The 41,455-nt window shown below is 60.6% G+C and carries 38 protein-coding genes, 1 tRNA gene and 1 pseudogene; 10 read left to right on the top strand and 30 right to left on the bottom strand.

Annotation, left to right across the window (positions count from 1 at the left end; translation table 11 throughout):
- Window positions 1-113: 113 nt before the first annotated feature.
- Window positions 114-1,223: a glycosyltransferase family 2 protein gene (locus DVDV_RS08830; protein ID WP_075354314.1), complete on the bottom strand. Its 1,110-nt coding sequence runs from the start codon at window positions 1,221-1,223 to the stop codon at window positions 114-116.
- 230 nt (window positions 1,224-1,453) lie between these two features.
- On the opposite strand from DVDV_RS08830, the gene DVDV_RS08825 reads away from it, so the two are divergent.
- Window positions 1,454-2,851: a LysM peptidoglycan-binding domain-containing protein gene (locus DVDV_RS08825; protein ID WP_075354313.1), complete on the top strand. Its 1,398-nt coding sequence runs from the start codon at window positions 1,454-1,456 to the stop codon at window positions 2,849-2,851.
- Window positions 2,852-2,936: 85 nt separating this feature from the next.
- Here the strand turns inward: DVDV_RS08825 and DVDV_RS08820 are convergent, their stop codons facing one another.
- From DVDV_RS08820 to rpmH, 6 genes and pseudogenes are all read right to left on the bottom strand, one after another.
- On the bottom strand, window positions 2,937-3,839 hold the full coding sequence (locus tag DVDV_RS08820) for a DMT family transporter (RefSeq protein WP_075354312.1): 903 nt from the start codon (window positions 3,837-3,839) through the stop codon (window positions 2,937-2,939).
- A 436-nt stretch (window positions 3,840-4,275) separates the two neighbouring features.
- A complete protein-coding gene (gene jag / locus DVDV_RS08815) occupies window positions 4,276-5,421 on the bottom strand; it encodes an RNA-binding cell elongation regulator Jag/EloR (RefSeq protein ID WP_075354311.1) in 1,146 nt (381 codons plus the stop codon).
- A gap of 63 nt (window positions 5,422-5,484) precedes the next feature.
- Entirely contained in the window at window positions 5,485-7,077 is a 1,593-nt protein-coding gene (gene yidC, locus DVDV_RS08810; protein ID WP_075354310.1) for a membrane protein insertase YidC, read from the bottom strand.
- A 6-nt stretch (window positions 7,078-7,083) separates the two neighbouring features.
- Window positions 7,084-7,368, bottom strand: a complete 285-nt coding sequence (yidD, locus tag DVDV_RS08805; RefSeq protein WP_075354309.1) for a membrane protein insertion efficiency factor YidD — start codon at window positions 7,366-7,368, stop codon at window positions 7,084-7,086.
- Window positions 7,341-7,733, bottom strand: a pseudogene (rnpA, locus tag DVDV_RS22730) (ribonuclease P protein component); the annotation flags it as partial. The gene yidD and the pseudogene rnpA, both read right to left, overlap by 28 nt.
- 14 nt (window positions 7,734-7,747) lie before the next feature.
- Window positions 7,748-7,885, bottom strand: coding sequence for a 50S ribosomal protein L34 (gene rpmH, locus DVDV_RS08795; RefSeq protein ID WP_043633468.1), 138 nt, complete (start codon window positions 7,883-7,885; stop codon window positions 7,748-7,750).
- 455 nt (window positions 7,886-8,340) lie between these two features.
- Here rpmH and DVDV_RS08790 point away from each other — a divergent pair.
- Window positions 8,341-8,417, top strand: a tRNA-Met gene (locus tag DVDV_RS08790).
- A gap of 144 nt (window positions 8,418-8,561) precedes the next feature.
- Here DVDV_RS08790 and DVDV_RS08785 read toward each other — a convergent pair.
- The 7 genes from DVDV_RS08785 to DVDV_RS08755 all read right to left on the bottom strand — a co-directional run bounded on the left by DVDV_RS08785 (window position 8,562) and on the right by DVDV_RS08755 (window position 14,026).
- A complete protein-coding gene (locus DVDV_RS08785; protein ID WP_075354308.1) occupies window positions 8,562-9,005 on the bottom strand; it encodes a hypothetical protein in 444 nt (147 codons plus the stop codon).
- Window positions 9,005-9,568, bottom strand: coding sequence for a hypothetical protein (locus DVDV_RS08780; protein ID WP_075354307.1), 564 nt, complete (start codon window positions 9,566-9,568; stop codon window positions 9,005-9,007). The genes DVDV_RS08785 and DVDV_RS08780 overlap by 1 nt, the downstream gene beginning before the upstream one ends.
- A 79-nt stretch (window positions 9,569-9,647) precedes the next feature.
- The gene (locus DVDV_RS08775; protein WP_075354306.1) at window positions 9,648-10,115 is read right to left on the bottom strand and encodes a hypothetical protein; all 468 of its coding nucleotides are present in this window, start codon (window positions 10,113-10,115) and stop codon (window positions 9,648-9,650) included.
- A gap of 78 nt (window positions 10,116-10,193) precedes the next feature.
- Window positions 10,194-10,571 carry a hypothetical protein gene (locus DVDV_RS08770; RefSeq protein ID WP_075354305.1) on the bottom strand — a complete coding sequence of 126 codons (378 nt, stop codon included), beginning with the start codon at window positions 10,569-10,571 and terminating at the stop codon, window positions 10,194-10,196.
- Between the two features lie 91 nt (window positions 10,572-10,662).
- On the bottom strand, window positions 10,663-11,265 hold the full coding sequence (locus DVDV_RS08765) for a hypothetical protein (protein ID WP_075354304.1): 603 nt from the start codon (window positions 11,263-11,265) through the stop codon (window positions 10,663-10,665).
- A gap of 143 nt (window positions 11,266-11,408) precedes the next feature.
- The gene (locus tag DVDV_RS08760; protein ID WP_075354303.1) at window positions 11,409-12,053 is read right to left on the bottom strand and encodes a response regulator transcription factor; all 645 of its coding nucleotides are present in this window, start codon (window positions 12,051-12,053) and stop codon (window positions 11,409-11,411) included.
- Window positions 12,050-14,026, bottom strand: a complete 1,977-nt coding sequence (locus DVDV_RS08755) for a 7TM diverse intracellular signaling domain-containing protein (RefSeq protein ID WP_254845318.1) — start codon at window positions 14,024-14,026, stop codon at window positions 12,050-12,052. Before DVDV_RS08755 ends, DVDV_RS08760 begins: the two co-directional genes overlap by 4 nt.
- Window positions 14,027-14,497: 471 nt before the next feature.
- On the opposite strand from DVDV_RS08755, the gene DVDV_RS08750 reads away from it, so the two are divergent.
- Both DVDV_RS08750 and DVDV_RS08745 read left to right on the top strand, forming a co-directional pair.
- Complete coding sequence (locus DVDV_RS08750) at window positions 14,498-14,989, top strand: hypothetical protein (protein ID WP_075354301.1); 492 nt, start codon at window positions 14,498-14,500, stop codon at window positions 14,987-14,989.
- Window positions 14,990-15,205: 216 nt separating this feature from the next.
- Entirely contained in the window at window positions 15,206-15,610 is a 405-nt protein-coding gene (locus DVDV_RS08745) for a hypothetical protein (protein ID WP_075354300.1), read from the top strand.
- Window positions 15,611-15,973: 363 nt separating this feature from the next.
- Here DVDV_RS08745 and DVDV_RS08740 read toward each other — a convergent pair whose 3' ends face one another.
- The gene (locus DVDV_RS08740; RefSeq protein WP_075354299.1) at window positions 15,974-16,474 is read right to left on the bottom strand and encodes a C-GCAxxG-C-C family protein; all 501 of its coding nucleotides are present in this window, start codon (window positions 16,472-16,474) and stop codon (window positions 15,974-15,976) included.
- A 157-nt stretch (window positions 16,475-16,631) separates the two neighbouring features.
- Here DVDV_RS08740 and DVDV_RS08735 point away from each other — a divergent pair, with 157 nt between their 5' ends.
- Both DVDV_RS08735 and DVDV_RS08730 read left to right on the top strand, forming a co-directional pair.
- Complete coding sequence (locus tag DVDV_RS08735) at window positions 16,632-17,612, top strand: LysR family transcriptional regulator (protein WP_075354298.1); 981 nt, start codon at window positions 16,632-16,634, stop codon at window positions 17,610-17,612.
- Window positions 17,613-17,935: 323 nt separating this feature from the next.
- Window positions 17,936-18,736 (top strand): L,D-transpeptidase, encoded by an 801-nt coding sequence (locus DVDV_RS08730; RefSeq protein WP_075354297.1) that lies wholly within the window; start codon window positions 17,936-17,938, stop codon window positions 18,734-18,736.
- Between the two features lie 486 nt (window positions 18,737-19,222).
- On the opposite strand, the gene DVDV_RS22945 is transcribed toward DVDV_RS08730, so the two are convergent.
- The 11 genes from DVDV_RS22945 to DVDV_RS08675 form a co-directional block, all read right to left on the bottom strand.
- Window positions 19,223-19,462 (bottom strand): DNA-binding protein, encoded by a 240-nt coding sequence (locus DVDV_RS22945; protein ID WP_217694126.1) that lies wholly within the window; start codon window positions 19,460-19,462, stop codon window positions 19,223-19,225.
- Window positions 19,463-19,615: 153 nt separating this feature from the next.
- Complete coding sequence (locus tag DVDV_RS08720; protein WP_075354295.1) at window positions 19,616-20,380, bottom strand: ParA family protein; 765 nt, start codon at window positions 20,378-20,380, stop codon at window positions 19,616-19,618.
- A 7-nt stretch (window positions 20,381-20,387) separates the two neighbouring features.
- Window positions 20,388-20,762 carry a response regulator gene (locus DVDV_RS08715; protein ID WP_075354294.1) on the bottom strand — a complete coding sequence of 125 codons (375 nt, stop codon included), beginning with the start codon at window positions 20,760-20,762 and terminating at the stop codon, window positions 20,388-20,390.
- A gap of 9 nt (window positions 20,763-20,771) precedes the next feature.
- Complete coding sequence (locus DVDV_RS08710) at window positions 20,772-21,014, bottom strand: hypothetical protein (RefSeq protein ID WP_217694125.1); 243 nt, start codon at window positions 21,012-21,014, stop codon at window positions 20,772-20,774.
- Entirely contained in the window at window positions 21,011-23,767 is a 2,757-nt protein-coding gene (locus DVDV_RS08705; RefSeq protein ID WP_075354292.1) for a chemotaxis protein CheA, read from the bottom strand. Before DVDV_RS08705 ends, DVDV_RS08710 begins: the two co-directional genes overlap by 4 nt.
- Window positions 23,764-24,135, bottom strand: coding sequence for a response regulator (locus tag DVDV_RS08700; protein ID WP_075354291.1), 372 nt, complete (start codon window positions 24,133-24,135; stop codon window positions 23,764-23,766). Before DVDV_RS08700 ends, DVDV_RS08705 begins: the two co-directional genes overlap by 4 nt.
- Window positions 24,132-24,974 carry a protein-glutamate O-methyltransferase CheR gene (locus tag DVDV_RS08695; protein ID WP_075354290.1) on the bottom strand — a complete coding sequence of 281 codons (843 nt, stop codon included), beginning with the start codon at window positions 24,972-24,974 and terminating at the stop codon, window positions 24,132-24,134. The genes DVDV_RS08700 and DVDV_RS08695 overlap by 4 nt, the downstream gene beginning before the upstream one ends.
- A 7-nt stretch (window positions 24,975-24,981) precedes the next feature.
- Window positions 24,982-25,605, bottom strand: coding sequence for a HEAT repeat domain-containing protein (locus DVDV_RS08690; protein WP_075354289.1), 624 nt, complete (start codon window positions 25,603-25,605; stop codon window positions 24,982-24,984).
- Between the two features lie 170 nt (window positions 25,606-25,775).
- On the bottom strand, window positions 25,776-26,846 hold the full coding sequence (gene cheB, locus DVDV_RS08685) for a chemotaxis-specific protein-glutamate methyltransferase CheB (protein ID WP_075354288.1): 1,071 nt from the start codon (window positions 26,844-26,846) through the stop codon (window positions 25,776-25,778).
- A complete protein-coding gene (locus DVDV_RS08680; protein WP_075354287.1) occupies window positions 26,824-28,410 on the bottom strand; it encodes a chemotaxis protein CheW in 1,587 nt (528 codons plus the stop codon). Before DVDV_RS08680 ends, cheB begins: the two co-directional genes overlap by 23 nt.
- Before the next feature lie 27 nt (window positions 28,411-28,437).
- The gene (locus DVDV_RS08675; protein WP_217694124.1) at window positions 28,438-30,264 is read right to left on the bottom strand and encodes a methyl-accepting chemotaxis protein; all 1,827 of its coding nucleotides are present in this window, start codon (window positions 30,262-30,264) and stop codon (window positions 28,438-28,440) included.
- A gap of 619 nt (window positions 30,265-30,883) precedes the next feature.
- Here DVDV_RS08675 and DVDV_RS08670 point away from each other — a divergent pair.
- The gene (locus tag DVDV_RS08670) at window positions 30,884-31,345 is read left to right on the top strand and encodes a helix-turn-helix transcriptional regulator (protein ID WP_083634725.1); all 462 of its coding nucleotides are present in this window, start codon (window positions 30,884-30,886) and stop codon (window positions 31,343-31,345) included.
- A 715-nt stretch (window positions 31,346-32,060) separates the two neighbouring features.
- On the opposite strand, the gene DVDV_RS08660 is transcribed toward DVDV_RS08670, so the two are convergent.
- Complete coding sequence (locus DVDV_RS08660) at window positions 32,061-33,173, bottom strand: acyltransferase family protein (RefSeq protein ID WP_075354283.1); 1,113 nt, start codon at window positions 33,171-33,173, stop codon at window positions 32,061-32,063.
- A 398-nt stretch (window positions 33,174-33,571) separates the two neighbouring features.
- Between DVDV_RS08660 and DVDV_RS22725 the strand changes: the two genes are divergently transcribed.
- Window positions 33,572-33,955 carry a hypothetical protein gene (locus tag DVDV_RS22725; protein WP_175577083.1) on the top strand — a complete coding sequence of 128 codons (384 nt, stop codon included), beginning with the start codon at window positions 33,572-33,574 and terminating at the stop codon, window positions 33,953-33,955.
- On the opposite strand, the gene DVDV_RS22205 is transcribed toward DVDV_RS22725, so the two are convergent.
- Window positions 33,935-34,597 carry a hypothetical protein gene (locus tag DVDV_RS22205; protein WP_139311566.1) on the bottom strand — a complete coding sequence of 221 codons (663 nt, stop codon included), beginning with the start codon at window positions 34,595-34,597 and terminating at the stop codon, window positions 33,935-33,937. The genes DVDV_RS22725 and DVDV_RS22205 overlap by 21 nt on opposite strands.
- Before the next feature lie 681 nt (window positions 34,598-35,278).
- Here DVDV_RS22205 and DVDV_RS08655 point away from each other — a divergent pair.
- Complete coding sequence (locus tag DVDV_RS08655) at window positions 35,279-35,488, top strand: hypothetical protein (RefSeq protein ID WP_075354282.1); 210 nt, start codon at window positions 35,279-35,281, stop codon at window positions 35,486-35,488.
- A 221-nt stretch (window positions 35,489-35,709) separates the two neighbouring features.
- Window positions 35,710-38,997: a PAS domain S-box protein gene (locus DVDV_RS08650; protein WP_075354281.1), complete on the top strand. Its 3,288-nt coding sequence runs from the start codon at window positions 35,710-35,712 to the stop codon at window positions 38,995-38,997.
- 200 nt (window positions 38,998-39,197) lie between these two features.
- Here DVDV_RS08650 and DVDV_RS08645 read toward each other — a convergent pair whose 3' ends face one another.
- Both DVDV_RS08645 and DVDV_RS08640 read right to left on the bottom strand, forming a co-directional pair.
- Window positions 39,198-39,809, bottom strand: coding sequence for a LysE family translocator (locus DVDV_RS08645; protein ID WP_075354280.1), 612 nt, complete (start codon window positions 39,807-39,809; stop codon window positions 39,198-39,200).
- Between the two features lie 22 nt (window positions 39,810-39,831).
- Window positions 39,832-41,455, bottom strand: a 1,624-nt coding sequence (locus DVDV_RS08640; protein ID WP_254845317.1) for a radical SAM protein, incomplete at its 5' end; no start/stop codon positions are given.

Raw genomic sequence — 41,455 nt, 5'->3', positions numbered from 1 at the left:
CCCCCGGTGGGGTTCGGGGCGAAGCCCTGATCTTCTGCCTTCCTCCCCCTGCTCCCTGCCTCCCATCGCCCTCACCCTCACCATCACCATCGCCATCACCAGCATCAACACCATCACCTTCCGGCGGCGTCCCCTGCCTCGGTGTCATAAAACGAAATATCCCAGTCCTCTCTGGCATCTTCTTGCAGCAAATGCGGCATGGCCTGTTCCAGGGCGCGGTCGGCGTTGTCCGGCAACAGGGACCGCACCCCGTTTCGGACCGCTGCAACGAGCGGAGAGGCTTGCCCCCCGGCCCCGGATGATAGGCCAAGCCCGGCCAGATCGGCGCGCAGCAGCGCAGCGGCTTGCGGGTGCGGCAGAGCATCGGCCAGGACCGCCGGCAGGCTGGCGGCGTCGACCTGGTAGCCGGCTTCGCGCAGCAGGCTGGTCAGGGCAAAGGCGAGGTAGAGCAGGTCATAATACAGGAAGGCGGGGTTGGCGGCCTGGTGGCTGGCCACACGATTTCGCATGGCCAGAAGGAAGGCGTTGACCGGGTCGATGGGGTTGTGGCGGGCCGCGGCCAGATACTGCCGGCCCTGCCAGACCCAGCCGCGTCTGACCATGGTCTGGCGCGACAGACGCCGGATCTGCCGGGCGGCCGGTTCGGGCAGGATGCGAAGAGCCAGCCCGGCCCGGCGCAGGGTCTGGCTGAAATGGACGTCTTCATGCAGGCGATGGGGGTAATCATGAAAGCCATAGCGTTGCCAGACATCCCGGCGAAGGAGCCAAAGCCCGGCCGGGGCAACGTCGGCGTTGCCGGAGAAATTGACCATGAGGCCGTAGCGCAACTGTTGGTAGTCGGCCAGCAGTCCCGGGCCGGCATCGGTGACGATGGGTGTGGCCACAATGCCGACGTCCGGCTTGGCTGCCTCGCGCAGGCAGCGGCTGATCCAGTCGGGCGGCAGGCGGATATCGGCGTCCAGGGAAAGGAGGAAACGGTTTTGGGCTGCATCCAGACCGGCGGCCTTGGCCCGGGCCGGCCCCTGGTTGGGTTCAAGCCGGATGAGCCGGGGCCTTGGCCCATCGGCCGGCAGGGCAAAGGGCGTCTTGGAGCCGTCGTCGATGACAATGGTTTCACGCGGGAGGACGTCCCACGCAGCCATGGAGGCGAGCAGGCCGGCGGCCAGGGTATGGTCGTCGTAGGTATAGGTGATGACGGACAGAGCCAACTGTGTGTTTTTCATGTGTATTGCGAATGCCGCCCACCAGCCGGCCAGTGAAAGGATTGCCGCGTCCGCCAGGCCGGCCAGGGTGTGGCTACTGGTTATGGAACATGAACAAAATGTTAATTTTGCTGTAATCTTTCGTACTTGGAAAAACATTGCCCCTTGGCGCGAGGTAGTCTAAACAGAAAGCTTCAAATTTGTTCACACCGAACAGTTCCGATACGAACCTGACAGTACAAGGTGGTGCTATGCCTCGATTTTCTGTCTTCGCTTCCGCTTTTCTCTGCCTTGGCCTGGCCGTTAGCTCCCCGTCGCTCCTGTACGCCTACTCTGTCCAAGCTGGCGATACCCCGCAATCGATCGCCAAGAAGCATAACATCTCCGTAGACGAGTTGCTCAAGGCCAACAAGAATCTCAAGCCAAGCAAAATGCTCATCGGCGACACGCTGGTCATCCCCGGGGGGACGCCGGCCAAGCCGGCCACGCCGGAGAAGGCCGGGAAAGCGGACAAAAAACAGCCTGAGAAAGAGCCTGCCCACGACGCCCGCAAGGATAAGGCGCCGGCCAAATCCGAACCCCTGTCGGCCAAGGAACGCGCCGCCGAGGCCCGGGATCGGGAAAGGGAGCGCAAAGCCCCGTCCGCCCCGGCACCTGCGGCCACCCATGCCGCAGCCGGCTCCTATACCGTCAAAAAGGGCGACACCCTGGGCTCGATCGCTTCCAAGCACAATGTCCGCGTCGATGAAATTTTAAAAGCCAACAAAGGGTTGAGTGCCGGCAAGTTGCAGGTCGGCCAGGAGATCGCCCTGCCCGGCGGCGCCCCGGCCAAGGCCGAACCGGCAGAGAAGCCTTCGGCCAAGGCCCAGAAGGAGAAGGCTGCCGAACCGCAGCAGCTCCCCACCCTCTCCCACACGGTCCGCAAGGGCGAGACCCCCCATTCCGTGGCCAAGCACTTTCGGATAAGCGTCACGGAATTGGCCCGACTCAATCCCGACATGGGGAAAAAGCTCCATACCGGACAGAAGCTTGTGGTCCCGGCCGCCGGTGCGGTCAAGGCGGCCGAGGCGGAACTGCCCGCGCTGGGAGCTCCCGACGCCGAACCCGAAGCCGCGCCCGTGCGTCCGACGGCCAAGGCCCCGCGCACCCCCGAACCGGCCGATCCCACCCCGAGCCTGCCTGACAGCCGCGATTCGGCCGAAGCCGAAGCCGCCTTTGAAAAGGGTATCGAATTCGGCAAGCAAAACAAGTTCCAAAAGGCCGTCGAGTTCTTTGACAAGGCCATCAAGCTCGCCCCGAACCGGGCGGACTTTTTCGCCAGCCGCGGCCATGCCCACTACTATCTGGCCCAGTACAACAAGGCCATCGACGATTACACCAAGGCCATCGAGAAAAATCCCAATTTCGCCCTGGCCTATTCCATGCGCGGCCTGAGCCGCGCCCGTTCCGACCACTATCCCCAGGCCATCGAGGACTTCAACAAGGCCATCACCCTTGGTCCCACGGAAGCCGATTACTACAAGGGCCGGGGCTTTACCTACCTGCGCCTCAAACAGTACGGCCCCATGTGCCAGGACTATCAGAAGGCCTGCACCCTGGGCGATTGCGAGTTGCTGGAAAGCGTCAAGAAAGAAAAGCTCTGCCAGTAAGGCGGCTCGCGCGCCTCGTAAAAAGCCCTGGCTTTGGCCGGGCTTTTTTTATAGGCCGGTGCCGGGCACCGACGGTCCTTGCCGCTTAGGCGCTTGGCCGGACAGGCGCTTTGGGCCAAAGCTGGGCGGCCATCATGCCGGCAAACATCAGGCAGCAACCAAAGAGCCCCCGGCTGCCAAGGCTTTCATTTAAAAACATGGCTCCGCCAACCGCTGCAAACACGGTCTCAAAACTCAGCAAAATGGCGGCGTGGGTGGGGTTGGCATCGCGCTGGGCCACCACTTGCAGGGTGTAGGCCAGCCCCACCGACAGCAGACCGCCGTACAGAATCGGCCAGGCTGCGCCCCGGATGCCTTCCCAGGTGATTTCCTCGAATACGAAAGCGCACACGAGGCTCAGGGCCGAGCAGACGGCATACTGGGCCAGAGCCAGAGGCAAAGCCCGGGTGCGCGGCGAGAGCCAGCCGATCACCAGGACATGGGCAGCCCAAAAAACCGCCCCGATCAGCTCCAGGCCATCGCCCGGAGCCAGGGTGAAGTCCTCGGTGACGGACAGAAAATACAGACCGACCGCCGAGGCCACAGCTCCGATCACATCGCCCCGGGCCGCCCGTTGGCCGAGAAAAAGCCCAAGCAGCGGCACCAGGACCACGTACAGGCCGGTGATAAACCCGGCCTTGCCGGCGGTGGTGTATTTGAGCCCCACCTGCTGCAATGACGCGCCGGTAAAAAGGATGGCCCCGGCAATGGCTCCGCCGAGCCAGGGAAAGCCGTCCTTGCTGCCGGCCAGAAACGGGGCCGGCGGCGGATAGCGCATGGAGCGGACGGCCAGCGGCGCCAGGGCAATAGCCCCCAGGGCAAAGCGGATGCCGTTAAAGGCCATGGGGCCGATGTGCTCCATGCCCAGGCGCTGGGCCACGAAGGCAAAGCCCCAGATGAGCGCGGTTATGAGACACAGGATGTCCGCCCGCAGGGAAGCGGTCCGCATGATCGACTCCTTTGGCCGGCCGGCAGCGAAAAGCCGGAGGCAGGTTCCTGCCACTGGTGGCCGTTGGCATGAATTCCACACGCGACGCGTCGCCAAACAGACAGAGGAACAGTCCATTCGGCCAGACAGCGCTGCGAAATGTTCGCGAAGCATGGGCTTGTAAAGGAAAAAACAGGCGAGGTCGAGTCTTCGCCCGGGGCTGCTGCGGACGGGAAAGAACAGGCAAGGGGTCTTTTCGGTAGCGAAACCGGGTGCACTGCCACGGCTGTTGCGGCAGCACATGGCCGTGCCCGCTGCCTGACGGGGGAGTCAAACGCCCCTGGGGAAATGCCTGACCACCCCACCGCGCTTTCGGCCCCCCAGGAGCAATAAAAAAACGCGGCAAGGCTAGGCCTTGCCGCGTGCGGACTCGAAGGGATGCGGCCCTTACGGGCGGCTAATTCTGGGCGCGCGGTCCGGACGGGGACTCGCCGCGTGCGCCCCGGGGCATGATGAGCACGCGCTTGAGCGGCCCCTCGCCCTTGGAGCGGGTGGAGATGCCCTCGTCTTCCTGCAAGGCCAGATGCACGACCCGGCGATGGTAGGAGGACAGCGGCTTAGTGGACTGGGGCCGGCCCAGGGTCTTGGCCTTGTCGGCCAGGAAAATGGCCATCTTGCGCAGGTTGTCGTCCTGGCGCTCACGGTATTCGCCGGTGTTGATCTGGACCTTAAGCGGATTGCCGTGGCGGCGGATGACGATGCGGTTGACGATGTACTGGATGGCGGCCAGGGTCTGGCCTTCACGGCCGATGAGCAGGCCGGAATTCTCCTCGTCAAGGATGAGCACCGAGACGCGCTCACTGTGGCCGGTGATCTCGAACTCGGGGGTCTGGCCGAGGATGCCGTCGAGCATCTGCTCCATAACCTCGCGCACGATGGCGGTCAGTTCCGGGGTCAGCGGCTGGGGCTCGGCCTGGGGCGCAGCCCGACGATTGTCGCGGGAAGCGCGGCCGTTTTCGTTTTCCAGGGCGTCATCGAAGTCGTCTTCAAACGGTTCGTCATCGGCCAGGCTGTCCATTTCGGGCTGGACCCGGGCCGGCTGACGCGGCTGGGCCGGCTGGCGCGGTTGGCGCGGTTGGGCCGGCTGGCGTGGCGGTGCGGGCTGACGCGGGGCTGCGGGCTTGGCGGCGGCCGGGGGCGGCGTCGGGGCCTCGGCCATGGCCGGGGCCGGTTCGTCGACAGGGGCGGCCGGCGTTTCGGGCTGGCTCGGCGGCGGTTTCTGCCGGCCCGACTCAGCCTTGGGCTGGGCCTGGGCGGCCGGCCTGGTGGCCGGTTCAGTGCGCTGCGGTTCGGGCTGGCGCGGGGCGCGGCGGGAGTTCTCCCGTCTGTCCTTGCCACCGGGCATATCGCCGAGGAGGTTGATCTCCTCGCGCAGCCTGGCCCGCACCTGAGCCTTTTTCTTGCCGACCAGACCGAAGATTCCGGAGGAACCGCCGGAAAGTATCTCGACTTCCAGCTTATCGCGGGGGACGTCGAGGTTGCGGCAGGCTTCTTCCATGGCCTCGTCGACGGTTTTGCCGCTAAAGGTCTTCCATTCGCTCATAGTTGCTCCTTGAGTTGCACTTCCGCTGCACTCGGACAGCTGTGATGCTCGTTGACGAGGGCGTCAGGACTTCTTGTTGAGCATCCACCACTGCTGGGCAATGGAAATCACGTTGTTGACCAGCCAGTAAACGACCAGTCCGGAGGGAAAGTTGAGAAACATGAAGGTGAAGATCACGGGCATAAACAGCATGACCTTGGCCTGGGTGGGGTCCCCGGGGGCCGGCGTCATCTTTTGCTGCAGGAACATGGTGGCGCCCATGATCAGCGGGGTGATGTAGTACGGGTCCTTGGCTGAAAGATCCGCCAGCCAGATCATATTGGTAAACGGCAGGTGCGTGATAAAGGCGGCGTGCCGCAGTTCGATGGAGTGGAGCAAAGCCTGGTACAGTCCGAAAAAGACCGGGATCTGCACGACCATGGGCAGACAGCCCCCGGCCGGGTTGACCTTGTAGGTCTTGTAGAGCTGCATCATCTCTTCGTTCATCTTCGTGCGATCGTCTTTGTACTTCTCGCGCAGCTGGGTCAACAGCGGCTGCAGCTTCTTCATCTGGTCCATGGACTTGTAGGACTTCTGGGACAGGGGCCAGAAAATGAGCTTGATGAGAACGGTCAGCAGGATGATGGCAGTGCCGTAGTTGCCGACATAGTCATAGAAAAAGTGCAGGAGTTTGATCAGCGGCTTGGCCACGAAGTCGAACCAGCCATAGTCGATGGAGGCGATCAGCTTGTGCGGGGCCATGTCCAGGTACTTGGGGACCTTGGGGCCGAGAAAATAGGAAATGGACAGATCGGTGCGGCCATTGGCCGGGATTTCGATGCCGTCCTTGTCCAGGGCGACCCGGAACACGCCGTCCTCGATCTTGGCCTTGCCGTGCAACTCGGTGGTGTCCGGGATGACGCTGACCAGAAAATAGTTGCTCATGACCGCGCCCCACTCGACGGGCTTTTCCAGGGCGATGCCCTCGGCGAGCTTTTTGTCGCCGCTTTCCAGGCTCAGGCCCGAAGCGCCGTAAAAGGCGGACTGGGTGGGGTTGTAGGAATCGCCCTCGGCCGAAAGGCGGCCGACGGCCACGGTCATGGAAAGGCGATTTCGCAGCGGTGTGGCGCTGTTGTTGGACAGGGAAAACTTCTCATCAATCAGATAGGAATCCCCGGAGAAGGTCATGACCCGCTTGATGACGGTGTCGCCAAGACGGCCGGCCAGGGTGAAGGAGCCGGAAGCGCCGGCATCGAGCCTGAGGTCGCCGCCCTCGACGGCCCATTCAACGTTTTGCCAGGTGGGCGAGCCGTTTAAGATGATACCCAGGGGGGCCTTGACCCGGGCCTTGTCGTTTATGAGATCGACCAGAGGGGAATCGGGCTTGATGGTCTCGCGATAGTTTTTGAGGGCAAACTGTTCGAGCACGCCGCCGGTGGTGTTGAAGACGGCCGTGTACAGCGGGGTGTCCACGGTGATCTTCTTGCCCGGAGTGGGGGCAAAGGCGGGCAGGGTTTCAGCTATTGCAGCGGCTGCAGGGGCAGCGGGCGAAGTGGTCTGCTGCTGGATCGCGGTGTCGGTTTGAGGGGCTTGCTTTGCGGGAGGAAACAGGAAGTTCCAGCCAACCAGAACGGCAAGGGAGAGAGCCACGGCCAAAATTACGCGTTTGTTTTCCATTGTCCTTCATATCCCGTCGATAGGAGTGGGTGGTCGGCATGGCGACGCAGGGCGAGACGCCCGCAGGGTGGGCGCAACTGCATGGGGCACAGGATCATAGCCGCCTCGGGCCAGAGGATGGCAGCGCAAAAGCCGCCACAACGCCAAAAGGCCGCCCCGCAGCACACCAAAACGTCCGACTGCTTCAACGGCATACTCGGAACAGGTTGGCATAAAGCGGCAACACGGCGGTTTCAGCGGCGAAATGGCCAGCTGGTAAAATTTCAGAGCCCAGATGACGGCGCGTCGCATGGGGTCACGCTTCCCGGCAGGGCCGGGCGGTCGAGGTCCTTGGCCATCCGTTCCAGGATTGGACACAGGTCGCGGCAGGCCAGGAGCAGGGTCAGACGACTCGGGTCGAGGCACTTTTTGGCCACGACAACGATGTCCAGGCCGGAGACGGCCTGGGGCGCGCACAGCCGAAAGCACTCGCGCAAGACCCGCTTGACGCGATTTCGAGCAACAGCATTGCCGACTTTTTTGCTGATGGCCATGCCGAGCCGCCAGGGTGCGAACACCTCCGCTCGCGGCCGGACGAAGATCAGGAAAGCCTTGCCATGATAGCGGCGGCCTGCTTCGAAGCAGGCCGCGAACTCCCCTCGCGTCCGGAGCCTGTGCGCCGGAGGAAAGCCTAGACGGCCAGGCGCTTGCGGCCCTTGGCCCGACGCCGACGAATGGCGGCCTGTCCGTTTTTGGTCCTGGAGCGAACCAGGAATCCGTGGCTGCGGTTTCTGCGAATCTTGCTCGGCTGGTATGTCTTCTTGCTCATGCATAATCTCCAAAGAATTGTGGTGAACGTTTTTCAATAGCCGTCTTCCCCCCGCTCGTCAAGGAAGTTTGCGGGTCTGTTCCGCTGCCGCGCAAGTCCCCGGCGCAGTCCCCGGAGCAAGGGGACAGGCAGGCGGGGTCACCGACCTGCATCGGGCGAACCGGGCGACGCCCAGGCGAGGATACCGAGACCGAGAACGGGATCGACTTCGGCGACAGCCACCGGGACCAACACAGCAGTCCCGGCCAAGGCGAATACCTTGCCCGTTTTTCGACAAACAGGGAAGTCCTGAGAAGCGCCCCCCTGGCAGAGGCAGGGGCAAACACCAAAATCATCAACGCAACATACTGATATAAAACATTTTTCTCAAAATATTTGCAATGACTCAATATTTTTGAAAATTCCGCTTGACGGAAAGGCCCAATCTGCCTATTTTCTCTTCTCGCCGACACGGACGCGGGGTGGAGCAGACCGGTAGCTCATCGGGCTCATAACCCGAAGATCGTGGGTTCAAATCCCACCCCCGCAACCAGACAATTCAAGGGCTTACGAAGGAAACTTCGTAAGCCCTTTTTCTTTCCCCCACACTATCCCCCACAGATAAGATCGAAATCAGTAAGAATCGTGTAAGGCGGCGCACGATTTGGCACTGATTTGCGCTGCCGTTGGCACTTGGTCATGCGGCCTCGCGTTTGGGGTAGGGTTGGATCGGCAGACGTAGGCGTTTGCGCCAGGGCTGCTTTAAGAACAGCACGTAGCGGAACTGCCGGAACTGGTGCCAGGTGGCCCGGTGGAGGTTCTCCCGGAGGAACTGGGCGCGGCCGCCTTGCTTGCGATGCGCTGTCAGCATCAAGACGTGATACCAGTCGTCGTCCAGGTGCCAGAAGGTGGTCAGGTGGCTGCCGCAAAACTGGAAATTGCTCGCCTGGTAGACCACCCCCAGCCCGCCGCAGCGTTCGTCGGCAAAGCTCTGGACCCAGGCCACGGTCGGGCATGCTCCTTTCTGGCTGTAGCCGTTGCGGCGATTGCCGGCATCGCTGGCGGGTGTTTGATAGCGGTCGTAGCCGAGGAAGCCGGCCATCTCGGCCCCCATGGCCGTTTCGGCCACGTCCTTGATCACTATCGATGGGCCTCCATTCTACGGGCGACATGAACCTTGACCGTGTAAAGCAGTTGCGCCGGCTTGAAGTATTCGACACAGGCATCGATAGGACTTTGTGGACATTTCTTCTGGGCAAGGGCTTCCGCCTCGATGGTCGGTTCCCAACCTGCTTCGATCACGAGCAATCGGTCTCCCTGGGTCAAGGCGGAACGTCCTCCCGAGGTTTCATAATTGCCATAGAAGCCACTGTCAGTCACCGTCCACCCCTGAAAGGCCTGGCGCAGCTTGAGATCCAACGCGGCAGGGCCTTCGGGGAAATCGCGCCCAGTACCCTTTGCGATCAGGATGCATCCCCGCCCGGCTTCGCCCCTCTCGTTTTCGGCGTCTCCCGTCATGTAGAGAAAGGGCGCGTTGGGAGTGAGGGAGAATCGGGTCTTGAGAGCCTTCTCGGCGAGTCCCTGAAGGTGCTGGCACTCGGCCCGGGGAATCGGCTCGAAGACGTCGCCCTGCCTAGCCGCCGCGGCTCCCGGCATAACCAAGGCCAGGGCCAGGCAGGAACACACCAGAAGAACAGTTTTCATAGCTCCTCCGAGGCGGTTGGGGGCAGCCGCCCCATTTTTCGGCCTCGTGGCGGCTGCGCACAATTCCAAGGTCGGGCGGCTAATCCCGGATGACGGCAATGCGCAGGGCTTTGCCGTCGGGCAGGGCCCAGACCTTGCCGTCGGAACCGACCATCACCCCCTGCTTGTTGACAAAAATATCGTTTAGGGGCTGGGCCAGGATGTTCTGTTTGATCTCCTTCGTGAGGATCCGGTCATACTGGCTCACGAAGGCGGCCTTGTCCGCGATTTCCAGATCCTCGCCGCCGATCGAGACCATGAGGGGATAGGAGACCATTCCGGCCACGGCGTTTTTGTCATCGGCCGCCAACGCCTTTTGCAGGCTGGCGACGAACTTCGGCACCTGGGAGGCGTCCTTGATGCCAACAAAGGAATAGTCCTCTTTGGCCTGGCCGTCCGTGGGCACGGCCATCAGGCCGGCCGCCAGCAGCAGGCCCAAAACCAGACAGTGCAGCCAGCGCGCCCCCGAGAGTGGCCCCTGGCCCATCTGTATGCTTGGGTTCGTCATTTTCCTCTCCTTCGTTGTGTTTCCTGCCGCCTGGCCGTCCAGGCTTGAAAAGCGCTCGGGTTATGTCCCTGCACAAGGCTACTGCACGTCCTCGCACATGGCCTTGATCAGTTCCACGCGCATCTCCTTGGACTGGGGATGGCCGTTGAACTCCAGGGCGTTCATGTCGAATTTTCCCCGCTTCGGGTCGATGGTAAACTGCAACAGGGCTTTGACGTCCTGTCCCTTGAAAGACATCTTGCCACGAACATTGACAATGTAGTCGCCTTCGTCGGACCAGCCGGAATCCCACCGGGCGTCGGGGAAATAGTTGTCGATCAGTCTCCAGACGTAATAATTCGGGCAGGCCTTGAAACTTTTATTGCGAAGCCATTCGATTTCATCGGAATAGGCAAAGCAGGTGGTTGCGCTGGCGACAAGCAGGAGGACGGCGGCAACGAACGATCGAAACATCATGAGGCTCTCCTTTGCAGTACGATTATAGAGGGTCATTGCAACGACGCGGGCGGCTCGTGCGCCCCGGGCGTCGACAAGGCCGATGGGCGGGCTAAGAGGCTTCCTTGACGGCGTATTGGAGCACAGTCCAATGGGCCTGGGGAGCCTGCGTTCGCCTGAGGACGCCGGAGAAGGTACCCCAGACATGGACATCGGCACCTGCACGTTTCCACTGGGCCCGGGTGGCGTGGGGATCGATGGTCTCCCCGGCACCCGTGTAATAAATGGTCCCGGCGGCGAGAAACGTGTCACCCTCGCCCGGTCGCAGGCTGTCCACCTGGGCGAACACGAAGGCCTCGCCGCTGGCCAGGGATTCGACGTATTGGGCTTTGCGGTGTTTTTGGATGGTGCGACCGAAAACGGTCTGGGTGATGGTGTCGATGACGGCGGAAGGGATGACGATGTCATTGCCGCCGTTGATCCGTTTGAGCGAGGGGTCGGCGCGCATGATGCAATGCCATAGGGCGAAATGCAGCAGATCCTTGTCGGTAAGGGTCTTTTGATCAAAGCCCTGCATGTTCGCGGCGGCAAAAGGGCTGAAAAAGTCGCTCAGTTCCTTGCGGGTTTCCGGCGCTATCGGGCTGCCTGCCTGGGACAGGGCCTGGCCCGGGAGCAGCGTGGCGCACAACAACAGCACAGCAAACAGTCGTTTCATGGCAACATCCTCCGTCATTCGCCCCAGACCCATGCGCTGCGGCAGAAACGTCGGCACGGGCCGACAACGACGGGCCATGTACGAAGCGTCGGCTGTTTTGTCTGTCCGGGATTTCCCGGACAGACACGCGGCCGCAGGCGGGATCAGTCTGGCTTGAATTGGCGGATAGCGTACTTGCGAAGGGCCTTCATGCCGTCAAGGTGCAATTTGACCAGGATTCTCGCGTAGTAGCTTTCCACGGTGCGCACGCTGACGCCAAGGGCCGAGGCGATCTCGATGTTGCCTTCGCCCAGGGAGAGCCGTTTGAGGATCTGGCCCTCGCGTTCACTGAGCGCTCCGGTTTGGCCGATGGGCGTCGCCTGAGGCGGGGACGCTTCCAAGGCGGCAACGACGCGGGGGCTCAGATAGCGCTGCCCGGCCAGCACGTCGCGCACGCCCTCCACCAGCACGGCCGAGGTCTCGCGCTTGGCGACATAGCCGCAAGCCCCTCTGTCCAGGGCCAGGCGCACGGTGTCGGCGTCTTCGTGCATGGAATAGACGAGCACGGGGATGTCCCGGGCGCGCAGGTCGGCGATGAGGTCCAGGCCGTTTTCCTCGCACAGGGTCAGGTCCACCAGCGCGATATCGGCCCGGCTGGGGTCGATAGCGGCCAGCAGCGAAGCCCGGTTTTCCGCCTCGCCGCAAACCACGAACCCTTCCTGGAGCAGGCGCAGGGTAAGCCCCTCGCGCACGGCCGGATGGTCGTCGGCCAGGAAGATGCGCCCGCCCTTTTCCGGATGCGTCGTCATGCCGGCCTCTGGGAATCGGCAGCGACCGCGCCGTCGGCAGTGCCAGGACAGGGGGCCGTACAGACCACTTCCGTGCCGCCGCCCGGGGCATCCAGAATGCGCAATTCCCCGCCAATCAGGCGGGCCCGGTGGGCCATGATGCCAAGGCCAAGGCCGCCGGCCGAGGCATTGTCCCGGCTGCGGCCGCAGCCGTCGTCGCGCACGGCCAAGACCGTGCCTTGGCCAGCCGGACAGGCCAGGGACACGCTGATTTGTCCGGGCCTGGCGTGTTTGAGGGCATTGGCCACGGCTTCCTGGGCGATGCGGTACAGCTGGGCCAGATGCGATCGGGGGCAGGCCTGGCAAGGCATGTCCCGATGAAACACGATGGGGACGTCACTCGATTCGGCCTGTCGGCGCAGCATTTCCCGAAAGGACGGTCCGACGCCGTCGTGTTCCAGAGGCCACAGCCCTCGGGACAGGTCATACGCCTGGCCGACCAGGGTATCGAGCAGGCTGGACAGACGGACCAGGGCCTCGCTTTCCGCCCCTTTTTTGCCGCCCCCCGGCGACAGGGCGTCACAGCGCAACCGGGCGGCGGTCAGGCCCTGGCACAGGCCGTCATGGAGCTCCAGGCTGATGCGCCGGCGTTCCTCTTCGCTGATGGTCACGATCTGTTGCTCAAGGCGATTGCGTTCGGCCATCTCTGTTTCCAGGCGCAGGTTTTTGTCTACGAGGGCACCGGCCAGACGTTTTTCCGAGGTAAAGGCCTGGGAGAAACGGTGCGCCAGGGCAAAGGCCTGGCTCAGGCTGAAGGCCAGCATGCCCACCGGCAGCAACGGAATGGACGGCAGGCAGTGCATGTCGACCAGCATGTCGTTGAGCCCAATAAGGCCCAGCACGCAAAATCCGGCCAGGAGCAGGCCCGCTTCGTCCCGTTTCCGACGCCATGCCTGGTACAGACAGTATAAACAAGAGGCGATAAGCAGGCTGGAGGCGAGATAGTGCCAGGGGAGAACGGTGTTGAGCGTCCGGCCGGAGGCGAAAAGGGCCACGAGGACGAACACGACGCACAACATGTTGCAAAACCATTGCAGATGTTTTGAAAATTCCACAGGGTACAGGGACCTGAAAAAGGCGTAGCCGACCGGAATCGTCGCAAAAAAGCAGGACAAGGCCAGCGGGTCCAGAAATCGTGCGGTAAGGTCCGGGAAAAAGAGGCGGATAGCCCAGCCGCTGCTGTCCGAGGCGGCGTAATTTCCCATCCAGCCAAAGCAGTACAGGGAGAAATACAAGGGGGCGATAGTGGTCGGGCGAACCCAGTACAAGGCGACATGATACAGGCCCATGATGCAAAACGCGCCGATAAAGAACATGGCCGTGGCGTTGTCCCTGTCTCGCCATGCCGCCAACGTCGCTTGGGAGCCGAGCCAGACCGGGGCGAGGAGACCGCCGTCGCGGGCGTGATGGTTGGAAAGCTGTAAAACGACGTCCACGGGACGGCCGGTATTGGCGAAGGAAACAATCTGTTTGGCCGGCGCGGGGGTTTCCGTTGCGGCGTCCGTCCCGACGACGCCGCTGCCGGCCGCCGGCGCGCCGTCAATCCACAGGCGATAGGCGGCATTGAGGCTCAACAGAGCCAGGGCCGGCTGGCCAGCGCCCAGGGCCGGTTCCAGGCGCAGACGCAACGTGGCGAACCCGGTGTCGGCCCCCATGGCCTCTTGGTCGGTCCGGGCGCGGTTCCAGGGGTTGGGCACGACGTAGAGGGCGCCTCCCGTGCGGGGGACGCTGGCTTGAAAGTCTTTCGGGCTGAGCAGTTGGCCGGGGTAGTATTCCCATTCGCCGTCCAGACGCAATGGGCCGTTGGCCGCCATGTCCCAGCCGGCAAGGTTGAGGATCCCCTTTTTGGCCAGGGGCATGGGCGGCGGCGTTTCGGCCTGGGCCGGGCCACACCAGGAGAGCAACAGGGCGAGCGCCAGCAGCAGGCTCGCCATTGGCAGGCAAGGTCGATTGGCCCCGGCGACAGGCTTGGCCCAGCCAAATGTCCGGGTGCGGCAGGGCCGGGCACAGGGGAACGCACGGCCGCGCCGGAACACCGCAGCACCGCACTGGAAAAAGAAAAAAACGTGAAACATCCTGTTAAAAATTACCTTCACGCAGGGGCCAAAGCAATCGTTATCTTGGCGATAACGGCCGTGTCGGTATGGTATGGGCTGGCTTTTCTGCTGGTTTACCGGGCGGATTGACCAGCCCGGCCGAGATCGCGCCTCCCACGGCCTGTCCGGGAATACCCTTACAGACGCGGGGCGGCCCAGGCCGTATCTATCCACAACGCGATGTCGACGGCCTCCGGTCGGGCCTTAGGGGCACTCCGGACGGTTTCGCATCCAGGCGTGTTCTTTGCCGGGCACGTGTTTGCTGTGCTCCGCTCGGGGCGAAACGTACAGCCAGCGAGGGACGGATACATGCGTAGGCGCATCAGGTTTCCCGGAGTGTTTCTGCTCCTTTTGGCCATCACAACAACAGCGGTTGCCGGCGCGTCCGGCTTTCCCTTGTCGGTCGGCGGCCAGAACCTGACCCTGGACCGGGATTCGCGACGGAGCGACATCGCGGCGGCCCTAGCCAGGGCTTTGCCCCAGGAAGAGCCGTCGGTGCTGTCGCCGGAGCGCATCCAGTATGACGTCATTGCCGCACCGGGCCAGGGGCCGGTGAGTCTGGCCTTCGATTTTGACGCAAAGGGCCGGTTCACAGGCGCGATCCTTGACGCCATGCTCAAGGAACAAAATCCCGTGGCAACGCAACTTGTCGTCTGGCTGACCGCCGAGGCGGGCAAAGGTGTCCGAAGCAAGGGCGGCAAGGTTTGGACCCATGCCGGCTTTCGCTTTCAGTTAACAGAGGTGCAAAAGGCCGGGGAAGATTCCGTCTACCGCATGAGCATCGACCGCCAAACCCGCTAGCGTCGCGTCCCTAATAAAATACGCTGATATTTAAAAAAATGAATCATTTTTGAGTATTGACAGCGTAACGCGCTCTGCTCTTTTCGGGGGCTTAACACTCGGGAGCGGTGGGAATGCGGCGCGCGACAAGCATTTTACAACACGCGCGTTTTTATCCGGGAGCGGCAACGCGGCCCGGGTTGGGACGCGCGCAAACAAACGCAAAGGAGTACACGTATGGGCAAAGGGTATCTTGCGGCCGGTCTGGCTGCGGTCGCGATCAGTCTGACGCTGTCCGGCGCATGTGAGGCCAAGGGCGTGACAGGGCGTTACACCTACGTCGAACCGGGCTACGAAGGAACCATGACCATCTCGCAGATGGGGCCGGGTTTTGTTTTCAAGTTCAAGACCAAGAGCAAGAGCAACGGCCAGATGTGTGACTTCGAAACCTACGAGACGCCCATGGACCAGGGCGGCGGCCGCGTGAACGACGACCTGCCGGCCAAGGGCGGCACCGAGGATGACGGCATCAAGTTCACTATTAACTTTAAAGGCGACACCGCTGTCGTGGACATGGAATCCAAGGGCGGCGAATGCGGCATGTCTGGCTATTTCGGCGGCAGTTATCGCAAGACGAAATAGACAGGCTCCACTTGCGGCCCGCTCATTTTCCCCATACGAGGCGCTAAGTGCGTCCCATATATCCCACGAACCTGAAAAGACAGGAGAACCGCCCCTGGATAACCTCCCAGGCGGCTAACCTCTGGAGAACCGCCAGGGGCCGGGCCTGGGTCGTTTTAGCCGGAAAATGTTATCCACCATTCAAAAATATCAAATCATTTCAATAGATATGTCTCGTCTTTGCTCCTTTGGGAGCAGGATGCCGGGTGTTCAAATCACCTCGCCCCGATCATATTTCACGGGGATAGGCCAATTATGGCCTATCCCCTTTGTCTTATTTGGCACCCCGGATGCCTGCCCCGGGCTCACACGATGCCAACAAATTTATCCGCAACAACGCCCGGTTGCGGTCTGCCCAGCCTGTCGCGTCGCGCAGCCGCAAGCCGCGGCAGCGGTTTCGACGGTTTCAGGGTTCCGAAGAGCATCGTGGAAAAGTCCCGCTGTCCGGGCTGACAGCCGGATACACTTGTCCATGCTTTCCTGTGGTCCGAACCGGGCCAACAAGGAGGCGCAGGAGGTGCAGCCGTGGGCTGCCTTGAAACGATTTCGCACACCGGCCGCAAGGGCCGCCAAGCCGTCCCACCCTTCGTCTCCGCCGCTTCGCCCCTGGAGATAGCCCAGGGCAATGAGCCCGCCCGAAAGCGCCCCGCACATTTCCTCCTTGCTGCGGCCAACCCCGGCCCCAAAAGCCGTCCCCAGCCGCGCGGCCTGTTCGCATTCCTCGACTCCCTGGCCGGCAAGGACAGCCGTCAACACCGCTTCCGCACAGTTCAAGCCGCTTTCGAACAACTCTTGCGCCCGTTGTTCCACTTCTTGCGTTTCCATGGCTTTCTCCCTCCGGTTGCGTCGTGCCGCAACAAGGTCGGCGCGACGATTGCTTCGATCTTGATTTCTGCTTAATAATACCCTTCGATCGAATCCAGCGAATATATCCGAAGGGGTCGATCGGAAATTCCGAACAAACCCGGCACAGGAGACGCTTGTGGAACTGCGTGATGTCCGAACGTTTGTGGTTGTGGCGCGCCATCTCAGTTTTCATCGTGCTGCGAGGGATGTGCACGCAGCCCAATCCACGGTTTCAGCGCGAATCGCTTCCTTGGAGGACGAATTGCAGGTCCGCCTCTTCGAACGCCTCGGTCGGAGCGTGGCCCTCACCGAAGCCGGAAAACGCCTGCAGCAAATGGCCGCAAAGCTCTTGGACCTGGAAGACGAAGCCAGGGCCTGGGTGGCCGGAGCTTCTGAAGCGCGAGGAGTGCTCACCATTCGTGTGCCCGAGTCCCTTTGCGCCTGGCGGATGGGACGGGTGATCCGACAGTTTCGTGAGGCGTATCCCCATTTGCAACTGCGCTTTATCTCTTGCACCGTCGAGGGGTTGGAAAACGATTTGCGCCAGGGCATCACCGATCTCGCTTTTCTCATGGCGGACAGCGTCCGGGCCGGCGACCTCATTGTGGAAGCGCTCGGCATGGAGGAGCTGATTTTGGTGGCCGCGCCGATGCATCGACTGGCACGAAACGGGACGCCCTTCGGGCTGGAAGCCTTGGCCGGCGAGACATTGCTGCTTTGCACGGCGGATTGTGCCTATCGCAAGGTATTTGAAAACATGCTGGCCGAAGCCGGAGTACACACGGCAGCCTATCTGGAGTTCTCCAGCGCAGCGTCGCTCCGGGGGTGTCTACGCAACGGACTAGGAGTGAGCATCTTGCCAACATCGGCGGTCCGTGAAGACATTGCCGCAGGCAACTTGGCGCTTCTCCCCTGGGAAAACAGCGCATTGGAAGTGGCCGTTTTGATGCTGCATCACAAGAGCAAATGGATTTCTCCACCTCTTGCATCATTCATGTCCTTGATGCGTGCAGAGCTTATGATTGATTCTTCGCAATTATTGGCAATAAACCTGGGAAACAAGCTCTCTCAAAAAGATATTTTGAGCAATAACCAGGTGTGTTGCAGCCAGAGATAATGAACTTTGCAGAGGTCGAACAAACGCGTCCCTTGTCTTCCTCCTCTGGGCGACGAATTCCGATTGAACAACACCGAAATGCGGCACTCCCACGCAGGAAAGTCGGGGCATTGGATACCCCAGGAGAACCGGGAATGGCCCAGAGAGGAACGATTTGTCCGGCTGGGCTCAGCGGACTTCTGCCCGCCCGGGGTCTCCCGACTGGATCATTTCTTAACAATCCCGGGCGAATAGTAAAAAATGCCCTTCCCGGTTTGACAATATCAGGCTCTATCCGGGCGGTCGTTGGATAACGCAACATGATGCCGGGGAGAGCACAAGGCATGAAACACTATACGGCATTGTCGCTCCTGATCGTCCTTGTCATGGGCCTGGGACTGGGGTGCCAGGCCGCCAAAATTTCGAAAGCGCACACCGATCCAGCCCTGGAGCAGACTTCGCCTCTGGCAGGGTCCAGCCAGCTTGTGCTGGTGGTGGCCGAAAACTGGAACGCGAACCATGCCCAGCTGCGTCGCTTCGAGCGTTCCCGCCCCAACGGGACTTGGCATCCTGTTGGCGACGACGTGCCCGTGAGCCTGGGGCGAAACGGCTTGGCCTGGGGCAGGGGCCTGCATGGCGAACGGCTCTCGGCGGCTCCAGTCAAGGCGGAAGGGGACGGCCGGGCACCCGCCGGCGTTTTCGGCTTGCCGCGCGCCTTTATCGGCCCGTCCGAGTCCTTCCGGTCGTCGGCCAAGTTCCCCGCGTACCAGGTCACCACGCAAACCGTGTGCGTGGATACCGTCGCATCCCAATATTATAATCAAATGTTCGAGGAAAACACGGTCACCAAGGACTGGGACAGTGAGGAGCGGATGTTGCGGCCGGACGGCCTGTACCGTTTCGGACTGTTTGTGGATCACAATGCCCCGACCGCCCAGCCAGGGGCCGGTTCGTGCATTTTCATGCACTTGTGGCGGGGTCCCGGTTCGCCCACGGCGGGATGCACGGCCATGGCCGAACCAAGCCTGCGCGTCATTTTGGGCTGGCTCGACGCCACGAAAAGACCGGTGTTGGTGCAATTGCCGCGCGAAGAATTGATCCGACTGGCTCCTGTCTGGGGTGCCCCTGAACTTGCAGCCAATTGACATCGAAAAGGACGCGAAAAACCGTCATAGGTGTCCCAGAGACGCTCCTGTCGGTTTTTCACCCCGCGTGTTTCGGTAGCGGACGCGCAAAATGTGTCCCATGTGTCCCTTGGCTGCCCTCAGGCACCCGACAATCCCTACCAGATAACGCTAAAATGGGGCTCTCGCGCCTCGAAAACGGGCATTTTGGATAACCGCTGGAGAATCGGGATTGGCCCAGGAAGAATCGATTTTGTCCGGCCGGGCTTATCCGACTACATAAAATACCAAATGATACCAAAGGATGCGAGTAGCCAGTACGACTTTGGGAGTAGGCTTGGGCGAAAAAGGCGGGCTCCTTCAAGGGCTCGAACACCGGACCCAAAAGTTCATTTTCAAGGTCCACGTCACGGACCGCGCCATCACTGAAGAGGATGCGAAGCCGGAACCCCCAAGAGAAAGCATGCCGCGCGCCTGGATGAGAGGATCCGCCATAAAGATAAAGCCCTATCGTGGGCTGATGGTCAGGCGAAGACCGGCAGTGCCAAGGTAGTCCTTGAGCCGGCACAGGGTTTCTGCTTCCTCGCCATGGGCGGGCAGGGCCAACGCCTCAATGACATTGCGCAAAGCAGTGGTCACCACGGCGCAGTCGCCATCTTCCAAAGCGGCATTGAGATATTCTGCCGCTTCTCGCGGGTCGCGGAGGTCCTCAATCAAATCATGCTGGTAATCGCGAAGTATCGTCATGACGCCTCCACCCGTATTCGGCCCACAGCGTGCGGACCTCTTCAATGTCTTGAGTCTGGCCAAATTTGTCACCACCGCAAAGCAGCAAAATCACGCGGTCGCCATCCTGGCCGAAGTAGACGCGATATCTACCCTGAGGGGAGCCCCCTGGTTTTAACTGTTCCATACCTTTTCAGTAATGACTGCGGCAAGAATCGCAAAATCCTCTGCTGCCCGGCTTTGTGGGGCATAGTAATGGATAGGTTTTCCCGCTCCGAACGACTCTGCCAATCGGATGTCATTGCGTATTCCGGGCAGTATACGCAGATCGCCAAATTGCCGCGCCACATCACTGTTGACCGCACGGTGCTGGCGGATGTGCTCGGCGGCCATCATGGGCAAGAATCCTGCGAGCTTCAGTCCTTGGTTGGGGCCGGAAATAATCTTGAACAGTACCCGTGTCAGTTGCCGTACCCCTTCAAAGGAAAGCGGATGCGGCACATACGGAACCAGCACCCAGTCGGCAGCCATGAGCGCATTGAGCAGCAAAATATCCAGTGAAGGCGGCGTGTCCAGGATCACCACATCGAAAGCTGTCGTAATTTCCTCTTCGGCAAGGGCCTGGGCCAACAAGCCCTCGTCACGCCGGCCGCTGCCGTGTTCAAACAAGGGGTCAGCCGGGACCAGGGCAAGGTTGGGGAATGCCGTCGGCAGTATGGCGGCTGCCAGCCGTGCTTCCTGGCTGCGAAAGAGATCATGGGAGGTGGGGGTCGTTTTACCGACCTTTATTCCCACCCCCATGGCGCAATGGCTTTGCGAATCGAGGTCCACAAGCAAAACACGCCGCCCTAATGCGGCCAACGCAGCAGCGAGGTTCACCGATACGGTGGTTTTGCCGGCACCACCTTTACGGTTGGAGACGACGAGCGTTGTTGGCATTTATCCCTCACGCCCCCGGCAGAAGTTGCTTGATCACTTTGACCAGGTCTGCACCGGTGACGGGTTTGACGATCCAACCGGTAGCGCCGAGTTTCTTGGCCTCGTTGCGTTTTTCGGGGAGACTTTCTGTTGTGAGGGTGAGGATCGGCGTGAACCGAAAGCTCGGCATGGCTCGCAGATTCTTGATGAGCTCCATCCCGCCCATGTGGGGCATATTGATGTCCGTTATGATGAGGTCAGGTTTGAGACCACTTTTGAGCCTGGAAAGGGCTTGCACGCCATCGCTGGCCGTCTCAACCGTGAAGTTTGCCGATACAAGGGACAACTTGACGCTCATGAGCATGGTAGCCGAGTCATCAACGATAAAAATTGTTTTGGACATGAAGAGCCTCTAGGCTGTTGTTAATGTTGATTCGAGCCATGCCCGAAGATCAGAATCATTCGGCCAGGCTGCCACAGGTGTTTTGTGCGCCATAAGCACTTGCAAATTGGCAGCGTGCAGGTGGGTGCAGGCCGCAAGATCAATCGTCGCTTTCGGATTGTTCTGCAGCCAGTCAAGCAGGCCTTCAGCTTCCTCTACTCCCGCGACATCCTGAAAAATTGCCTGCGTTTTATCGAAGTGGATAGGCATCACAGGATTTCCTTTAAGTTGAGCACCATGAGCACCGAACCGTCACCCATGAGGGCAGACCCCGAATAGGCGTTTAGGCCGGAAAGGACGCCGCCCAGGGGTTTTTGTATGACGTCAACGGTCTCGTGGAAGTTGTCCACCACCAGCCCCACAACCTCGCTGCCTACCCGGGCAACGAGTACCGCCAACTCATCGTCGGCATTGGCCTGCGGCTCGGCAGGGAGTTCAAGCAGTGTGTTCAATGCCTTAAGCGGCACGATTTGGCCCCGCAGCACAACAGCTTGGTTCTGCTTGATGGCACGGATGGCGTCACGTGGAACACGCACGGTTTCAACGACGTACTCCATGGGCACGCCGAATACCTGCCGGTCGGATTCCACAATCATGACCTTGGCCACAGCCATGGAAAGCGGCAAGGCGATGCGAATGTGCGTGCCTTTGCCCACCTGGCTTTCCAGCAGGATGGTCCCGTTGACCTTTTCGACGGCAGCGCGCACCACATCCATCCCCACCCCTCGGCCTGAAAGGTCGGACACCGCTTCAGCGGTGGAAAAGCCGGCGGCAAAGACGAGGTTTATCGCCTCCCGGTCCGTGATGCGTTCCAGTGTGGTCTCGTCGATGACGCCTTTTTCGTAGGCTTTTCGCTTGATGATTGCCGGGTCGATGCCCTTGCCGTCGTCGATGATGTCAATCAGGACTTGGTCGGCTTCCTGGGTGGCTCGGATGGTGAGCGTTCCTGTGGCAGCCTTGCCGCAAGCTCGTCGTTCGTCCGGAGTTTCCAGGCCGTGGTCAAGACTGTTGCGAACAATATGGATGAGCGGGTCGGCCAAGCATTCGATGATGTTCTTGTCGGCTTCCGTGTCTTCCCCTTCAAGAGCCAACTGTACATCTTTGCCAAGCTTGTGCGAAATATCGCGCACCAGGCGCGGAAAACGCTGGAAAACAAAGGACACAGGTCGCATGCGCACCTGCATGATGGCGTCCTGCATCTCCTCTACGATTCGGTTGATGACGGTGTATTGCGCCTTGATCTCACGAGCCAATTCACGCACGCCAAATTGGTTTTCCGCGCGCTGGGCCAGGTAAGGCAGGGCATTTTTGGAAACAACCATTTCACCGATCAAGTTCATCAAGCGGTCGATCTTCACCTGATCGACCTTGATGGGGCCTGTACTGGAGTCCTCGGCCCGGCGGCCAAATCCGGATAATCCATTGATGGGCCCGGAGCCATTGGGTGACGCCGATACCCCTGGTTGTTCAGGCTGTGCGGATTTGCTTTCGCTCAAAACAGCTGCGGTCGCATTGGCCTGAGCGGGAATTTGCCGCGCAATGGTGTTGATCAGTTGCCGCGACTGTCTGGCCTCAAGCCACGACAGCAACGGCAAGGCCTCCCCGGCGGACAGGGCCTGGGCAAGGGCCGTCTCGATTGCTCCCCGTGCAGGCCAATCGCCGTCGATGTTGCAACACTGAACCAGGACTCCCGCCACCGCCTTGAGCCGTCCAGCCTGCCAGGAGGGCTCATCGTCAAGGCTGAGGATTTCCCATTGGGCCTCAAAGAGGGCTGCCAGTGTCGCAGCTTCTTGCTGCGAGAGTTCGCGGTGCCGCGTGGGGGTGTCCCCCGGTTGCTGCAGGCCCTTTTCAGACAATTCGCCGGCAGCCGATAGCGTTTCCTCGGGCGCCTCCAACGAGGTCCAATCAGGGGGCGTCAACTGCCGCAGTGACTCGATCAGCCGCCGCAAGACCGCCCGATTGCCCGGCTCGCTTTCCATGAGGAGCAGCAGCCAGCGCAAGGCTGAGGACAGCCACAACACCGGATTGCTGAGTTCCAGCATGGTTTGGGCGGCCTGACGCAAGGCGGTGGGGTCGCCCGCCTCCAGAAACCCCAGGGCATCAGCCACGAAATCTTCATACACCGGCCCGCCGTTGGGGTCGCCCTGGGGAAGAACAAGCCAGAGGGGATCAACCGCAACGATGGTCACCTGATCCGGCACGTAGCGGAAGTGTTCGGCCAGTTCCTCGGGTTGGGCTACGGTGAGGAGCTCAAAATCCAGGATGCAGCGGTAGGCATTGAGTTCGGCCAGAGGCGGCCAGGGCTCGCGATGGCCAATCCGGCCCCAGAGCGGCTCGGGCGACTGTCGGACCGTAAAGAAGGGGTCGTCGCCCTGGAAAAAGCATTCCTCCTGTGGGCTGAATGTGATCCAGGCCAAGGACTCGCCGCCTTTGGCGCGTCTGTACGCGTCCATGCGGATGACTTCCGGCACATTGCCCAGTGTCGCGGGCGCGTCTCCCGGCGTTGCCGCTGATTCGGAGGATGCAGCATTATCAGCCGGGCGATGGTCCATGGCGGTGCAAACAACTTCCGCGTCGGCATGGCTTTGCAGGAGTCCCCGCAAGGCTGCGGCTAGACGGGCTGAATCTGCAGAGTGCGAGGCAGCTATGCTTCCCTTGGACTCTATCTCGTCACACAGAAAACCGACGAAATCCGCGACTTCCAGGAGGTTGTCCGCCAAGGCCCTCGAGTATGGGATAGTGCCGTTTCTCACGGCGTCCATCACATCTTCACCGGCATGAAGAGCGCGGGTCATTTCAGGAAATTCAAACAGACCGCTATTGCCCTTTAATGTATGCACCAAGCGGAATACTTCGTTTATCAGGCCGGAATCGCAGGCCCCTTGCTCCAATTGCATGAGCTTTTCGCCAATACTTTGCAGACTCTCCCGCGATTCGGATAGGAATTGTTCGAGCAAGGGATTCATGAACAGATCTCCCCAAGAAGAATCTGGACATGCACGAGGAGTTGCTCCGGTCTGACGGGTTTGACGAGATAACAATTTGCCCCGGCCCGGTAGGCAGCCGTCTGGTCATGGGGCGCTGCTTCGGTGGACACCATGATGGCCGGTGCCTGCGACATGTCCTTGCCGCGCAGCCTTTGGAGAAAGGCATAGCCATCGAGTTTGGGCATGTTCACGTCCACGAGATACAAATCGAAAGGCTTAAGAAGCGACTTCTCAAGTGCCTCAATTCCATTAATGGCCTCTTCCACTGTATATCCCGCAGATTCGAGGATGTTTCGGTGATATAGACGCACAGTGGCAGCATCATCGACAATCAGAATGCGTTTCACCTGGCCTCCAGGGGTTTTTGATACAAGATGGCCTCAACGAAGTTACGCACCTGATACAGTGATGATATGCGACTCATAGACTCTGAATGACCAAGGCAGATATAACCGCCTGGCTTCAAGGCGTCGTAAAATGTTTCCGCGGCCGCTTTTCTCGACAAATCATCGAAATATATCAGCAGGTTGCGGCAAAAAATAACATCGAAATCCCGGTAGGACCGCGTGTCGGCTGTTGCCGCCAGATTCACCTGGGTAAATTCCACAGCCTCCCGCAAGTCGTCGCAAATCTGGTATTCGTCTTCTACGGGTTTGAAGTACTTCCTCATCCACAAGGCTGGGACATACTGCACGGCCCGGCTCGAATAGCGCCCGATACGGGCCTTGCGCAAAATACCGGTGTCGATGTCGGATGAGATAATTTCCACGTCCCAGTCGTTAATCCCTGGCCATCGTTCGAGCAAATACATGGCGATGGAATACGGTTCTTCGCCTGAAGACGATGGAATACTCCATATTCTGATAGGTGTATTGTCTGTTTTACGTATGATTATTTCCGGAAGCAAGGAATTGACAAGGCACTGAAATTGGAATTCTTCACGCAAGAAATATGTTTCGTTCACCGTCATCCGATTGGTGAGTTGCTGGAGTTCCTCGCCTGAAGCTTGAAAACGAAGCAGGGTAAAATAACTTCGAAAGTCACCGCTCTTGGTGGCCACGATGCGTTCCAGAATGCGCTTGTCCACAAAATAGCGATTGGACGTCTCGTAACGGATACCGGTCTTGCGATAGAAAAACTCCCGGAACTTTTGAAATTCTTCCGCCTTGATCGTGGGTTCTGTCATGATCGCTTCACGCCTGGCCGATACGGGCCAACGCCAGGGCCGTGGCGAACTGAATGTACGGTTCGTCGGCGAAACGGGCCTTGAGCCTTGCAAGTGGCTCCAACGCTGCTTCCGTGCCAACCTCGCAAAGCAAATCCACTGCTGTGGAGCAGACATTGATATGCAGGTCATTATCAATTACGGCGAGCAACCAGGCCTCCACCTGTGGGTGGCGCAGAGACTCGAGGATATTGACCGCAAAAATACGCACATCCGGATCGGCATCGGCCAGCAAATTCCGTAAAATGGGTGCCATTTCATCGGGGAGTTGTTTCATGGCCTCGATGGCCTCGTTGCGTAAAGCCGGGTCTTCGCTACGCAGGAAAGCCACCAGGCCGGCGACGGCGAGTGGATCACCCATGCGGGTCAAGGTGGTGAAGATAACTTCCCGCACTGAAATGTCCTGCTCGACTTTCAAGCGCCCGACCAAGGCGGCAGCAGCTCCCAGGCAATCGATGCAATCTCTCGCGGCCCAACGGCGGGTGGTTGGATCGGGGTCAGCCAATCCTTCCAGTAAACTGCAACAGTCTCTATTGCGTTTGCGTTCGTCCCGGAAAAACGGCTCGCTATTTTTCTTTATGATGAGAGGCATACTCTTTCCTCGTTGAGACGATTTCCGGAACGCACAGAGACCATAGAGACGGTGATTCTAAATGGATTTGCTGTTTTCAAATGGAGCAAGGCATAGATCTTGCGCTAGAGATGAAGGCTCACTTACAGTAAGCACTTTCCCACAGATGTCATGGGCAGGTTCGCTTTCATTTATAAACAAGCCCAACTCATGAGTTGGGACGCTACTTTATTAGAATCCAGCACCTTGTTTGCGCCGCCGCGATTGATGAGTTCAGCCGGCATGCCGAACACCACGGCGGATTGCTCCGATTCAGCGATGGTACGCCCGCCACGCTTTTTGATTTCGGTAAACACGTCCGCACCATCATAGCCCATGCCGGTCAACATGACCGCGGTCACCCGGGCCGGGTCGCAGTGCTCGAGCACCGAGCGACCGAGCAATTCCACCGAAGGGTGCCAAAGGAATTGCGGCGTTTCCGGCTTGGGGAGCACGGTGAGTTGCCCCGCCCGCCTGGCGACCACCATGTCGGCCCCGCCTTTGCCGATATACACTGTGCCGGCTTGGACGGGCACGGGCCGGTCCGCTTCCACCACCTGGAGGGCGCAAATCTGGTCCAGACGGTCGGCAAAGGATTTGGTGAACCCCGCCGGCATGTGCTGCGCCACCAGTACCGGCCAGGGAAAGTCGACGGGAAGTAGCGGCAGGATGTCCTCCAGGGTGCGCGGCCCGCCGGTGGACACGCCGATGAGGACCAGGCCCTCGTTCGCCAGACCACGCCGCAGGGCCACGGGGCGGGCCGGCTTGAGCGCCCGCCCGCCTTTCGTGTCCGGAACCGATACCCCGCGGCCCGACCCTTTTCCTTTCAAGTGCGCCCGGGCGGCGCTGCGGACCTTGGCCACCAGTTCGGTTTGTATCGCACCGATGGACAGCGAGATGGTGCCGCCCGGTTTGCCGATGAAATCGACCGCCCCGAGATTTAAGGCCTCGAAGGTGGCCAACGCCCCTTGTTCGGTGAGTGAAGAAACCATCACCACGGCCACCGGCCGCTCCGCCATGATGAGCGAAAGGGCGGTCAGGCCATCCATCTCCGGCATATTGATATCGAGCGTCACCACATCCGGCTGGAACTCGCGGTTTGCGTCCACCGCCTCCTGGCCGTTTTTCGACTGGCGTATCTCGAAGTCGCCCTCGGCCTCGAAAAGACTGGTCAATTGGCGGCGCATCAGCGCCGAGTCATCAACAATGAGCAGCTTGATCACTGCCTTGCTCCGTGACCGCGACGATTGCCGCCAGCTCCTGACCTTCGACCAGATGCGCCGGCTCAATGAGTTGCACCATGCGTTTTTGCTTTTCCAGATTGGCCATGCGCGACAGGAGTTTGGCTTGCGCGCTGGACAGGACTGGCGCCGGTTCGATGGCCGCCTTGGGGAGTTTGAGCACCTCGGCCACCTGGTCGACAATGAACCCTGTGCGCACACCGGCAATCAGGAACACGACAATGCGTTGGCGGTCGCAGCGTTCCCCGCGTTGCAGCCCAAGGCGCAGACGCAAATCGATCACCGGGAGCACGCTGCCACGCAGGTTGATAACGCCTTCAACGGACAGGGGTGCCTTGGGCACATGGATGAGCGACTCGGGCACGCGCACAATCTCCTGCACACTGGCTATGGGAACCCCGAATTCCTCTTTGTCCAGAAGGAAAACCACCACCTGCTCGTCATCATCCAGGTCTTCTTCCATCGCGGCCGTCTCGTGTCCGGCTTCCTGGTTGATGTCGTTCACGGCGTTTAGGGCCTCCTTGACGGCGCTATGGCCAAACAGGTTTCGGGCCGTGATGATGGACACCAGGCGTTTGCCCTCGTTTAATCGACAGATTTCCGTAATATCGGCGAGTTCTTTTTCGCGGGCAAAAATGGCGGGCATGGCGTCCACTTCGGCCTTGGCCACCCGCAGCACTTCACTCACGCCGTCCACCACCACGCCGACTGAGGCACTGCCCAGAGCCAGCACGATGATCCGGCTTTTCTCGTCCAGTGGCCGATCCGTCAGTTCGAACATGCGGCGCAGGTCGACCAGGGGCAACAGGCGGTTTCTAAGGGTCATGACGCCGAGCACGTGGGACTGGGAATGCGGCACATGAATGATCGTCTCCGGTATCTGGACGATCTCCTGCACATCTTCGATGGCCAGGGCGTATTCCTGGCCGGCGACCTCAAAGCTCACCAGTTGCAGTTCATCGCTCACCTCGTCTTCTTCACCTTCCACACTGGCGGCCAACCCAGTTGCAGTGTCATGGGTTTTGGCGATGGCGGCGATTTCCGCAAATTGACGTTGGATGAGCTTCTCGAAATCCAGCACCATAATCATGGCGTGGCCGCCCACATCCTTGATGAGCCCGGAGAGCAGCTCGGTGTCCACCGTGCTGCGCAAAGCGCCCACATCCTCGATCTGGCCCGGCTCCACCCCAACGACGCTGGCCACCTGGTCCACCACGAAGCCGAGGGGCTGGCCGACATCCACCACCACGGCACGGGTGGCGTCGTCGTGCTCCTGCTCGGCGAAACCAAAGACCCGACGCAGGGAAATAATCGGCAGCACCCTGCCACGCAGATTCGCCAACCCGTCGAGGGTGGCCGGGGCCAGCGGCACCCGCACCACCTCGGGCAGGCGGATGATTTCCTGCACCGGGGCCATGTCCACGGCAAAGATTTCATTTCCAGTGACGAAGGTGACGAATTGGCGGGTGTTGGAAGCAAATTCGTCCAGGGTATCGTTTGCGGGGCTGGCCGCGTCCCCGCATTTTTCCGGTATTTCTGTCGTCATAAGGGCATCTCCCGCAACAGTCCGCTGTTACGCACTTTGCAGTTCGTCGGCGAGCGAAGCGACTTCTTCGATGGCGGCGGCCAGATCTTCCGCCCCCTGCGCCTGCTGCTTGGCGGCGGAGGCCGCTTCGGTGGCGGCCTTGTCAGCTTCCTGGGCCGCAGCGGCAATCTGTTCCACCCCTTTTTTGACCTGGCCAATAACGGTGGTCATTTCGATGGACGCCTCCAGGATTTCCTGGGTGCCGGTTTCCACGACGGCAATGGAGGTCTCGATGGTCAGCAGGTTGGCTGTGGTGGCTTTGGCTTTTTCCACCTCGGATAGGCCGGTCGCCACGATCTCGTCCAGGTCGCGGGCCACGACGCCGATCTGGTCTTGCACGGCTTTGACCAGATCTTTTATCCGGTCGGCATTCTCGGAAGAATCGTGGGCCAGATTGCGGATGTCGGTGGCGACCACCACGAAACCCTTGCCGAATTCTCCGGCCCGAGCCGCTTCGATGGCGCCGTTGACCGCAAGCATGTTGGTCTGGATCGACACGGTGGTGATGGCGTCCACGATCTTGTCGATACGCCGGGAGACCAATTCCAGGGCCTTGATCTGCTTGATGCTGCCGCGAGACGCCTCGGCTGAAGCGGAAATCCCGGCGATAAGGGCATCGACGGCATTCTTGTTGTCGGCCAAAAGTTGTTTGATGGCAGCCACTTTTTCGGCACTGGCCGTCGCCCGTTGCTGCGCGACCTCCAGCCCTTTCTCGATCTGGGCGCTGGCGGCGGCGGATTCCTCGCTCCCGGCGGACTGCACCTCGGCACCCTTGCGGATCTGCTCGATGGCGGTCATGATCTGCGCCCCGGAACGGCTGATTTCCTGCACGGCAGAGGAGAGTTGCTCGGCAGCGGCGGCCACCTCCTCGGCGCTCTTGGCCACATCAGTCGAGGTCTTTAAATCCTCGGCCTGTTCCGACAGGGTCTGCGCCATCTGCTCGCACACAGACAAAGCCTGGGTCTGTTCGTCCACGGTTTGGGCGGATTCTTCGGCAGCGGCGGACTGTTCCTCGGCAGCGGCGGCGATATCCTTGGACCCGCGCAGGGCCTGCTGGGCGGCGGTGGCCGACTGCTGGGCTCCGGCCGCAATCTCCCGGGCTCCCCGGACGATTTCGACCATGTCCGCGCGGACCTGTTCGAGCTGGGTGCTGATCAGTTCGCTTTTTTCCACCTCTTGCTCGACAGATTTGGCGGAGGTGTTGATTCCGTCGGCAATGTTCTTCACATCCTGCTGGATTTGCCCCACCAGTTCCTGAATCTGCTTGGCGCTTTTTTCCGAAGTTTCAGCCAGGGTTCGCACTTCATCGGCCACGACCGCAAACCCCTTGCCGTGCTTGCCGGCGCGGGCCGCTTCGATGGCTGCGTTGAGCGCCAACAGATTCGTCTGGTCGGCAATACGGGCCACGGCCTTGACGATATCGCCAATATTGGCCGCCTGCTTTTCCAACTCAGCAACCATCTCCACAGACGCCGACTGCCGCTGGGCGGTGACCGCCACGTTGAGCACAATATTTGTCACTTCCGAAATTGTTGTGGCGATCAGGCCCTGGCTTATTTCGCTTTTCTCCTGGATGGCCGCGGCGTTCTCCAGTTGGCGGGTGATCCTGTCCCCGATCTGCTGAAACCCGGTGAGCGACTCCTGGGCCGCCCCTGAGGCTTCCTCGGCTCCGGAAGCGATCTGTTCGGTGGAGCGTTTCAATTCTTCTGCAGCGGAGGCCGCTTCGTTTATACCGGAAGACAACTCCGCCGTGGCCGCAGCGATCCGTTCCGCGGCCTGCTGTTGCTTGGCGAGCGTCCGGGCTTTTTTGCGCAATGCCTCCGCTTCTCGGGAGATGACGGTTTTATTGGCGGGGGGGGCAAGCGCTGCTGTGTTCTTCTTGATTAGGGCCACGGCGTAACTCCTCAAAAGGGGGGGGTGATAGGATTACGGCCAAGCGTCGCTGGCTTCTCCACGACGGCCCCTGCACGCAGGCAAAGGGACTCCACCAGGCCTGGGACGGTTCCCAAAGCATTGTTCTGGCCCCTTGGCTGTCGCACTCCCAGGGGCACACCTCACGAAAGAGGCAACGGCTGCCAATCAAGGCGTCATTTGGGCAAGAGAGAAAAGACTGAAATACGGGCGGCCAGATGTCTGGGCCCGACGACGGGGAAAAATCGGCGGCGGGACGGAACCCTGGATGATCGAATTCTCATCCAGATCTACAGCCAGATTGACAAAGGAGATGTTAAGATGGTAGGATAATAGTGCAATTGGATTGCATTCTTTAGCTGCAATGACTGTGTGCCCGTATTTTGTGTTTTTCTATCTTCTGCCATTTCCCTGCCCGTGACCTAATCATAAAATCGAACTTTGTCTAGATAAAATCGAAATACTATGAAAAAAACGAAAACGACTTCAACGCCTGAGCAACGCGCGGCTTTTTGGGGCGAGATTGAAAAAATTTGTCAAGAATTTTGGGCTTGAGCAGAAGCAGCTCGCCGCCTCTGGGTGCGTCAGCAGCGCAACGATATCAGCCTATCTCGCCGGCAACAGTCAGCCCGCAGCCGATATAATGTCGAATTGGGTTCGAGATTTTCGGGTAAACGCCAATTGGCTCCTGACCGGCGAGGGCGATATGTCGCTCGATGCCCGGGGCGAGACCGGGACGACTCTCCCCGCCGAAGAAATCTCCGCAACCCTCTCTCCCACCCAACGGGAAATGTACGCCTACAAGCGACTCCAAACCGAACTCGGCATGCCAAGTTCGCGAATTGCCGAGGGTATCGAGGCAATCGTCAGAGGAAAGCCGGCCAGTTCCGGCCCATTGTCCGGCCATGCTGCGGCGAATCAGAAAATGGATGACCGCTTCGACAACGCCCGAGGAGATGAGGCAATATACGATAAAGATACGTAACGTGTCCCGGCAGAGGCAGGCAAGGCCGCAAGAGTCTCGACCATCGCCTTTGCTCGTCGAGTTGCTTGTCGGCGGCCAGCAAGCCCATGGGCACGCCCAGTCCGGCGGCGGGCACGGGCGGCTTCCCCGTGCCGGGGACTTGCTGGGGACTGCCGGCCTTTGACCGCCCTCCCCTCACCGGCGGGAATCCGTTTGCGATGGACGGGAATGTCCCCGGCAGATACCCGCCCGCCTGACTGCCCCCCTGCCATAGCCACCCGCATGGCGCACGGGAGCATGTCCAGCCGGCCCATCCGGCGGCTCAAAATGAAGCTGCCGGTTTGCATACTGTCGCGGCGCCGGATTGCGTCACCAGCCCACGGCCTTCGACTCAAAATTGAGGGCAGTGATCTGCCCAGCCACAGGAGCGACGCACAGGAAAAGGCCCCGCGGCTCAATACTGCGAGACCTTTCAAATGGCGGGGCAAGGCGAGAGATCTCGTCGGTGACGACCATGACGCTGGAAGCCTTGACCATGGCTTTGCCCTTGGAGCCTTCTTTCAGGCCCCTGTGCTCGACTGCGTCCTTCATGAGCGTGGAAATTATTTCGACGCCGGGCCCAGCCGCAGCTCCAGGCGGACGCTTGGTCGGTTCGGGCCTGGGTCCGCCCCTGTTGCGGATCATGCCTGACCGACGCCGCAAACCTCTGCACATGCCGCTGTCCCCCACGGGGATGTTAGAGTTTGACGACGATGCGGCGCGCGTACAGCGCCCACGCCCCCAGGAACATCACCAGCAAAAAGAGAGCGGACCAGGACAGGGAAGCCAGATAGCTGTATGTCCAGCCGGCAAAAAGTGCTTTGAACAGATACGCTTGCAGATGTATGCCCCCGGGCCTCCCGTCAGGAATTTTGATCCAATACAGCGTGGCCGAGACAAACTCGGCGACGACATAGATCGCCAACGGATTGACGCCCATGATCACGAACGGCTTGGCCCAGGCCGTCTTGCCGCGTCGATCAATGAGCCAATGACAGGCGACAAGCAGCATGACGCCAAACCCGCCCACGAACAACACGAACGAACTGGTGCAAATAGATCTATTGATCGGATACCACTCGTGCCACAACAGACCGGTCAAAACCATGCCAAGCCCCAGGACAAACGCCCGCAGCATCCCTGGTTTCCCCGAACGCAGCCACCGGCCGACCAATACGCCGATCAGCCCCAGCGTCATGGCGGGAAAGGTGGAAAGAATGCCTTCAGGGTCCCATTGCGTGTCGTATTGCCAGATGTGGTTGTGCAGCATGACCTGATCCAGCCAAGCTTCAAGATTGGCATGGGAATCCATGCTTGGATAGCCGATGCCTGGAATGGGCACAAAAGCCATAAGCGCCCAGTAGCCAACCAGAACAGCCACAACCACGGCGACGATCCCCTTGTTTTGCAAGCGAACATGCAACCAGACCACGGCGAGATAGACCAGGGCAATGCGCTGCAACACGCCTGGAATGCGCAGACTGGCCATATCAAAGTAAGGATAGGCGTTTTCCAACAGACCGATTGCAATAAGGATCGCAGATCTTCTGAAAACCTTGCGCCAGAAATGGATGACGCCGCCGGCCCGCACCGTCTCGCGGTTGACGGACAAGGCCACGGATACGCCGACAATAAAGAGGAACAAAGGGAAAACGAAGTCCGTGGCGGTCCAGCCGTTCCAGGGCGTATGCGTCAGTTCCTGGTAGACATGCAGGTAGTCTCCAGGATTATTCGCCAGGATCATCCAGGCAATGACCAGCCCCCGCATACAGTCAACGGAGATCAATCTGCCTTTATATGCCTCGGACATCGCGTGTACCTGACCCCCAAACCGACTTGTGCGGTTGACGACCTCGCCCGCGCCGCTCCACGACGTATTCCCAGACAGCCTGCGACCGAAGCCTCGCTTCCAGTGTCGATACGCCAGTCCCTCCCGACTGAAAAGACAATGCCGGCGAGGCGCGGCCCTGTCGCCGAGGACAAGCAAATCTGCTTACGCCTGCACGCTTCTGCCCGTCCTGTTCGCTTCTTGCCCGTGCTGCCCATTGCTGGCGTTCTGGTTGTGCTGCCCGTTGTGCCCCCGCCGCCTGGGGCACTGCACCCCGCCCGACCACCTGGACGCGACATGCAGGCGCAACGGATCCCGGCAGCAAGGCAGAGCGACAAGCCCGACCCCGCCTGCTCCCGGCCAGCCCCATGGAATGGATCATGGCCGTTGCCCTTGCCGTGGGCGTTTATGTTCTGGTGGTGGTCTTCATCTTGAGGAACAAGCGCCATGACGGCGAAAAGTTCCCGGACGTTTCAACTTTGCCGTCTGCAAGGAAGGCGAACTGCCCCGGCGCGGCGGATTTGACAAGACAACGTGGCACTGCGCTAGAACTCTCCGCTGGAAAGCGTCCAGCATCCGCTCCCAGGAGGCTCTTCAAATCCCGTCAATCAGTCATAATCCGCGTTCTCATTGTGTCCAACAACGTTACAATTGCTCTTAATGGACAGCTCAAGCGCGCAACCTTCAAAAATGCAACAGCCAATCACCTCAAAAAATCCATCCATGGCCTTTCTTCACTACAATCAATCCAAAAGCAAAAGTGACATCGGAGCAATGCCGGCAGGCATCGTGTGAACGATTTCGAGGTAGCTGACGAATCCTTCCGCACCATAGAATGGACAATAGAAAGATGTTTGATCAACCTCAACATGAACAGTGCTGAATGCCGCCCAATTTCGGTCATTTGCGAGATCAGCCTTGATGGAGGAGGTAACATCAACAGGAATAGTATTGCCGACATCACCATAATGCATATTTGCGAGAACCTCAGTTCCAACAACCCTGTCCACACCAGGGTTTCCAGTTACAGCTTTCGTTTTTTCAACATGCGTAAGCGTAGAGACGACATCTGTTTGAAGCTTTGTTATAGAGCTGGCTCCAGCAGGCTTCAAATAAAGCGTTGCAGATATAATATTTCTCCCCTTGAGGTTCCCTATGTAAAATTCATATGTGCTATCCTCTAAACTCCACAGCAAGCCACTTGCCGTTTCATGGTAATTGTATGATGATGAGATAACCGCTGATTGGTACCATGTATCCTCTTGCCAAAATGAATACACGACATTGTGCGTTGAGTATCCGGCTTGATCTATATATATGTTTGAGACAACAGGGCTGCCATCTGCCCGCAGCGGATAACTCAGCAATACATAACACGACAAAATAATGGCAGTTTTCATTTTCATCGCGACACCTTCCTTTGTATTGGAAGCTGCTTGCCTGAAAAAGTTTTTGGCCCGTTTACTCCATATGCCAAGCCCATCTCCACAATGCAACGAAAATGTTCGGCCCGCCTCCGCATGGAAACAGGTCGCTCATCATTGAGACTCCTGAAGATTGCGGCAGTGCTACAGAACCGAATCCAGGCGATTGGAGCAATGGCCAAAGACATGCGCCAGAGCGTCGCTGACCACCTGTCCCACTTTGGCGGTCCGATCGCCCGACACAAGCCATCCTCCTCAAAGAATCAGAACGCGTTGGCCGCTGGCGCCCCCCCACCTGGATGTCGAACGCCCCCGGCTTCGGTGGAGCGGGGTTTCTGACTGTCCTTGGCAATGCTTCGCAACGCGGACTGCGACATGGTGCGCCTCGGCCTTCACCGACCGGGCCCGACCAGAGGACCGACAGTGTAGCGTGGACCTCGGCCCACGCGGCAGATCGCCGATTCCAGCCCATCCCAATCACGCTTCTGGTCAGCGGAGGCTTCCTTGCGTATGTTGCCGCCAATGGTTCGTGTCATCAGCGCCGTCCTTGGGACGATACTTTTGGCCGTGAGGGTTTGCATCCTGGGCGCATTTGGGCTCGGAGCAGTGCTTTGCGCCGGCTACTCCCTCTACGTGCTTGTACGGCACGGAGGGCTCCCGGATATGAGCCTCGCCAGCCTGCACCCGGGCGTGTACGAATATCTCCTGCCGCCTCGCTACATCGTACTCAATACCATTTTCATCTCCTGCGTCGGGCTGCCCCTCATTGTTCTCCTGGGCCTGCTCTTTTTTCTTGCCTTGCTGCTCGACAAACTTGGGCAAGCACTCTTTCGCTGGCTGGAACTTGTTTTGCGAGCAGACAAAGCGATCTGACCGGCCGGCCGCGCCCGCCTTAAACCTCCTCTCCCCATTGCTGCCATCATCAGATTATCATAGAGTGCGGTTGGCACAGACGAAAAGTCTTCACGCCATGACAAGAGCGAACAGCGTGCACCTGTAATGCGAAAGAAACAGAAATCCATGTTCATGGCCATGCAGACACAAAGCAGCCCCCCATCTCCACCCTTCAACGCCTCCAGCGCCGCAGGGTGTCCATGACCATACCGCCACACCAGAAACCGTACCTGAGGCAAACGACAGCCGCCCTGCTGGCGATTCTGGCGTTGATACTGTATCTGGCCGGTTTGTTTGCTCCAGCACCGGTGCAAGCCGCCTCCGCCAACGGGGTAGAGCAGGAACAGCCCCACCGGCCCGCCGTGCCCAAGGCCATTACCGTAGCCCTGGATATGGACTACCCCCCCTACATCTTCGCCGCTCCGGACGGCACCTATCAGGGTATCCTCGTCGATACCTGGAAACTCTGGGAGACCATGACCGGTGTTCCCGTGGTGCTGCGGCCCATGGACTGGAACACCGCCCAAAGTGAATTTCTCCTGGGCAACGCCGACGTCATCGACACCATGTTCCGCAATCCGGATCGCGACAAACTTTACAGTTTTTCAGCCCCCTACGCCCGCATCGAAGTGCCGGTGTTCGTACACAACGACTTAAGCGGCATCCGCGACCTGGAAACCCTGCGCGGCTTCACCGTGGGCGTCAAACGCGGCGATGCCAGCGTGGACTACCTCTCCAGCCGGGGCATCCTGCCCCTGGCCGCCTTCGACGGCTACGAAGGCGTCGTCCGGGCCGCCCAGGACGCCAAGGTCAAGATCTTCTGCGTCGATAAGCCGCCGGCCCTGTACTACCTGTATAAATACGGCCTGGAAGGCGACTTCCGGCTGGCCTTCACCCTCTATCACGGCGATTTCCACCGGGCCGTGCGCAAAGGCAATGAGGCCCTGTTGCGCCTCGTCGAGGACGGCTTTTCCCGCATCTCCTCGAAACAGTACGAAGAAATCGACCAAAAATGGCGCGGGGCGTCCCTGTTCCCCTCGACAACTGTGCGCTACTCCCTGTGGGCGCTGACCCTCGTCGTCTCCATCGCCGTCATCCTGCTGGCGCTCAATGCCGTGCTGCGCCGCACCGTGCGCTCCCAGTCCCATAAGCTCAACCAGCTGCTGACCGCTGTGGACCAAAGCGAGGAACGCCACCGCGAACTGGTCCAGAGCGCCGCCAGCGTCATCCTGCGCCTTGATCCCATGGGACGCGTCACCTTCTGCAATGTCTTCGGCCTGCACTTTTTCGGCTACGGGCTTGATGAGATGCTCGGCCGGGAAATCGGCTCCCTTATCGACATCCCGGACGACGCCCAGGCCTCACCCTGGGTCCAGACCCTGGAGGTCATCCTCAACGCGCCGGAAAACGCCGGGTCCATGACCCGCCAGCATAAACGCCGCAGCGGGGAATCTGTCTGGATCGCCTGGGCCGTACGCGGACTTCGCGAAGCCTCGGGCGCGCTGGCCGAAATCCTGTGCATCGGCAACGACATCACCGACCGCAAGCGTATCGAGGAAGCCTTGCTGGCCAGCGAAGAACGCTATGCCCTGGTCACCCTGGGGGCCAACGACGGCATCTGGGACTGGGATCTGCGAACCAATATCGTCTATTATTCACCCCGATACATGGAAATCCTGGGACACACGCCAGACGAAATCCCGCAACTCCTCGACGAATGGACCAAACGCATCCACCCCGACGACGCCGAAACCGTCATCCGGGCCAACAAACGCTGCGCCGACGGCGAAACCGACAACTTTTCCGTGGAATACCGGATGCGCCACAAGGACGGCACCTACCGCTGGATTCTCGGCCGGGGAGCCAGCCTCAAGGACGCGCGCGGCGTGGTCATCCGCATGGCCGGGACCCACACCGACATCACCCGCCGCAAGCACGATGAAGAAGCCCTGCGCGAAAGCCAGGACCAACTCGCCAAGATCTTCCGCTTCACCCCTGTCGGCATCGCCATCAGCACTCGCCATGAAGGCCGGCTCATTGACATCAACGAAACCGGCGCGCGAATGCTCGGCTACAGCAAATCCGACATCATCGGCCGGCTCACCTCCGACATCGGCCTGTGGCGGCAACAGGAAGACCGCGACAGCATCCTGAAGGAAATGTCCCGGGCCGGTTCCATCTTTGGCAAGGAACTGGAACTGCGGCACAAAAACGGCTCGCCCGTCACCGTCCTGTTCTCTGCCGTGCCCAACCATGCCTACGGCGAAGCCTGCATCCTGTCGGTGCTCGTGAACATCACCGAACGCAAAGCCATGGAACAGGCCCTGCGCCGCTCCAAGGAAATCGCCGAAACCGCCAATAAGGCCAAAAGCGAATTCCTCTCCACCATGAGCCACGAAATCCGCACGCCCATGAACACCATCCTCGGCATGGTCGATGTGTTAGGCGCCACCCAGCTCACCAGCGAGCAGACCCACGCCATCAAAGCCATCGAACTGGCCGGCAGCACCCTGCTGGCCCTGCTCAACGACATCCTCGACCTGTCCCAGATCGAAGCCGGCGGCCTCGTCATGGAGGAAAAACCCTGCGACATCCTCGAACTGGCCGGACAACTCGTGGATATGATGCGCCCGGACGCCGCGCGAAAAAAGCTGGAGCTGCGCCTGGAAAGCCACGGCGAACTCCCGCCGCGCCTGTACTGCTGCCCTGACCGCATCCGGCAGATTCTTGTGAACCTCCTCGGCAATGCCATCAAATTCACCCAGCAAGGCGAAATCGTCCTGGAAATCGGCCGCCAGGATGGCGAAACAGGCGGCCCCAAGCTGCGTCTGGCCGTCCGGGATACCGGCATCGGCATTCCGGACGACAAACAGGCCCTCATCTTCGACCGCTTCACCCAGATAAACGCTTCCGCCAGCCGCCAGTTCGGCGGCGTGGGCCTGGGACTGGCTATCTGCAAAAAGCTCACGGAAATAATGGGGGGGCACCTCTCGGTCGACAGTGTCCAGGGGCACGGCTCCACTTTCACCCTCACCCTGCCCCTGCGCCCGGCTCCGATCCTGCCCGCAGCGATTCCCCCGACCGCAGCCCCCAAGGCCATCAGCCCAGGCGCCACCGTCCTTTTGGTCGAAGACAGCCCCACCAATGCCGAAGTCATGCGGCTCATGCTCGAAGACACCAATTTCAAGATCACCTGGGCTCCCAGCGGCCAGGCTGCCCTGGCTGCCCTCATGGACAAGCCCTTCGACATCATCCTCATGGACGTCGAAATGCCCGGCATGGACGGCTACCAGACCACCCGGGCCCTGCGCCACCAGGAACAGGAACTCGGCCGGCCCCGCACCCCGGTCGTGGCCCTGACCGCCCACGCCTTCGACGAACACCGGCAACGCAGCCTGGAAGCCGGCTGCGACGACTTCCAGGTCAAACCCATCCCCAAAGCCCGGCTCCTCTCCACCCTCGAAACCTGGCTGGCCCTGCGGCCGTGAGACAATCGTAGCGCTGCCCCGAGCCCCGGCCAGTGCGGTATCCCGCCTTCCCCGAGCGAACCGGGCTGTCGCGCCAACCGTCTTGGCCCCCCCCGCCCACGCCACAGTCCCTTACCCGGTCCCCACTGCCGCGTCCCCTTTCAGGGGGTCCGGGGGGGATGCATCCCCCCCGGCCGCCGGAGGCATGCTTTTCCTTCTCGCTACTGCCGTGCGGCCGCGGTCAGGACGCCGGCGCCGATCATGACGCCGCCCCCCACTCCCTTTAACCGGCGCATGAACCGGGGGTCCTGGATGCGGCTGCCGGCAGTGCCGGAAAGGAAGCTGAAGGTGGTGGCGTTTATGGCGGAGAGGATGACGAAGGTGACGCCGAGCAACAGGAGTTGCGGTCCGGCCGGGGCGTCGTGGCTGATGAACTGGGGCAGGAAGGCGACGAAGAAGAGGATGCATTTGGGATTGGCGGCGGTGACGGCAAAGGCGTGGAGGAATTTTCTGCGGGGGCTGGCGGCGGTGCATGCCGGTGCTGCGGCTTTGCCGGAGCGGATCATGCCGATGCCGAGGTAGATGAGGTAGAGGGCTCCGATATATTTGAGGATGGTAAAGGCCGAGGCCGAGGCGGCCAGGACTGCGCCGAGTCCGGCCACGGAGCAGGCCAGGGCGACCGCATCGCCCAGGGCCACGCCAAGGACCAGGGGCCAGCTGTTCTTGCGGCCTTCGGCCAGTCCGTAGCCGACCACCATGAGCACGGTCGGGCCTGGGATAAGCAGCAGGAAGACGGCAGCGGCAATGAAGGCAAGATAAAGCGGCAAGGTCATGGCGAACTCCTTTGCCGGCGTTTTACGCCCCCTGCCCGGCCTCGTAAATACCGCAGCGGCGGCATTTTTCGCAGCCGGCCGGCGGGCATTTGGCCGTGGCGATGCCGGCCTGGTAGCGCTCCCATTCCTGCCAGAGGAAGTCGCGGGTGATGCCGTTGTCGATCATATCCCAGGGCAGGCGTTCCTCTTTGGGGCGCTGCCGGTCGAGGTATTCGGCCGGGTCGCCGTCCCAGGTTTTAAGCGCCCGGCGAAAGCTGCCGGCGGTGATGGCGGCCTGGATCAGGGGAAAGAGGCGCTCATCGCCCCGGGCCAGCAGGCCTTGCAGGCGGGCCATGGAGGCGGTTTCGGTCTCGACCCGAAAGCCCTTGAGCCCCTTGGCGGCCAGTTTGATGCGGGCGTAGCCGGCTTCGATGGCGGCCTCGGAGGCCATGGGGGCCCACTGCATGGGGGTGAAGGGCTTGGGGACCAGCGGGTTGACGGACAGGGTGGCGTGGGCCACGCCGCGTTTGCCAACGCCAATGGAGGCGGCTTGGGCGATCTGTTCGAGCAGGGGGCGCAGTTCGTCGTAGTCTTCGGGCGTTTCGCCGGGCCAGCCGATGATAACATAAAATTTCAGGTGGTTGACGCCGTGCTTGCCGGCCAGGGCCACGGCACTGAGGAGCGCTTCCACAGAGAGGTGCTTGTTGGCGGCGGTGCGCAGGCGATGGCTGGGAGCTTCCAGGGCCAGGGTCAGGGTGCGAAGGCCGGCAGTGCGAAGGATGGTGAGCAGTTCCGGGGTGATGCCGTCGGCGCGCACCGAGGACAGGGAAAACTTGGTGCCGCGTTCGCGCAGCCAGATGAGAAAGGGGATCAAATCGGGCCAGTCGGTGAGCGCCGTGCCGACCAGGCCGATCTTGCGGGGTGAGACGTCTTCAATAAGCGCCTGCAAGTCCGCCAGACGCGACTGGCGCGGCGGCCGGTAGACATAGCCGGCGGCGCAGAAGCGACAGCCGTAGGGGCAGCCCCGGTTGATCTCGACCAGGAACATGTCGCGAAATTCGGCGTGGCCGGACACGAAGCAGGAATGGGCCGGCCCGGCCAACAGGGTCGAGGACCCCTCGGCCAGGGCCGTGGCCCGGACCACCGGGCCTGCCGTGCGGCCGGGCAGGAACACGCCGGGCAGGCCGGCCACGGCATCGAGGCAGGCGGCCTTGTCCCCGCCGGCCAGGGCAACCCGGCCGATGGCGGCAATGACTGCGGCCAATCCGGCCTCGGCCTCGCCGATAAAAAGCAGGTCAAGGGCCGGAAGAAACGGGGCGGGATTTAAAAAGGCCAGGGGCCCGCCGGCCATGACAATGGGAAAATCCGGCCTTTTCTCCCGGCGAAGCGGGATATTGGCAGCGGCCAGGGCGGTTGCGGCGTCGAGGTATTCTTCCTCGTAGCACAGCGAGAAGGCGATGAGCGGAAAATCGGCCAGAAGGTGGCCGGAGTCTTCGGCCTGGGGCGGGTTGGTGCTTCTGGTGTAGACCCGTTCCACGGCCAGGGCGGGATTTTCGGCCAGCACCCGCCACACGGCCTGCCAGCCCAGGGCGGACAGGGCCATGGCGGCATCGCCGGGCACGGTCAGGGCAACAGGCAAACGGCCGCCCCATTCGGGGACAGCCGGT

The sequence above is a fragment of the Desulfovibrio sp. DV genome, assembly GCF_001936595.1.
Classification (GTDB): Bacteria; Desulfobacterota; Desulfovibrionia; order Desulfovibrionales; family Desulfovibrionaceae; genus Solidesulfovibrio.
This window is presented reverse-complemented; position numbering and strand designations above follow the sequence as displayed.

Coding starts and splice junctions, on each gene's coding strand:
- DVDV_RS08820 (WP_075354312.1), bottom strand. CDS start 3,839: ATGCGGACCGCTTCCCTGCGGGCGGACATCCTGTGTCTCATAACCGCG.
- DVDV_RS08765 (WP_075354304.1), bottom strand. CDS start 11,265: ATGAAACGACTGTTTGCTGTGCTGTTGTTGTGCGCCACGCTGCTCCCG.
- DVDV_RS08760 (WP_075354303.1), bottom strand. CDS start 12,053: ATGACGACGCATCCGGAAAAGGGCGGGCGCATCTTCCTGGCCGACGAC.
- rpmH (WP_043633468.1), bottom strand. CDS start 7,885: ATGAGCAAGAAGACATACCAGCCGAGCAAGATTCGCAGAAACCGCAGC.
- DVDV_RS08705 (WP_075354292.1), bottom strand. CDS start 23,767: ATGAATCCCTTGCTCGAACAATTCCTATCCGAATCGCGGGAGAGTCTG.
- DVDV_RS08825 (WP_075354313.1), top strand. CDS start 1,454: ATGCCTCGATTTTCTGTCTTCGCTTCCGCTTTTCTCTGCCTTGGCCTG.
- DVDV_RS08775 (WP_075354306.1), bottom strand. CDS start 10,115: ATGACGAACCCAAGCATACAGATGGGCCAGGGGCCACTCTCGGGGGCG.
- DVDV_RS08655 (WP_075354282.1), top strand. CDS start 35,279: ATGAGCCTCGCCAGCCTGCACCCGGGCGTGTACGAATATCTCCTGCCG.
- DVDV_RS08650 (WP_075354281.1), top strand. CDS start 35,710: ATGACCATACCGCCACACCAGAAACCGTACCTGAGGCAAACGACAGCC.
- DVDV_RS08730 (WP_075354297.1), top strand. CDS start 17,936: ATGAAACACTATACGGCATTGTCGCTCCTGATCGTCCTTGTCATGGGC.
- DVDV_RS08680 (WP_075354287.1), bottom strand. CDS start 28,410: ATGACGACAGAAATACCGGAAAAATGCGGGGACGCGGCCAGCCCCGCA.
- DVDV_RS22205 (WP_139311566.1), bottom strand. CDS start 34,597: ATGAAAATGAAAACTGCCATTATTTTGTCGTGTTATGTATTGCTGAGT.
- DVDV_RS22945 (WP_217694126.1), bottom strand. CDS start 19,462: ATGACGATACTTCGCGATTACCAGCATGATTTGATTGAGGACCTCCGC.
- DVDV_RS08715 (WP_075354294.1), bottom strand. CDS start 20,762: ATGTCCAAAACAATTTTTATCGTTGATGACTCGGCTACCATGCTCATG.
- DVDV_RS08745 (WP_075354300.1), top strand. CDS start 15,206: ATGGGCAAAGGGTATCTTGCGGCCGGTCTGGCTGCGGTCGCGATCAGT.
- DVDV_RS08660 (WP_075354283.1), bottom strand. CDS start 33,173: ATGTCCGAGGCATATAAAGGCAGATTGATCTCCGTTGACTGTATGCGG.
- DVDV_RS08740 (WP_075354299.1), bottom strand. CDS start 16,474: ATGGAAACGCAAGAAGTGGAACAACGGGCGCAAGAGTTGTTCGAAAGC.
- DVDV_RS08780 (WP_075354307.1), bottom strand. CDS start 9,568: ATGAAAACTGTTCTTCTGGTGTGTTCCTGCCTGGCCCTGGCCTTGGTT.
- DVDV_RS08645 (WP_075354280.1), bottom strand. CDS start 39,809: ATGACCTTGCCGCTTTATCTTGCCTTCATTGCCGCTGCCGTCTTCCTG.
- DVDV_RS08695 (WP_075354290.1), bottom strand. CDS start 24,974: ATGACAGAACCCACGATCAAGGCGGAAGAATTTCAAAAGTTCCGGGAG.
- DVDV_RS08690 (WP_075354289.1), bottom strand. CDS start 25,605: ATGCCTCTCATCATAAAGAAAAATAGCGAGCCGTTTTTCCGGGACGAA.
- DVDV_RS22725 (WP_175577083.1), top strand. CDS start 33,572: ATGGCCGTTGCCCTTGCCGTGGGCGTTTATGTTCTGGTGGTGGTCTTC.
- DVDV_RS08720 (WP_075354295.1), bottom strand. CDS start 20,380: ATGCCAACAACGCTCGTCGTCTCCAACCGTAAAGGTGGTGCCGGCAAA.
- DVDV_RS08755 (WP_254845318.1), bottom strand. CDS start 14,026: ATGGCGAGCCTGCTGCTGGCGCTCGCCCTGTTGCTCTCCTGGTGTGGC.
- DVDV_RS08770 (WP_075354305.1), bottom strand. CDS start 10,571: ATGATGTTTCGATCGTTCGTTGCCGCCGTCCTCCTGCTTGTCGCCAGC.
- yidD (WP_075354309.1), bottom strand. CDS start 7,368: ATGCGACGCGCCGTCATCTGGGCTCTGAAATTTTACCAGCTGGCCATT.
- jag (WP_075354311.1), bottom strand. CDS start 5,421: ATGAGCGAATGGAAGACCTTTAGCGGCAAAACCGTCGACGAGGCCATG.
- DVDV_RS08830 (WP_075354314.1), bottom strand. CDS start 1,223: ATGAAAAACACACAGTTGGCTCTGTCCGTCATCACCTATACCTACGAC.
- DVDV_RS08750 (WP_075354301.1), top strand. CDS start 14,498: ATGCGTAGGCGCATCAGGTTTCCCGGAGTGTTTCTGCTCCTTTTGGCC.
- yidC (WP_075354310.1), bottom strand. CDS start 7,077: ATGGAAAACAAACGCGTAATTTTGGCCGTGGCTCTCTCCCTTGCCGTT.